Genomic DNA, 57,671 nt, shown 5'->3' with positions numbered 1-57,671 from the left:
TATCTTGGTATCTTTGCCGTAAAGAAGCAGTATCTAAGGTATATGCCCGGCCGCGTTGTCGGAAAAACCCAGGACTCATCCGGGATGCCGGGCTATGTACTGACACTGCAGACCAGAGAGCAGCATATAAGGAGAGAAAAGGCCACCTCCAATATCTGCAGCAACGAGGCTCTCTGCGCGCTTGCCGCGTGTGTTTATCTGACCTCAAAAGGGGATGGCGGCCTGCTTGATGTGGCGCAAGCCTGCCATAATAAGGGAGAAGACTTAAAACGCAGGATAACATCGATAAAAGGTTTCTCTCTTGCTTTTGACAGGCCCTTTTTCAGAGAGTTCGCTGTGAGATTGCCGAAGCCGGCACGGAAGATAAATGAACTTCTTTCGGAAAAAGGGATAATTGGAGGGCTTCCTCTGGAAGACCTGTACCCGGGCCTTAAGGACCACATGCTTTTTTGCGTTACGGAGATGAATACTGAAGAAGAGCTCGAGATGCTTTGCTGCGCGCTAAAAAATGTATGAGCCAAGGACATACCGCTCGCTGGTAAAAACCGGGGACCTGGTCTCTTTTGAGGTCGTTGAGGCCGAAACCGACCTGCTGATCTGCGCGGACAGGGACCTTGCCCCAAAAGTAAAAGAACTGGTCAAAAAGGCCCGGATCGACCTCACAAAATATATACTAAAACACCCCAATTTTGAGAAAAGTTTTGTCCCTCTGCCTTCTGATATAGGAGCGCCTAAAATAGTAGCAGAGATGCTCAGGTGTTCAAAAAAAACCGGTGTAGGGCCCATGGCTGCGGTCGCTGGCGCCGTGGCCGAATATGTGGGGAAAAGGCTTCTTAAATATTCAAAGCAGGTGATAGTTGAGAACGGCGGGGATATCTATATAAAGAGCTCTATCCCGCGCAGAGTATCCGTTCTTGCCGGCGGCTCTCCTTTTTCCGGCAGGATAGCGCTTGAGATAGGTCCCGAAGATACTCCGATAGGGATCTGCACTTCTTCCGGTACAGTAGGGCACTCGCTCAGTTTTGGGAGCGCGGATGCTGTGGCAGTTTGTGCAAGGTCTGCCGCTCTTGCCGATGCCGCCGCAACAGCCATCGGCAATGCCGTAAAGACCGGAAAGGACCTTGAGAAGGGCGTGCTGGCCGCAAAAAAGATCAGAGGCCTGCACGGAGTCCTTATAGTTAAGGACGACAAAATAGGGGTCTGGGGAAAAATTAAAATATGCGGCACCTGACGGTTTGCGGCCCTTGACAAGATAAAGGGTTTAGAGTTAGCATAAATCAAGTTTTGTCGAACCCGAAAGGTGGTGAAAGAATGAAAAAGTTATTGGCAGTAGCGCTCATGGTTTCATTTGCCCTGATGATCGTGTCCACCTCTTTTGCCAGGACTCTTGAGGAAGAAAAACAGGCTGTAAGAAAATACCTCAAAGTCGTAGACGCTAAGATCATAAAGTTCAGGAAACAGGGCAACACCAAGAAAATGAAACAGATGCAGGCGGAAAAGAAGGCCACTTTGAAAAGATGGGAAGCCCTCAAGGCAAAGGCGGAATCTGAAGAAACAGAGGCCGCTGCTCCATGGGTGCCGCCCGCTCCAAAACCGATAAGCCCTGCCCAGGAATCATCCAAAGCCAAGGCTGCTCCCGTAAAAAGCAGCGGGATTTCGCTGGGAGCCAAGATCGGACTTTCGGCAGGCGCCACCGGCATGATAGTGGACCTTGATTATCCTATCTCCGGATTGCTGTCCGGGGTCAAGATCAGAGTGGGAGGCGACTATCTTACCGGAACCAATCCCAACGGCAATGACAGCTATAAGATCTCCGACCTCAGGCTTGGATTTGTATATGCTCTGGATATGTTGAAATCCGAGGATATGCCGATAGACTGGTATGTTACGGGTTCTTTCCTTTACCCGTGGAAAGTGAATGCGGGCAGGACCGGTTCGTGGGGTATCGAGGCGGCCCTTGGAGGCAACTATGTTGTTGAGGATTTCGGATGTATCTACGGTGAAATTGGTTATGGAGGGATAAAATACGCCTCATCTCAGCCGGCGCTGAAAGCCATGTCGGCAGCGGTCGGATACAGCTATCTGTTCTGACCGGGCAACACTTCGGCTTTACTAAGGCCCCCGCAACCCGGGGGCCTTTTCTTTCTTGAAATGACCTGTGCGGTGTGTTATCATCTAAAAAAATCCCTGATGTTTAATCATGCAAAAACAAAAGCGGGAGCGGTCGCTGTCCTTGTTATTTTTTTTGTCTTTGCCTTGTCCGCATGGACAATGCAGGCATATGCGAACAAGGATGCAAAGGATTCTCTAAAAGAAAAACAGGACCAGCTGGATGAAATATATAAAAAGCTGGAGCAGAGCAGGCGCAAGCTGAGAGAGACAAAACAGCAGGAAGAAAGCGTAATAAACAGGCTTTTCATTATCAACAGAGACCTCAAAGTGACAAAAGGCCAGCTCTCAAGGGCGCAGGACCAGATCCAGAGGAACGAGAACAAGATCGGATACCTTAGAGGTTCGCTTGCTGAAACAAAGGCAAAAATGGATTCAAAGAGCGCACTTTTTTCAAAAAGGCTCAACGAAATATACAGAACGGGCGGAGTAAATCTTTTCGGGCTTCTTCTGACCGCCGACACATTGGCCGACTTCATAAGCCGTTCTTACTTTTTCGAGAAGATCATCGGAAGGGACATTGGTATCGTGGATCAGCTTACGCAGGAACACTCAAAGCTCAGTTCTACCAAGGAAGAGCTGGAAGGCGTGACCATAGAGATAAAAAAGCTTGCAAGGAACATACAGAGCAAGAAAACATATATCGAGAATCTGGCAGAAGAAAAACAGAAGGTCTACAAATCTCTCGAACAGAGAAAGCGCGAGTATGAAAAGAACATTGCGGAACTGGAACAGAGCTCAAAAGAGATAGAGAACATGGTCAAGAAAATGCTTGCGGAACGCAAGGCAAAAGGCCTGGCCGGCCCCCAGGGTACCGGGACATTCATCTGGCCTCTCTACGGCAGAATAACTTCGACCTTCGGATATAGGAGGAGCCCTATCTGGGGCGGAAGGAGTTTCCACACCGGTCTTGATATTGCCGCATCGCACGGCAGCCCCATTAAAGCCGCTGACGGGGGAGAAGTGATATACTCCGGATGGTGGAGAGGATATGGAAAACTGGTCATACTTGACCATGGCAAGGGTATTTCCACTCTGTACGCGCACATGTCCAGGATCTATGCGCAAAAGGACCAGAAGGTGGCAAAAGGCCAGGTGCTTGGGCTGGTCGGAAGCACGGGTTGGTCAACCGGCCCGCATTTGCATTTTGAAGTAAGAAAAGAAGGCGTTCCAAAAAATCCTGTAAGCTGGCTGCCAAGGTAAGGGGAAAGCATGGAAAATAGGAAGAGGAAGGGATTTATAAACTGGGCTGCGATGTCCCTGGCGCTTTTATTGATCGCTCTTGCAGTTTCCGGAGCGCAGAGAGTAAGGGCGGCGGATGAGTTGAACAGCAAATTACAGGTCTTTCTTCAGGTAATTGACATCGTTAAAAGCGATCATGTAGAAAAGGACCTTGATGACAAAAAGATGGTTTACGGGGCCATAAGAGGGTTCCTCGAAGGGCTTGATGATCCATACACGAGGTTCATGGAGCCGCCTGCCTTCAAAGAGATGAAAGCCCGGCTCAACGGTTCGTACAGCGGGATAGGGATATACATAGGACTCAAGAAAAAAAAGCTGATAGTCATTTCCCCCATTCCTGACACCCCGGCTGACCGGCTCGGGCTAAAAGCAATGGACCATATAGTTACCATAGAGGGCAAGCCAACCAGGGATATGGGCCTTGAAGAAGCGGTAAGTATGATCCGGGGCCCCAAAGGCACTGCGGTGAAGATCGGGATACTGAGAGGCAAAGAGAAAAAGCAAAAAGAATACAGGATCATCAGGGACAAGATCACCATTAAGAGCGTGGAGTATAAGGTCCTCGATAAAGACAGCGGGTATATAAAATTGAACACTTTTGAGAACCTTAATGCTAACAAAGAAATGGAAAAAGCCATCAAGTTCATGGAAGGCAAAAAGATGAAAGGGCTCATCCTTGACCTGAGAGGCAACGGCGGAGGACTTCTTGCCAACGCGGTGGAGATCTCCAATATGTTCCTTAACAAAGACCTTCCGATCGTTGCCACCGTTGACAGGGACGGGCAGAGGGATGTCATATATTCCTACGGCCCTGGCATCTGGAAAAAACCTCTGGTGGTCCTGATAGACCAGAGCAGCGCAAGCGCTTCCGAGATCCTTGCTGGGGCGATAAAGGACAACCATGTGGGCACCATAGTCGGATATCACTCTTTCGGCAAGGCCTCTGTCCAGAATATAAGACAGCTCCAGGACGGATCAGCTCTACTTGTGACGATAGCCAAATACCAGACGCCGAGCGGCCTTGACATCTCGAAAAAAGGCATAATTCCGGATATAATTGTCAAAACAGGCAGGGAAAGGGACCTTTCAAACGGAACGGAAGAGGCCGTTTCAGAAGAAGATGATGATGAGCCGGTCATGGACAAAGACCCTGCAAAGGATGTGCAACTGATAAAAGCGCGTGAGATCTTAAAAGGAAAGATATCCGAAACGGTCAAGAAAACCGGGAAGGGGGAATAAGATGCTTTCCAGAATAATAGCTGCGGCTTTGATCTTTTTTGCCGGCGTCCTGGCTCCGGCTTTTTCCTACATGGGAGACAACTATGTCATAGGCCCAGGCGATGTCCTGGAGATAAGGGCCTGGAACAGCAGCAATCCGGACCTTCTGGTGGTCAATCCCGTAGGTGTGGGTGTTGTAGCCACCACTCTTATCGACCAGCATGCGGTCACGGTGTCCCGCGATGGAAGGATCTATGTTCCTATGGTGGGGGCCATCAAGGTCGAAGGGAAGACCATAGCAGAGCTGGAGGATGTTCTTGACAGGGGCCTGAGCTTTTATTTGAAGGGCGGGAAAGTCAAGGTCCTGATAAAAACCCCGAAAACCATTAAAGCCTATGTAATGGGGGAAGTGTCCCGCCCCGGAATGTACGGGATCCCTGACGGGAATGCAGAAGAGTTAAGGGTCATGAACTTTATAAACGCTTCGGGGGGGTTTACCGCGCTTTCGGACATGGGCAATATCAAAATACTCCGCAAAAATGGCTCCAGTCAGGAAGCCTCCTTTGTTGACCTAAGAAAACTGGTCTCAAAAACGGATATAGAGCAGAACAGAATGATAAAAGACGGCGATACCATAATAGTTCCGCAGATCTACAACCAGGTATATGTGCTGGGACTTGTCAATAAGCCAGGTCCGGTACCGTATGTTCAAGAGGCCAGCATAGCCGATTACATTGCCCAGGCAGGCGGTTTTGCCAAAGTGGCCGCTTCCGACAGCGTGGCAGTGCTTAGAGGGAACCCTTCTAGTCCAACTGTTATCAAAGTCGGCATGAGAAGGTTCTTTGACTGGGGAAAAGGGGTCGAAGAGGTAAGCATGCTGCCGGGAGACATTGTGTATGTGCCGCAGAGCTGGTATGCCAATTTCGGGGACCTGGCATCGATCCTGATAGGCTTCAGGGACCTCAGGAACGCGACGAGGGACCTGGCTACGCCCAGCCAGTGGAGGATAGACTTTACAAAGTAGCATGAAAACAATACTCGATGATCCGGAAAAAGTGTTCAAGATAGACAAGAGCGATATGATGTGCCTTGTGGACAGCTTCCCATACATGATGGAAGACGCTCTTTTTATAAGCGATTCCAGCGGCATCAGGCTAAAAGGCGGATTTGACGAAGTAATAATAGCGGGTATGGGCGGCTCCGCCATGGCAGGGGACATCATTAAAACCATCTTTTTTGACAGGTTCTCTTGCCCTGTGCAGGTGGTTAGAGGATACAGCCTTCCCAAAAGCGCCGGCAAGAACACCCTGGTTTTTATCCTAAGCTACTCGGGCAATACGGAAGAGACCCTTTCTGTGCTTAATGAAGCCGTTTCAAAAAAATGCCGCATTGTTACTGTCACTTCCGGAGGCCGCATTAGCGGTATCTCAAAGTCGAAAAAGCTCAGCACTTTAGCCATTCCGGCAGGACTGCCTCCTAGATCCGCGCTTCCTTACATGCTGGTCCCGATGCTGCACATTCTGGATGGAGCAGGCTTTAAAGGACTGGTGCGTGAGTCCCAAAGGGCTGCCACCCTTCTAAAAAGGACCCAGCTCAAATACCGTATGGGGAACCCTTCTTACAAGAACCCGGCAAAAAAGCTTGCGCTGCTGCTTAAGGACAGGATACCTCTTGTTTTTGGTTCCTTTATGGGAACAGAATCGGCGGCATACAGATGGAAGACACAGCTAAGTGAAAACAGCAAGATGACGGCTCTCCAGAACGTGTTCCCGGAGCTTAACCATAACGAACTGGTCAACCTGGGGCTAAAGAGCAACAAAAAATGCGGTTTCCATGCGCTTTTCTTGAGGGATGCGTCGGACAACAAAAGGGTCAAATTAAGATTTGAAATAACAAAAGGCCTTCTGGAAAAAGGGGCAAGCCCCGTTGAAGAGGTCTGGGCGCAAGGCTCATCAAAACTAGAAAAGATCCTGTCTCTTATTCATTTAGGGGATTATGTCAGTGTTTATCTTGCCCTGCTGGGCGGGACAGATCCGACCCCTGTTGATGCCATAGAGGACCTAAAAAAGGCGCTGGCAAAAAAATGAAGGCCATAATAATAGCGGGCGGACTGGGCACAAGGCTGCGGCCTCTTACCTACAACAGGCCAAAGCCGATAGTCCCTATGGTTAACAAGCCTTTTGTCATCCATCAGATAGAACTTCTTAAGAAGCATGGCATCAAAGAAATAATCGTCAATCTGCATTATTTGTCCGACAGCATAGAGGAATTTCTCGGGGACGGAAGCAGGCTCGGGGTAAAGATCTACTATTCAATAGAAGGATCTCCTCTGGGCACTGCCGGAGCGGTAAAGAATGCCGAAGAATTCTTTGACAGCGAACCGATGGTTGCTTTTAACGGGGATGTCCTTACCGATGCGGACATTTCGAGGCTCATCAGTTTTCATAAAAAGAATAAGGCAGTGGCCACTATTGCCCTGACCAGGGTGGAGGACCCAACGCCTTTTGGGCTGGTAATAACCGATGAGAAAGGCAGGGTAAAAAAATTCATAGAAAAACCGGGCTGGAACAGCGTAAGCGTGTCCGGCAACATGATAAATGCCGGTATATATGTCCTAGACCCTTCTATCTTTGCCTCTTTTGGAAAGGGGATAAAATACTCATTTGAAAGAGACTTATATCCAAGATTGCTCGAAGAGGGCAAGCCGGTTTACGGGATCTCTTTCGACTCGTACTGGCTTGATATAGGGAGCCCTAAAAAATATCTTGAGGCCCACAGGGATATTTTGAGAGGCGAGGTCAAAGTCTCCTTTGACGGAAAAAAGAACCAGAACGAGGTCTGGATCTGCGAAGGAGCAAATATCAGTCCTTCGGCCAAACTCAGGGGGCCGTCCATAGTCGGCCCGCACACCAGGATAGCGGCAAATGCAAGGATAAATCCTCATTCAACTATAGGGGACGCTGTCAGGATAAGCGAGGGGGCAACAATAGAGGATTCGGTCATTTTAAGGAATTCTTTAATTGGCAAGGATGTCAAACTGCATGACTGCATAATCGGAGAGAACTGCATAATCGAGGATTTTGCGGAAATAGGAGAGGGCGTGGTACTGGCGGATTATTCGATCGTAAAGAAGGGGTCGAAGTTGGCGTAGAAGGGTAAGGGCAATTGGTGAATTTGCCCGTACAATGAATAAAGAAGAAGCAATAGTAAAGAGAATAATCGCTGATGTGCGCAAGACCGGTGATGCCGCGATAATCAAATATGCCGAGAAATTTGAGAATATCAAGATCTCGGCACAGGAGCTGCGCGTAGCCCCGCAGGAAATAGAAGAGGCGTTCTCATTTGTGGGCAGCGAATTTGTCTCGACAATACGCCTTGCCGCCAGAAATATCAGGGCCTATCACGAAAAACAAAAACAGAGCGAATGGTTTGACACTCTGCCGGATGATGTGGTGCTGGGATTCAGAATAATTCCTATAGAGTCAGTGGGGCTGTATGTGCCCTCCGGCAGAGCGGTTTATCCTTCTTCTGTACTAATGAACGCCATTCCCGCTAAGATAGCCGGGGTAAAAAGGATAGTCATCGCCGTTCCCTGCGGGAAGAATAAGAAGGTGAACCCGTACATACTGGCAGCTGCAAAAGAGGCCGGCATTTCGGAAATATACAAAATGGGAGGGGCTCAGGCAGTTGCCGCCCTTGCCATAGGGACCAGGACCATAAAAAAAGTGGATAAGATAGTGGGGCCGGGGAATATTTATGTGACGCTAGCCAAGAAAATGCTTTTTGGAGAAGTAGGCATAGACAAACTGGCCGGGCCCAGCGATGTTGTAATAATAGCGGACGAAAGCGCAGACATAAGGTTCATCTCTTCCGACATGGCCGCCCAGGCGGAGCACGATCCTAACTCAAAAGCCGTCCTTATCAGCACCTCCGATGATATTCTGCGCGATGCAAAAGCCCAGATGAAAAAATTGAAAAAGTCGGGACAGTGCAAATTTTATAAAGCAAATGATCTGGACGAGGCCGCGCGGCTTTCAAATGAGATCGCGCCGGAGCATTTGGAGCTTCTGGTGTCGGTCCCGCACGCACTTTTGGGAAAGATAACCAATGCGGGAGCGGTATTTATGGGCCCGTACTCTCCCGTGGCGGTGGGGGACTATCTGGCAGGTCCCAACCATGTGCTTCCGACGGACGGCACGGCAAGATTCTCTTCCCCTCTAGGTGTGTGGGATTTTGTCAAGTATCAGAGCGTTATAGGTTATACAAAGCCGGCTCTTTCAAGGGTAAGAAAGGACCTGATCAGGTTCTCTTCTATAGAAGGATTAAAAGCTCACGGGGAATCGGTCAATATCCGCTTTAAGGAATTCTAAAGCCGAGCTTTTCAAGCAGTTCTCTGGGGTTGTCATTAACGACCAGCTTTGCCTCTTCTTCCCTGAGCCCGCAACTTTTGGCAAGTTTGTACGCCTGTTCCTGGGTTATGTAGTTTTCCGGCAGGTGAGAATCCGTATTCACCAGCAGTTTTGCCCCAGTCTTTTTTGCGATTGAAACAACATGCCTGTTTGTCGCGTTGTGAAGTTTTCTCGAGGTTATTTCTAGATAGATTCCATTCTCTTTTGCCAGGAGCGCATCCTCTTCGGTTATCTTTCCGGGATGAGCAAGAATGTCCACGAGCCCTTTTGTTGATACTGCAGCATTATTGGTGCCTTTTATCACCGGTTCGGCCACTGTTTCGCCGTGGCAGACAACGATCTTTGCTCCCATTTTTCTGGCCTCGGATGCGAGTTCAGGTATCTGCCTTGGGTCGGCATGGGTTATCTCTACACCCGGGACAAAGACAACATCAAGGTATTTGCCCTGTTTTTCCGAAAACAAGAGGAGTTTTTCGATAACGGATTCAATATTTGAATAGTCCACATGGTCCGTAATTGCCATTGCTGCAAACCCCATAGTTGAGGCATACCTCATTGCCTCGCTTGGAAGAAGCGCCCCATCGCTTAAAAGAGAGTGGGTATGCAGGTCTATTCTCTTGCCGATATCCATTATACGGCTATGCTATCATAGAATAAGTTTTGAATTCAATGTGTAGAGATTTACAATGCAACAGGGACAGATAGTTAAAGCAAAAATAGAGACTCTGGCCGCAGGAGGTCAGGGGATAGCCCGCATAGACGGGATGACGGTATTTGTCGATAACGGTGTTCCCGGAGACGAACTCGAGATAAGGATAGCTGAAGCAAAATCACATTATTGCCGCGCAAAGATACATAAGATCCTTACCGCTTCACCGTCCCGCGTGCAGCCGCCGTGCAAGTATTTTGAAAAGTGCGGGGCTTGCGACATGCAGCACATAGAATACAGCGCACAGTTAAAATTAAAGGAACAGATAGTTAAAGACACAATGAAAAAGATCGGAGGGATCTCTCCGGAAGTGGTGAGGCCCGTCGTAGGCATGGAAGATCCCTGGGGGTACAGGAATAAAGTGCAGTACCCTGTCAGGAAAATCCTAAATCCTAAATCCAAAATCCTAAACAAATCACAAATTACAAATTCCAAACAGCTGATGGTGGCAATGGGGTATTTTAAGAAAGGAACGCATGAGATAGTTGATATTGATAATTGTCTTGTTCTGCATCCTTTTTTGAATAAGATTTCCAATGCTGTTAAAAAGCTGATAAGCGACTTCAATATTCCTGTTTATGACGAAGACAGGGGCAGTGGTTTGATAAGGCATGTCCTGGCAAGGGTGGGGTTTACATCCAAAGAAGCCATCCTGTGCCTTGTGGCTAAAGAAATAAATATCCCAGGGTCAAGAAATCTGGTAAGCGCATTAACAAAAAGTATTGAGCAGGAGGAAAAGGAGTTTGGCCTTAAAGGTGTTGTGGTGAATGAAAACCGCCGGTCCACCAATGTCATCCTTGGCGAAAAGACAAAGCCATTGTGGGGGCAGGAAAAGATAAAGGAAAAACTCGGGCCTTTAGAGTTCAAGATCTCTGCCAAGTCATTTTTTCAGATCAATCCCGTTCAAACGCTCAAATTGTATTCTGTTGTTGAAGACTTTGCCTCTCTTTCGGGTAAAGAAGCAGTTCTTGACCTCTATTGCGGTACCGGTTCAATATCTCTTTGGCTGGCCAAAAAAGCCAAGGAGGTCTGGGGCGTTGAAGAAAATAATTATGCCATTGATGATGCAAAAGAAAATGCCGGGGTAAACGGCATAAAGAACGCATTCTTTAAATGCGGGACTTCAGAGGTTATTATCAGGCAGTTCTTGGACACCGATGCCAAATTTGATGTCGTTGTGCTGGATCCGCCAAGATCGGGGTGCTCACAGGGGGTCATAGGATCTGTAATTAAACTTAAACCCTCAAGGATTATTTATGTTTCGTGCGATCCTGCCACCCTGGCAAGGGACCTTAAGCTGTTTTCCGGAAAATACAAGACAGTAAAGATCCAGCCGGTGGATATGTTCCCGCACACTGCTCATATTGAGTGTGTGGCGCATCTATCCAGGTAACATTCTCGAACCTTTTGAACCAGGTCAGCTGTCTTTTTGCAAAATTGCGTGTTTTTTGTTTGATGAGCCCGGTCATTTCATCAAGTCCGTATTTTCCTTCAAGGTATCCGATGGTCTCTTTATACCCCAGTGCCTGCAGGGAAGGCAGGGGCGAATTATCATTCGCCCTTACTTTGCCGTATTTAGATAATAAAGATTTGACCTCATCGATCAATCCGTCCGTTATCATCTTGTCCACACGGAGGTTGATGCGGTCGTATAATATTGTGCGATCAAGGTCGAGGCATATCAACCGTAAGGGCCTGTCGCGACCGGCCCCTACATTATTGCGCTGTAACCTGGATATCGGCATCCCAGTCTGTTCATACACCTCAAGGGCCCGGATGATGCGTTTTTTATCGTTCTTATCGATCTTTTTTGCCGCGTCGGCGTCTACATCCTGCAGTTTTTTATACAGGTCCGCCGTTCCCATTTTTGATAATCTTTCTCTTATCTTTTCATTCTTTGCCGCGATAGGGAAGGAATAACCGTTTATAAAGGCATTCAGATAAAGTCCTGTACCGCCAACGATCATAGGAGTTTTTCCTTTTTCTCTGATCTCCCGGATAAAACGGTTAGACCTCTGAATAAAATCAGATACTGTCCATTCTTCATCCGGATCAACAATATCTATAAGATGATGAGGGATCTTTTTTCTTTGTTCTTTTGTTGGTTTGGCGGTGCCGATGTCCATATAACGGTAGACCTGCATGGAATCGGCCGAGATTATTTCGCCGTTGATCTGCTGTGCAAGTTCTATCGAAAGGTCTGTTTTGCCGGAGGCGGTGGGGCCAAAGAGCAGGATCGTGTCGTTCATCTCCTTGAATCGCGCAGGATAAGCAGCCTCAAAAGCTGAGCCACGGACATTGCTGTTGCGGCAACATAGGTGAGAGCGGCCGCATTAAGCACCTTTTTTGCCTGGCCTGCTTCTTCCATGGACAGATAGCCGCTTTCCGTCATCATGGCATACGCCCTTTTGCTGGCATTGAACTCGACCGGCAGGGTAATAACGGTAAAAGCGACCGCCAGCGAGAAAAAAATTATGCCTGCATCCATCAGAGGGCCGATGGCAAAGATCAGGCCGACAAAGAACAGCGGTATAGAAAGTTGCGAGCCGAGGCTTGATACAGGGACCAGGGCCGAGCGCAGCTTTAACGGGAAATAGGCTTTTGAATCCTGGACTGCATGGCCTACTTCGTGGGCTACCACTCCCAGGGCGGCAACGGAAGAGCCTCCGTAAACCGAGGTTGACAGGTTAAGGGTCTTGTCCCTGGGGTCATAGTTATCAGAAAGATGTCCCTGCGTTTGTTTTACCAGGACATTTCCCAGGCTGTTTCTGTCAAGCAGGTTCTTTGCAAATTGCTGTCCGGAAAGACCCGAGCCCGACATGATCTTGGAATACTTTGCAAAGGTGGAGCTGACCTTATACTGGGCGTAGAACGCCAGTATCATGGCCGGCAGCAGGAACAGCAATGTCCAATCGTGGAACATGATAAGTAATTATAACATAGGAGAGCAGGAGGGCAGGAGTATGGGAGAGCAGGAGCGGGATGAGAATCCTTTATACATTGGATTTTCCCTCTTGCTCTTCTGCTCTCTTGCTCTCTCGCTCTTTCTTACAGGTTTAAATAGAAACTCCATAACAGTCGGTCCGTTTCTGTGAGCAGATTATCAATGTTTGATGTGTCTTGATGTAAATAACCAATATTTTTGCAAAAATACAGCAAATATTCGGATTCGCAAAGTGAGGCAAGTGCTATATCAATAAAGCGTTTAAATTCCTTTCTGCTCTTTCTGCTATAGCCCTCTACTATATTAGTTGGAACCGACAAAGCAGATCTTCTAAGTTGAGAAGTTATCCCAAATAGTTCATGTTTTGGAAAACATTTTGTAGCCTCATATATAAGGGTAGCGAGCTTGTCCGCTTTTTGCCAAACAATAAGCTTTCTATAATTAGACATTTCTCACCTCCTACTCTTGCTCTCCGCGCTCTCCTGCTCTCTGTGCTCTCCTGCTCTTTCTCGGCCCTTCAATCCCTGGCAAATCCGATCTTTCCTTTAGGTTTTTCCTCTTCTTTCATGAGCTGCCGGATGGCGTTGAATATGTTCATGATGTCGACATCATGGCGCTCGACCTTGTGTTCAAGTTCGTTAAATTTGCGCTCAAGCTCTTTGTTTCTTGAGATCATCCAGTTCAGTTTGACAAAAGCCCTCATAATGGCGATGTTTACAATAATGGCCCGGTCGCTGTTGAGGATCCCGGATAACATAGCAATCCCCTGTTCTGTGAAGACATAGGGAAGATGTTTTATATGTTGACCTCTCTTAAGAGGAGTTCTACCTCCATTCTTTAAGGTCGCAAATTGCGACCTTGAAGGATTTTGTATGCCAAGAACGATCTCAGCTTCGATTTTTGATAGTTTTAACATAAAATCCGGAGGAAACCTTTTGATATTTCTTTTTACCTGCTCATTTAGCCGTTTAGTGGTTACGCCGTATAGGACAGCCAGATCCTTGTCTATCATTACTTTTAGACCTCTGATCACGAAGATCTTGTTTTCAATGACTTCCGTTGGGACTAAGGCCTTGCTGTGGGATTCCTCAACATGTTCCACGCCTATTACCTCCTTTATCCAGCCATTTTTGCCTCACAAAGGGGTATACAGCAATTTCGGCGCCAGTGAAAGAAAAAAGGATTCTAAGTTGAAGAAGCCGTCTTATGATGCGCGGGAAAAGGGATCAGGACTCTTCTTTATCCGTCCTAATAAACCTCTTCTCCATCTTGCGCAGGACCTCGATTACAAGAAGAACTATCAGTGTCGAGATGAGGGCCGCGTAGTAGAAGCCGCAGCCGACCGCAAGGCCGATGGCCGCGGATACCCATATGGAAGCCGCTGTGGTCAGTCCCATGACCGAAGCTTTTTCCCTGTCCACCAGTATCGTACCCGCTCCGAGAAATCCTATGCCCACTATAACCTGTCCTGCGATCCTGCCTACATCGGAACCCGGATATATGGAGGCAAGATGGACCGCTATCAGCATCAGCAGGGTAGAGCCCATGCAGACAAGTATGTGAGTTCGCAATCCCGCGGCTTTTTTGTCCCTTTCCCTGAAAAACCCGATAACACCCCCGAGGACCGCTGACAGTATCAACTGAAGCGTTATGGCAAGTTCCCCTGTCACAGTTCAAACCCCCCGTGTTTCTTAAAATGTTCCACCAGACCCCCATCTGACAGCAGAGTTTGCATTGTTGGAGGGAAAGGCTTTATTCTAATATCCTTGTTCTTGGTTTTATTCTTCAACACTCCGTTATCAAGGTCTATCTCCAGCTCATCACCGTCGGAGATTTGATCTGTATCGCATTCGATGAGAGGAAGTCCCAGATTAAAGCAGTTCCTGTAAAAGATGCGGGCAAAAGACTTTGCCAACACAGCAGATATGCCGGCATACTTTATTGCCATGGGAGCCTGCTCGCGTGAAGAGCCGCAGCCGAAATTGGTGCCGGCCACAAGAAAGTCACCTTTTTTTACTTTTGAATAGAATTCCGGGTCCAGGTCTTCCATCACATGCTTTGCTAGTTCATATGGGTCCTGGATCTTGAATTTGTACCTGCCGGAAATTATGTAATCGGTGTTGATATCATTTTCCTGTTTTAGTTTGCGTGAAAATCCAAGTAGTTTCATATTACAGATATCTCCTCGGGTCCGCTATCTTTCCTTCTATAACGGAAGCCGCTACCGTAGCAGGGGAGGCAAGGAATATCTCCGCCTTGGGGTTTCCCATCCTGCCTTTAAAGTTCCTGTTGGCTGTAGAAATTGCCTTTTCCCCGTCAGAAGGAACTCCGTTATGAGTACCAACGCACGGACCGCAGCCTGGTGTTACAAAAACTCCTCCGGCTTCGATTATCGTTTCTACAATCCCCTTCTTCATTGCATCCAAAAATATCTGTTTTGAAGCCGGGGCAACAATGAGTCTCGAGTTTTTATTAACTTTTTTACCTTTAAGAACGCTTGCCGCGATCTCAAGGTCTTCAAGCCTGCCGTTTGTGCAGGTCCCGATGAACCCCTGCTGTATCTCTGTGCCCTCAACTTCTTCAATGGGAGCAAAATTATCAACGGTGTGCGGTTTGGCGACCATCGGGGTCAGTTTTGAAACATCATATTCTTTTACGGCAGAAAAAACAGCGTCTTTATCAGATTCAACCGGTTGCGGAGTCCTTGCCGAATGTTTTTTGACCCATTCAAGCGCTTTTTTATCGGCTTTCATCAAGCCGGCTTTTGCTCCCATTTCTATTGCCATGTTAGAGATAGTAAATCTTGCCTCAACGGAGAGATCGTCAATAGCGCTTCCTACAAATTCAGAAGCCAAATACGTTGCTCCGTCAGCCCTGACATCTCCGATGATCTTTAGTATCAGATCTTTTGAATAGACTCCTTTCGGCCATTTGCCGTTAACCAGAAACTGAATGGTCTGCGGCACTTTGAACCAGAGTTTTCCGGATATCATTCCGGCGGCAAGGTCCGTTGAACCTATGCCGGTAGAAAAAACATTTATAGCTCCATAAGTGCAGGTGTGTGAATCGGCGCCTATCACCAGGTCTCCTGGAACAACATGTCCCATTTCCGGGGTTATTTGATGGCAGACCCCGCAGCCGATGTCATAAAGCTTGATGCCGTATTTTGAAGTGAATTCCCGGATCTTTTTATGTATGGCAGAAACGCCTTCGTTCGGCGACGGACTGCTGTGGTCTATTATGATGGCGATCTTTTTGGGGTCAGATACCCCTTTGCCCCCCATCTTGTTGAAAACATCGATAGCCACCCCGGACGTGCCGTCCTGGCCGATCATAAAATCAAGATCGGCAATTACGATATCTCCGGCTTTTGCGTCTTTTCCGCTGTGATTTGAAAGTATCTTTTCTGCTATGGTCCTGCCCATTATTTCTTTGCCTTCAGTTCCTTTCTCAGCCGTTTTGCCTTTTCAACGAGGTAGCCGTCAATACTCTTGGCGGAAAGCACTTCTTTTATCAGGATATTTGCCTTTTTTGGCTCGGATATCTCGGCCAGGTCCAGCCTTGCCCTGGCCTGAAGGTCCGCGTCGGCTTCTTTTGTTCCTATCACTCCCATAAATATGCCGGTCGCTCTCGATTTGTCGTAGCGTGCCATCCTGCGGGCTATGAACTCTCCCTGGAGAAGTTTTGCTTTTACCGCAAAATAGTCATACGGTCTTTCTTTTAGCAGTTCTATGGCGCTGTGGCACAGCTGTATCTCTTTATTTATGTCAAATTTGCCGCTGTAGAGTATGCGCTCCTCTTTTTCAACTATTGCCCTTGCCCTGAAATACGGATCGGCCATTTCATCTTTGAGAGCCTTTTCAAAAAGCTTGAGCGCTTCTTTTTCGTCCCCCGCTGCTGCGCGCTTGAGGCGGAGTTCGGCCCCAACGACCAGGGCTTTTATGCTGTAAAAATCGCTTTTGCCCACAAGAGAAACAAGAGCATTGAACGCGCGCTCCGTATACTCGATAGCCTCATCTACCTCTTTTTTGTTGTCGGACCTGATCGCAAGTTCGGCTTTCCCTACCATGGCGGCCGATCTCAGATAGCCGTAAGCGGCCTTTTCCAGGACATAATCGTAATGCGTTTTTGCCTCTTTCCAGTCGCCCGGATCGTCGCGGGTTATCAAAAGGTCGGCCAGGCCGAACCTGATCTCGGAAACATTCATCCCGCCTGTAACATACCTCAGCATCTTGCGGTACTTATTTATCAGGCGGTTCAGTTTTTCCTTTGCGCCGACGGCTGCTATGGTGGTCTGGACCAGATGGCTTAAAATAGGCGAAAGAGTTCCTCTCATAAAGCCTCCGTTCTATATATGGGATCGCGCGGCATTCTTGATAATTTATTCTACATACTGTAAAATTGTATGTCAAATGACCATCCCCGCAAGAAAGCAGGCTTTGGACGAACTGCAGGAAAAGCTCGGCGCCTCATTTTTAGATACGGGAATACTTGACCAGGCTCTGACCCACAGCAGTTTTGGCAACGAACTGCTCCGCCAGGATATCAAGAACAACGAAAGACTGGAATTCCTAGGCGATGCTGTGCTTAAACTTGTGATCTCCGACCATATTTTCAGGAATTTTCCGGATCTGGCAGAAGGGGACCTTACCAAGATCAGGGCGGCCGTTGTGTCCGATCTGGCGCTGTCGGAGATCTCTAAAAAACTGGGCATAGGCAAATACCTTCTGCTGGGCAAGAACGAAAGGGCCTCGGGAGGAGAGCTCAAAAAATCCAACCTGGCCAATGCCCTTGAATCATCGATCGCCGCTCTTTATCTTGACAGGGGGCTCGAAAGCGCGGCGGAGGTCGTCATAAGGCTGCTCAAGGAACAGATAGCAAAGGCCAGCGCCAAGGACTTTATCATAGATTACAAATCAGCCCTGCAGGAGCTATGCCAGAAGAATAAGTGGGGGCTGCCTTTCTACCAGGTTACCAGGGAACTCGGGCCCAAACACAAGAAGATCTTCTGGATAGCGGTCAAGGTCAAAGGGAAAAAGTGCGGTTCGGGACGGGGCAGGACAAAAAAAGAGGCCGAGCAGCACGCGGCAAAAGAAGCGCTCCAGAAGTTAAATGAAAAAGAAGAGGCGGGGGAGGAAAAAGCTTGACGAGGCTTTTGATAAAGAACGGCAGGGTCTGCGATCCCTTTTCGTCGCTGGACGAAGAAAGGGATGTTCTTGTCGAGGACGGAAAGATAAAGGATGTTGCAAAAAACATACAGTCCTCACAGAATACCGAGGTAATTGACGCAAAAGGCAAGGTTGTGATGCCGGGACTTGTGGATATGCATGTTCACCTCCGCGACCCCGGCAGACCGGACAAAGAGACCATTTATTCGGGGTCCAGGGCTGCCGCTGCGGGAGGTTTCACTTCTATTGCCTGCATGCCCAACACCGAGCCGGTGATAGACAACAGCTCTGTTGTCGAATATGTTCTGTCAAGGGCCAGGTCTGAGGGCTGTGTCAATGTTTTCGTGGTCGGCTCTATCACCAAAGGGCAGGCAGGGCAGGAACTTTCCGAAATGGGTTTTATGTCAAAGGCGGGAGCGGTCGCGTTTTCGGATGACGGCAGATGCGTGATGCGCTCCGATGTGATGCGAAGGGCCCTCGAATATGCCGTGCAATTCAACAAAGTCATAATTTCCCACTGTGAAGACCACTCTCTAACGCAGGCGGCGCAGATGAACGAGGGCTCTCTTTCCACGATAATGGGCCTTAAGGGATATCCCTGCGTTGCCGAAGAGATAATGGTAGAGCGGGAGATAGGTCTTGCAAGGGAGTTTGGCAGGGTGCATATAGCCCATGTTTCTACCGCGGGTTCTGTGGCAAGGATAAGAAGGGCAAAGGAGGAAGGCATCCGCATAACCTGCGAAACAGCCCCTCATTATTTTTGCCTTACAGAGACCGAGGTCGAGGGCTATAATACCAACGCAAAGGTCAACCCTCCGCTGCGCGGCGAAAAGGATGTGGAGGCTGTCATACAGGGATTAAAGGATGGCACAATAGACGCGATAGCGTGCGACCATGCCCCCCATACGATCGATGAAAAGAACACCGAGTTTGCCCTTGCGGCTTCGGGAATAGACGGGCTCGAAACATCCTTTGGGCTTGCGGTCTCGGAACTGCTGCACAGCAAGATCCTGACGCTTGGCCAGTTGGTCGAAAAAATGTCCCTTAATCCGGCAAGGATACTCGGGATAAAAAAAGGCACGCTTTCTTCCGGGGTTGATGCGGATATCACGATCGCTGACCTTGGCAGGGAATTTACGGTCGATACCTCAAAATTCGCTTCAAAAAGCTCCAATTCTCCGTTTAACGGCTGGAAACTTAAAGGCCGGGTGCTGCATACCATCGTTAAAGGACAGTTGGTCCTAAAGGACGGGGCCCTGGTAAAGTAACCGTGGCGCGTAAATTGCTTGTAGCCTCCGTAAGGAGATGCAGGCATGAAACAAGCCCTTGGCCTTCTGTTCCTTTTGCTGCTGACCGTATCCGCGTGTTCAAACGATCCGGGTATAGAGATCGTTAAGTCTTCCGAAGAGGAGAGTCCACCCGCCGAAGTGTTGAAAATCCCCACACCCGAAGGAGTTGGGCAGGAAAAGGCCCCGACCGAAGACGGCCTTGTCTTTAAAGAGCCGGCGGCTTCGCCCGAAGAACTAATTCCGGTCTTTGAGGTAATGGAATTGAAATACCTGTCCGGCAAAAAGGCATCGGAAATAGTTTCGAGGCTTATTCCCGAGGCCCTGGCCATGGAGGGGGAAAAAGGAAGTTCCGTCATCTTAAAGGGTAAGCCCGCCGATATGTGGAAGATGAAAAAAATACTTACCTCCGCGGACAGGCCGGTCCCGCAGATCACGATAGAGAGCAGGATAATGGAGATAAGCGAAAGCGGGCTTAGGTCCATAGGCTTTGCCTGGGGCAGCGGGGTCAAGGTCACCATCGTCCCAGAGGAAGGCAAGGTCAGGGTGGGTGACATCCCGGCGGTTTTAAGCGCACTTGTGTCAAAAGGAGAAGCAAAACTTATCGCATCCCCGAGGATCTCGACGCTTGATAACCTGGAGGCGTCAATAAATATAGGGGACAGGATCCCGTACGCGGTCCCTGTTTCCGGGTCTGCAGGGGTGACCCAGTGGGCGGTACAGTATATTGATGCGGGGGTCAGCCTAAAAATACTGCCGCGCATCGGCGGGGACGGCATGATAACGGCAGAGATCAAGCCCGAAGTAAGTTCTATCTCTGAATGGAGAACGACCGCGGCGGGGGATTTTCCCGTTATTTCTACCAGAAATGCCAGCACTTCGGTAAGGGTTGAAAGCGGCCAGACCATAGTTGTGGCAGGGCTTATCAACGAAACGGACAGGGAAAACATCTCAAAAGTGCCTTTGGCGGGGGACCTGCCCGTCATAAAGGAGCTTTTTCTTAAGAGGACCAAGGAAAAGACAAAAACAGATGTGGTATTTCTTATCACCCCTGTTGTCATTGCGCCCTGATAGAATTATAATTCCCTTATCCATGCGATACGGCGTCATTTCGGATATCCACGGCAACCTCGAAGCCTTGCAAACGGTCCTGTCAAAAATGGGAGATGTTGACAGACTGATTTGTCTCGGTGATATAGTGGGTTACGGGCCCGACCCGGACAGGTGCGTTGAGATAATCAGAGAAAAAAAAGCCCTTTGTGTTGCCGGGAATCACGATAAAGCGGTGCTGGGGCAGATAGATATGAGCTATTTTCCTCAGGACGGCCAGGAAGCGGTGATGTGGGCACTTTCCAACATGAAGAAAGAGAACCTGGATTACCTAGAAGGTCTCCCCCTTGAGATCTCGGAAGATGATTTTGTCGGGGTCCACGGCAGCCTAAAGAACCAGCTGCATGAATATATAACCAGCGTAAGGGAAAGCCTCCCCACTTTCAGCGTGCTAGAAAAGACCCTCTGTTTTGTGGGACACTCCCACAAGCCTTTCATTATACAAAAAGACATCGGCGGTTCATACGATGCGGCTGTTTTGAAGGATGGGCAGATGATAGATGTGTCAAGGATCTATAAGGCTATAATCAATGCGGGGAGCGTCGGTCAGCCCAGGGACGGGGACCCCAGAGCGTCGTTCGGGCTATATGATGCTGCTAAAAAGACTATTGAGATCAAAAGAGCCGAATATGATATTGCCGCTGTTCAGCAAAAGATGAAAAAGGCCGGGCTGTCCGAAGACTTGGCGCGGCTGCTGGCCACAGGCGGCTAAAAGGAGGAACCAGTTAATGAAGTGTCCCAAATGCAAAGCGTCAATTCCGGAATGGAAAAAGGGCTGTGCCTGCGGGTTTAAGTTCGATTTTAAAAAGTATCCGCTGCCCCCAAAGCAGATCGGACTTGTTAACGATTATGAAGCCGTTATAGGCGGGGAATACATGGGCAAACTGATAAAGCTCTCTACCGATCTTGAAAGAAGGAGCGGCATAGAGATAGTAGTGACCGTGATCGGCACCACCAAACCGATGCCACCCGAAAACTATGCATTTTATCTCTTTAACAGATGGGGACTTGGCAAGAAAAAACATGAGGCCATACTTATACTCGTTTCTATGTTCGAGCGCAGGATAGAGACTGAGATCGGGTTCGGCCTTGAGAGCAGGATAAGCGAGGAATTCACGGAGAAGCTTCTGGATGAGACCATAGTCCCGTTCTTTAAACAGAGCAAGTACGGCGAAGGCCTTTATGAGGGCGTAAAAAAACTCACCGAGGAGATAAGCAAAAGGCTTGCTTAAAGCCCTCTATTTTATTGGGAGCCTTTTCCCGAGCCAGGTCCTGTTGTACAAGTTCTTCACCTCTGCCCAAAAGTCATTATTGGCTAAGCCCCTTGAACCCAGTGTGTAGGTGCAGGCATTTTCCATGCTTTTGACAAGGGGCTCTGCGTTAGCCGGGACCTTTGCCCCTTCCGGCCTTCTGGTCTTTAATCCGCCAAGCCCTTTGTAGATGGGGGATACTCCGCCACTCATGCTTAATACTCCTTTCCATAATATCGGATCAGATCAAGCTGCGATCACGGCTTAGTATGACACTCCGCTGCCATAGATCACGGTAGCCTTGAATCCGAACGACTGGCTTCCGTTGCCGCGGACCCTTAGAGCGTAGTTCTGTGCTGAAGGGGAAAGATAATAGGTCTCGGACAGACCTGAAGAAGGAGAAACTATCTCTCCTCCTCCCGATATATGGCTTCCGGACTGGTCGTAAAGCTCCCCGTATATCGTGATGGGCAACTCCCCGCTCTGTTTTGTTATTGTAACGGTGATCCCGTAGCCTCCTGAAACAGAAGGGATCAAGAACCATTGTTCATCGGTCGGAGCGCTGATAGAACAGTAGATGTCGCAGTAGTTGACGGAATAAGAATATTTGTCGAAAGCTCCGGTCCCATAATTGGGAGCGATGGCGGTGGCAAAGGAACTTCCTCCCGGGCCGGAATAATAACCCGGGGTGTTGATAGTGTTGCCGCTGCACCCTGCCAGCGCCGTTACGGCAATAATTGCAAGGATGAGGATATTCATTCTGTTTCTGAGCATAAAATCTCTATTATGCTATAATATATATTACGAGTAGTCAAGGTTTTTGGAGCTTCTTTGAAAAAGAGCAAGAGTAAAAAAGGCCTGCTTGTTATCATTTCCGGGCCTTCCGGCGTGGGCAAAAGCACCGTGGTCAACCGCCTGCTAAAGTCCAACCCGGGTCTTATGCTTTCGATCTCCGCAACAACGCGCGCTCCCAGGGTCATGGAAAAACACGGAAGGGATTATTTTTTTATGACCGAACAGCAGTTCTTTGAAGGCGCGGAAAAGGGAGAATTTTTGGAGTGGGCAAAGGTCCACGGGGCATATTACGGCACTCCTAAGAGCTATGTCCAGGAAGTCCTTGAAAAAGGCGGGACCGCTGTGCTTGAGGTTGATGTACAGGGAGCCGCCAAAGTCAAAGAAACTGCCGGCAAAAATATCCTAAAAAGTGCTGGTTCGGTCTTCATCTTCCTTATTCCCCCTTCGGTGGATATCCTTGCTTTCCGCCTCCGGCGCAGGAAAACCGAAAAAGTAGAGGAGCTTAATTACCGCTTGAGGGCCGCGGTTGCCGAACTCCAGGTCATGGAAAAATACGACTACATAGTGGTCAACGACAGGGTAGAGACCGCGGCCGACAAAATTAATGCTATAATAAAGGTGGAAAAAGAAAGGACCTTATTAAATTGAAAAGCCCTAATATAGATATGCTCCTCAAAAAGGTCAGCAACAAGTTCCTTCTGTCCAACGCCCTGGCTCAGAGGGCAAAGGAAATAAGCGAAGGCTCCCTCCCTTATATAGAGGAATTCAATCCGCTGGACCCCATCGACACCTCAATGCGCGAATTTGTAGAGAACAAGTTCAGTGTAAAGGTTCTTAAGGGGCCGGTTGAAAAACCCGTCAAAGAGATAGAACAGAAGGCTAAGGATTTCTGGTCCATTGATACGCTTGAGAAAAAAGAGCTGAAAAAGGCAAAAAAAACAAGCAAGAAGAAAAAATAGCCCGCCAGCGCCATTGCCCCGGGAACAAAATGCAAACTGCTAAGCCTCTCAGAGATAAAAAGATCATCCTTGGGGTCACCGGCTGCATTGCAGCCTACAAATCGGCAGAACTTCTAAGGGCCCTTAAAAAACTTGGTGCGGATGTTTGGGTCATAATGACCAGGTCTGCCCGGGAATTTGTTGCTCCTTTAACCTTTCGCACCCTTTCCGGAAATCCTTGCATAACGGAACTGTATGACAGTTCCGCAGTAATGACGCCCGTGCCGCATGTTTCCATTTCTGATTCAGCGGACCTGCTGCTGGTGGCTCCTGCGACCGCAAATATCATAGGCAAAACTGCGGGCGGGATAGCTGATGATATGCTCTCTACCACAATAATGGCCTGCCGCTCCCCAAAGGTTTTTGCTCCGGCGATGAACACAAGGATGTGGGATAACCCTTTAGTGCAGGAGAATGTCAAAAAACTCAAAAGCCTTGGATACTGCTTTGTAGGTCCGGATTCCGGAGAACTTGCCTGCGGGATTGAAGGTGACGGACGGCTTGCCCGTCTTGAGGACATTATTGCCGCTGTACAAAGCAAAATTGGCATTAAGCAGGACCTTGACGGTAAAAAAGTCCTTATCACGGCGGGGGGCACCAGGGAAGCGATAGATCCGGTCAGGTTTATCGGCAACCGTTCATCGGGTAAGATGGGTTTTGCTCTGGCCCGCCAGGCCTTGGACAGGGGAGCAGAGGTCAGGGTTGTTCTGGCAGATGCCAGGATCGACTTTCCAAAAGAAGCCGCGGTAGAAAAGGTCTCTACGGCTTTGGAAATGAAGAAAGCCGCGCTCAAATATTTTGATTGGGCGGATATTGTCATCATGGCTGCCGCGGTCTCCGATTTTAAGCCGGCTGTTGTGTCGCAGGACAAGATAAAAAAGGGGACCGGGGACCGCATACCGGATACCGAAGCAGCAATTAAACTTGAGAGAACAGATGACATTCTGCAGGAACTCGGGAAAAAGAAGGGGAATAAGGTCCTGGTAGGATTTTCGGTCGAATCAAAGGATCTGATCAAGAATTCAGAACTGAAACTGAAGGAAAAGAACCTGGACCTTATCGTGGCCAATCCTGTTTCGGCTTTTGAAAGCGATGAATCCGAGGCTGTGCTTATGATTTCCGGCGGAAAGTCCGTTAAACTAAAGAAGATGGACAAAGCAAAACTGGCCGCAGCCATTCTGGACTCGGTCCTTTAGATATCTGTCATGTATGTCCAGGTAGTCCTTTCCAAGGTTTCTCCCCAGACCGACAAAGAATATACATATAAGATCCCTGCGGAATCAACCTCAAGAGCTGCTGTCGGGATTCAGGTGCTTATCCCTTTTGGCAGGGCAAAAGCGGTCGGCTATATCACGGCTATTTCAAAAGAAGCCCCAGCCGGGGTAGAGCGCCTTAAAGAAATACTTGAGATAAGGACCAGAGTTCCTCTGTTTTCCCGACGCTCAGTTGAGACAGCAAAGTGGATCTCTTTTTACTACTGCTGCCTGTTCGGCAGCGCCCTAAGGCTGTTCCTTCCTCCGGGGATAGAGGCTTATGAGAAGACGGCGGGGAAGAGAAGGATAGAATTTCCAATTTCCCCCTCGACAGGGCTCGGGGCAAGCAATTTCCCCCTCGACAGGGATCGGGGCAAACAATTTCCAATTCCCAAAGAACAAACTAAGAAAGATGCTGGGAAGCCTGTCCTGCTTTTTAATGCGGGTTTGTCAGAAAGGACGGGTACATACATTAAAGAGGCCCAGAAAACCCTTTCAGAAAACAGGGGGGTCATACTGCTTCTGCCCGAGATAGGCCATGACAACCGGTTCGTGGAAGAATTCAAAAAGAACTTCGGAGATATTGTTGCCGTTATCCATAGCAATATGACCGAAAAAGAAAGGTTTTGTGAATGGGAAAGGCTGTACCTGGGGAAAGCAAAAATAGCCATAGGGACAAGAAGCGCGATATTTGCGCCCGTGCACTATCCCGGACTTATTATTGTTGAGGATGAAAACGAGTTCACCTATAAATCCGAGCAGACCCCCAAATACCATGTTAGGGATACCGCTTTGTTCATGGCAGAAAAACTGTCCGCCCGGTTGATCCTGAGCTCTTCAAGCCCAAGCGTAGAGTCTTTTTTTAGGGCTCAGAACGGAAAGTATTTTTTTAGCGAGAAAGATCAAATCGTCAATGACAGCAAGCCGGAGATCCTTGTTGTTGACACAAAGGAAGAAAGGTCAAGGCAGTTAAGCTCAGTTCTAAAGGAAGAGATAGCGCGATCGCTTGATGAACAAAAGCCGGTAATGTTGATCCAGAACAGGAGGGGATACGCACCATTTTTGGTCTGCGGCGCCTGCGGTAATGCGATAGAATGTCCCAACTGTTCGCTTTCCCTTACATATCATTCTCCGGATGGCACTATCAGGTGCCACAGATGCGGTTTTCTTTCGGAAAAAAAGATCGTGTGTCCTAAATGCTTCAGCCATTCGATCAATTATTTCGGTGCGGGGACCCAGAAGATAGAATCCGAGATAGGAAAACTGTTCCCGAAGGTCAGGACCATAAGGATAGACAGGGACAACCTCAGTTCCAAAAAGAACGCTTCGATAGCTCTTGAGGCCTTTGTAAAGGACGAAGCGCAGGTGCTTATAGGGACGCAGATGGTGCTAAAGGCCCTGCCAAAAAAGAAGTTCGGGCTTGTCGCGGTGATCTCGGCGGACGCAGCACTGAACTCTCCCGACTTTCGGGCGGCCGAGTCCGCGTTCGACTTCCTTTTTCGTATAACCGCAGGAGATAACAACGCTATACCTCCGGACAGGGTTGTGATCCAAACCCTTAATCCTCAGCATTATGCCGTCACAAGCGCGGTGGAAGGGGACTACAAAAAGTTCTATGCCACGGAGATAATGTCCAGAAAGGATTTCGGATATCCTCCGTTCTCTTTCCTGATCAATGTGATACTCTCCGGAAAAGACCGGGAGGCGGTAAGGCAAGAGGCGCTGCAGATTTGTTCGCAGCTCAAAGCCTTTGATCGGACAATAGAGATACTGGGGCCGGTAAAAGCCCCTCTGGAAAAACTTCGCGGTATGGTCAGATATCAGATGTTGATTAAGGGACAGGATTTGGCTATCATTAAATCAAAGCTCAAAGAGATGGTTGCTGTCCTGTCAAAGAACAGGCAGATAAGACTGAGCGTTGATGTTGATCCCGTTAACCTGGGATAGAAAGGCACTATATGGCGGCTTTAAAGATACTTACCGACGGCAACCCGATCCTAAGGAAAAAGTCAAGGTCTGTCGCGAAAGTCCTGCCCGAAACCAAAAAACTGATCGAGGACATGGAAGAGACTATGCGCCTTGCCCCGGGTGTGGGGCTTGCCGCTCCTCAGGTGGGCGTCTCACAGAGAATTATAATTGCCGATGTGGGGCAGGGGCTTGTGGCGCTTATCAATCCAAAGATACAGAAGAAAAGCGGCAAGTGCATGTTCTACGAAGGCTGTCTTTCGGTCCCCGGTATAGAGGGCCAGGTCGAAAGGAGCGAAAAGGTCCTTGTAAAAGGTTTGGATAAAAACGGAGAACCTCTTTGCATCGATGCTGAAGGCTATCTTGCTATAGTTCTTCAGCATGAGATCGATCATCTGGACGGCGTGCTTTTTGTTGACAGGATAAAAGACCCTTCCAGAATAAGGCATACAAAACCGGGAAAAGACGAAACGATATGAGGCTCGTTTTCATGGGGACCCCCCAAGGCGCTGCGGATATCCTTTCCTGCCTGCTTTCCGCCAAAAAGGATGTGGCCGCGGTGATATCCCGGCCCGACAAGCCCACCGGCAGAGGGTTAAGGGTCCTAAGCTCAAAGGTCTCAGCCCTGGCAAAAGAACATAACCTGCCGGTTTATAAACCGGAAAACGTCGGGGATGCCGCATTCGTTAAAGAGATCTCCCGGATAAAACCTGATCTTATTGTTGTTGTTGCTTACGGAAAGATACTGACAAAAGAATTCCTGGATATTCCAAAATATGGCTGTATCAATGTTCATGCGTCATTTCTTCCGAAATACCGCGGAGCCTCGCCAGTTCAGGCGGCACTATTGAACGGCGACAAAGAGACCGGTGTTACTATCATGAAGATAATTGAACGCCTTGACGCAGGGGACATAATAGCCCAGGAAAAGATCGTTATAAATGACGAAGACAATTCAGGGACATTGACGGATAAATTGTTCAAGGCGGGAGCGGGATTATTGTTGAGAGTTTTAAGCGATAATGATAGGGTCAAGGGCATAGGGTCAAGGCGGCAAGAGGAATCCCTTGCCTCATATTGCGCGACGATCAAGAAAACGGATGGCATCATAGATTTTTCCAGACCTGCGGAAGAGATCAGGAACAAGATAAGGGCCTTTACTCCTTGGCCGGGGGCGGTATGCAGATATAAGGGGACGGTAATAAAACTGTTGGATGGAAAACTCTTTGTAAAGACGCCCCGCCGGGGCGTCTTTACCGGATCTTCTGATGCACCCCCCGGCCGGGTCATGGATGTCATAAAAGATCAGGGAATTGTGATCTCCACGGGTGAAGGCGGCCTATTGATAACGCGGGTCCAGCCGGAAAATTCCAAAGCGATGTCCTCTCTGGAGTTCGCACGGGGCTACAGGATAGAGGCAGGGGACAGCTTTATTTGGGAATGACCACGATGGCGTTGCTGACCGCTCTGGGCGAGCCGCTGTTCATCGATTTTCCGCTTATCGAAAGAGCAGAAGAGCCTCCCCCGTCAAAGTTCATAGCTTCATAGGCCCCGAGTTTTACCATAAGAGATGCCAGTTCTTCAAGCGTGGCGCCTATGCTGGCCTGGTTCTTTTCCACCATCGCAAGTATGATATCTCCGCTTTTTGTTATGCCGACCGCAGTACGGGCCGCTCTGCCGGAGGCAACATCCCTCCTAAAATTCTCCTCAATTGAAGTGACATTAACATATCCTTTTTGCACGAGCCTGGGGCCTCCTCCGATAACATGTTTTATATTGTCAAACGGCGGAGACGTGATAAAGAACCACTTCACGGTATCGCCTTTTTTGAACAGGGGCCTTATCGCCTCGCCGGCAGCGCCGTTGGCACAGACCACGAACCCTCTTCCGGGAACTTTTGTTTCGCCGTATGTGATATCGACCACTCTGTCATCTTCAACAACAATGTTGGTAGTGGCTCCGGACGGGTCGGTCATCTGGTAATAAGGGGTCTGGACAACGATCTGATTCTGTCCCACCGGCTGATTAAGGGCGGAAAACCCCAGTGTCTGGCCGTTCTCAAGTTTTAGATACCCTTCCATTTTTACCGGTGCTATCCTTGCACTGCCGTCCTTACTCACTATAAGCGCTGTCCTGTTGAACAAGGGAGAAGATACCAGCTGTCCGTCGATTATCAATACCCCCAGCGGAGTTCCCCCCGCCCCAAAAAAGGTCCCGTTCACCCCGGCAAGGCCTCCGAGCGATTTGACAAAGGTATTGACCGTTCTTCTGGTAAAGTGAACATAGCGTTCCTCTTTTTCTTCTCCAAAAAGCCTGCCAAAAAAATCGAACAACGGGCTGAATACCGGAACGGTATCCTTTCCCTTGATCTGCGGCACGACTATTGCCGGGGTCAGATCTAATTTTGTTAGTGATGCCAGGACCGCGTGCGACCTGACGGCTTTACCTTTTATGTCCTGATCGATCGGAAGATAATAGAGGCCTTCTGATATTTCCTGAGCTTTACCGAACCATGAGGGAAGCTCAAACGGAGTTTTTCTGGCTTTGGGGGATTGTTCTGAGGCGGGGGCTTGGGATATTTCCGTGCGGTTTATGTCAACAACTATCCTGTCCGGCTGCGACAGAGCAAAGACCCGGCCTTCGACCCTGTAATGGGTCGGGATCGTTATTTTGAGGGTCCTATTTGAGCCTGTCATAGAAATTGGGCCGAGCAATGCATCAAGGATCCTGTACTCCGAAAGACCTTCTGCCGCCACAGAATCATCTATTTCAAGCGTTATCCCGGTGTCTGATAAGCTGTGGCGGAAAACTGCCGTGGAATCAAGGTCAAGAACAAGCCTGATCTTTTCGCTGTCGCTGCTGTGGCGGAGGCCGTTAAGCACAGCTGCTCCAAGCGATGCGGAAAGAAAAAACAAGATCAATGCTGCGGATAGTATCTTCTTCATGCAACAATGATAGCAAAAAAACAACGCGAGGGACTACAGCTCCTCTTCTTTTTCGACCAATACCCTGTAAAAACAAAATGCGCACAGCCCCAGTATCAGAGCCCAGGAGAAGATGAGGAAGAGCCAGCCGAACAAGTTCATTTTTCTTCTCCTTGGGCTGAGCCAGCGGAGGGGGTCGAAGCCCTTTTCCAGGATATCCTTACCAGCAGCGCCAGAGCAAAAAAGACCGACAGCAAGCCGATCCTAGTCCAAAGGATGTAAGGCGCATTTGCGGGGTCAACGCCTTTCATTAGGATGGTCGACCAGCCCTGCTGAACGAACCAGGAGATCAGGATAGCCAGTAGAAGCGAAGGCGTGACATATTTAATGATCCATTTGTAGAACCCAGGGATCCTGAGCTGAGCTCCGTGATGGATCTCTTCCCAGGCCCTGTCGATGCCGAAAGCCCAGACTAACAGCAGAGCCTCTACCGTGCCGAACAGGACCAGGCAGAAGGTCCCTCCCCAGAAGTCCATCTCATCCAAAACACCTCTGCCAAAAAAGAATATGACCGGCTGGCACAGGATGAAAGTTGCTGCGGCAACGAACGAGGCAGCTTTTTTTCTGGAAAGCTTAAAATCGTCCCGGACAAAAGCTACTGTCGGCTCAATAAGCGAAACAGAAGAGGTCAGTCCCGCCAAGAAAAGAAGAAAGAACCACAAGAAGGCGAAAACAGCCCCGAATGATATCTTGGAAAAGATGAGAGGCATTGTAATAAAGCCGAGATTGAATGTGCCGCTTGAGGCGATCTCCTTTATGCCGTCCGGCCCGAAAAAAGCAAAGGCAAGAGGAATTATTATGCTCCCTCCCAGGATCACCTCTGCCAGTTCATTTGTCGAAGCCGCCGACAACCCCGAAAGAGCTATGTCATCGCCCCTTTTAAGATAGCTTGCATAAGTCAGGATAACGCCTATCCCCACGCTAAGCGTAAAGAACATCTGTCCTGCGGCCGCAAGCCAGGTCCTGGCGCTAAGAAGTGCGGAAAAGTCAGGGTTCCATAAGAACCCGAAACCGTTAAATATGTTCCAGTCCGGCCTGGCAAGGTCGGGGGCGCCCAGCGTTACCACTCTAAGCAGGATGATAACAGCGGCTATAAAAAGCGCCGGCATGGCCACCTTGCATAGCAGCTCTATCCCTTTTGAAACGCCCCTGAAGATTATCCACATGTTTAGCGCAAAGGTTATGGCAAAAAAGATATATGCCGAAGAAATGCCGTTAAAATATTGGTTTGAAGCAAGACCCTGATAGCCTGCTAGGAACTGTGCCATAGAGGTCTTGTCCGGAAGGCTGGTCAAAAGTCCTGTCAGAGAGTAGTAGCAGTAACCCAAGAGCCAGGATTCGATGTAGACATAATAGATAAAAATAACCAGAGGACCGAAGATGCCGATAACCCCAAAATATTTAGACAGTCTGTGCTTCCAAAGTCGGTGCAGCATTCCCGGAGCGGTAGAATGCCCGTGCACTCCGCCGTACCTTCCAATAGACCACTCGATCCACATAAGAGGAATACCGATCAGAAGAAGGGAGATAAAGTATGGGATCATGAAAGCGCCGCCGCCGTTGTTTGCCGCCTGCGAAGGGAACCGCAGAAAGTTCCCCAGCCCGACGGCAGAGCCCGCAACTGCAAGGATAACTCCTAATTTTGAACTCCAGCGGTCTTTTTTTGCTTCGGCCATTTTGGATAGACATATGTTAGCAGTGTAGAAAAAAGGTGTCAAACTAAGACCTGTATTCTTCTGCTGATGCCGGGCTGGACATCTGTATGCAAAAAACACCGCCTGCAGATGATATAATTCCATTAACATATCCTGGAGGTGTCCTCATGAAAAGCGACAGCGTAAAAAAAGGCATAGAAAGAGCGCCCCACAGGTCACTGCTGCATGCTACAGGCGTGACAAAAGGAAGCCTTGAAAAACCTTTCATAGGGGTCGCAAACAGTTTCACGGACCTGGTACCCGGGCACATTAGCATGAGAGACCTTTCACAGATCATCGCAAAGGGCGTGCACAGCGGGGGAGGGGTTGCTTTTGAGTTCGGCCTGCCGGCTATCTGCGACGGTATTGCAATGGGGCATGACGGGATGCATTTTTCTCTTCCTTCGAGGGAATTGATAGCTGATGAGGTCGAGACCGTTGCAAAAGCCCATGCGCTTGACGGCCTGGTCCTTTTGACCGCCTGCGATAAGATCACTCCGGGCATGCTTATGGCTGCAGGAAGGCTGGATATTCCCTGCATAATTGTCAATGTCGGCCCCATGCTTGCAGGAAGGCACAAAGGCAGGAGAACGGACCTGGTGAGAGATACTTTTGAAGCGCTGGCTGCCTGCCAGCAGGGCAAGATATCTCATAAGGAGCTTGAAGAACTTGAGATGTGCGCCTGTCCCGGGGTTGGTTCCTGTGCCGGACTTTATACGGCTAACACAATGGCCTGCGTTACCGAGGCAATGGGGATGTCCCTTCCGGGCTGCGGGACCGCGCTGGCTGTTTCATCAAAAAAGAGGATGATAGCTTATAAGAGCGGGGAAAAGATAGTGGAACTGGTCAAAAACAATATCACCTCTCGCAAAATAATGACAAAAGAAGCAGTGATGAACGGGATAAGAATTGATATGGCGCTTGGAGGCTCGACAAACTCCTGTCTTCACATCCCGGCAATAGCGCATGAGGTCGGAGTTGAAGTCGGCCTTGATACCATAGAAGAAATCAGCAAAGTTACGCCTCATATAACCAATCTCCGGCCAGGAGGCGAGCATTTTATGGAGGATTTTGAATATGCCGGAGGGGTTCAGGCCGCGATGAAGGTCCTTGTAAACATGATAGCGGACAACCCTACCGTAAGCGGCAAATCCGTCAAGCAGCTCGCAAAAGAAGCCGAAGTCTACGACAGTTCCGTCATAAGGGACCTTGCCAGCGCTTATCATAAAGAAGGAGGGATCGCGGTCCTAAAAGGAAATCTTGCCCCGGACGGCTCCGTTGTCAAGCAGAGCGCGGTTAATGAGAGCGCGAGGGTCATAATAGGAAAAGCAAAGTGCTTTGACGGGGAAGAGGCGGGAATGGAGGCCATAATGGAAGGAAAGATAAAGGCCGGGGATGTTGTGGTTATCCGCTATGAAGGGCCCAAAGGCGGCCCAGGAATGAGGGAAATGCTTTCTCCTACGGCTGCAATTGTGGGGATGGGCCTTGGCGATAAAGTCGGCCTCATAACGGACGGAAGGTTTTCCGGAGGCACCAGAGGTCCGGCTGTCGGGCATGTTTCTCCCGAAGCGGCGGAAGGCGGCCCTATTGGAGTCATAAAGGACGGAGATGAGATAGAAATAAACATACCTGACAGAAAGCTTGAGCTTAAGGTCAGCCAAGAAGAGATCTCAAAGAGGCTCAAAAATTTCAAACCGTTAAAGAAAAAACTGACAGGTTATCTTGCCAGATATGCGCATTTTGTAACAAGCGCAAGCACAGGAGCAGTATTAAAAACTTAGCCCGACGCTAAAGCACCCGCCTGCCAAGCCTTCCCGGCTCGGCGGGATGGCGGGCAGGTCGGCTCCTGGAGCCGAACCTTTAGGTTCGGGTGCTTGGTTGCGCCCCTCTCCATAATTTGGTAAAATATATCAAATACAGAAAGGCCCCTTTATGGAACTTTCCGGCTCGGACGCATTGTTGGAATCTCTAAAAAAGGAAGGCGTTGAAGTTATATTTGGTCTTCCAGGAGGCTCCGTTCTGCCAATTTATGATTCCCTTTACAATTTCAAGGAAATAAAGCATATCCTGGTCCGGCATGAGCAGGCGGCGGGGCACGCGGCAGACGGTTATGCAAGGGCAACCGGAAAGACTGGCGTTTGTCTGGCAACATCCGGTCCGGGCGCAACAAACCTTGTCACCGCGATCGCCAATGCCCATATGGATTCCATCCCTATGGTTGCCATCACCGGTCAGGTTGGGACCGCTTTCCTGGGAAAGGACTCATTCCAGGAAGCGGATATTACCGGGATCACTCTTCCAATAACCAAGCACAATTATCTTGTCAAGAGCACGGCAGAGATCCCCGCTGTCATAAAAGAGGCGTTCCATGTTGCTTCCACAGGCAGAAAAGGCCCGGTCCTTGTGGATATACCAAAGGATATCCAGATCAAGAAAGCCGAGTTCGTTTATCCCGAAAAGATAAGCATGCCGGCCTATAAACCGACCTATCACGGACATCCCAAGCAGATAGCGGCCGCTGCAAAACTTATCGGCTCTTCGGAAAAACCGATGATATATGCCGGCGGAGGGGTGATCATGTCGGGAGCCGACAAAGAACTTCTTGAACTTGCCGAAATGATATCGGCGCCTGCCACTACCACCCTTCTTGGCAAGGGCGCGTTCCCGGAAACGCACCATCTGTCCCTGGGCATGTTAGGTATGCACGGTACGGTTTATGCCAACTATTCCGTCACGGAATGCGACCTCCTGATAGCGGTGGGCGCGCGTTTTGACGACAGGGTCACAGGACATATAGACCACTTTGCGCCCAAGGCCAAGGTGATACACATTGACATAGATCCCGCGGAGATCGGCAAGAATGTGGGGGTCGATGTTCCGATAGTCGGGGATGTTAAGAATGTGCTGAAAGCTCTGATAAAGCAGCTGTCAAAAAAGGAGCAGCAGACCCCGTGGCTGGAACAGGTCCTTGGCTGGAAGGATAAGCATCCTCTCTGTTTTAAGAATGACGGCAGCCTAAAGCCGCAGCAGGTCATAGAAAAGATCTACGAAGCAACATCCGGAGAGGCGATAATAACCACGGAAGTCGGCCAGAACCAGATGTGGGCGGCGCAATTCTATCGCTATACAAAGCCCAGAACATTTATCACTTCTGGAGGGCTTGGGACCATGGGGTTTGGATTTCCTGCGGCCATAGGCGCCCAGGTCGGCTGTCCCGACAAGGTTGTTATTGATATAGCCGGCGACGGCAGCATCCAGATGAACATCCAGGAACTTAATACCGCGGTCAACAATAAACTCCCGGTCATAATAGCGATACTCAACAACGGCTATCTGGGAATGGTGCGCCAGTGGCAGGAACTTTTGCACGGCAGAAGGTATTCCCATACGGACCTAAACAATAACCCGGATTTTTTAAAGATCGCGGAGGCGTACGGAGCGCTTGGCATAAGGGTCCACAAGCTGGAAGAGGTTGTCCCGGCCATGAAAAGGGCGATCGCCAACAGGGAAAGGCCGACAGTCATAGATTTTGTCATTGCAAGAGAAGAGAATGTCTTTCCGTTCGTTCCGGCTGGGCAGCCCATAAACGAAATGATAGTGGATTAATATGAAAAAACACACTTTGGCGGTCATCGTAGAGAACAGGGCAGGTGTCCTTTCCAGGGTCTCCGGGCTTTTTAGCCGCAGAGGCTATAACATACACAGTCTTGCGGTCGGGACAACCGAAGAGCCCAATGTCTCGAGAATGACGATAGTTGTCGAAGGCGACGATGTGGTCCTTGAGCAGATAATAAAACAGCTGTATAAGCTGATCGATGTTGTAAAGGTCATAGAACTCTCAGGGGTCCCGGCAGTTGACAGGGAGCTTGTCCTGATAAAGGTGGCGGCAAACGAAAAAACAAGGCCGGAGATAACCAAAATAGTGGATATTTTTAGGGCCAGGATAGTGGACCTTGGAGCGGATGCGCTTATTATCGAGGCCACGGGTGATTCCGAAAAGATCGATGCCCTGGAGAATATGCTGACCAAATACGGGGTAAAGGAGATGGTAAGGACAGGGAAGATCTCGCTTTCAAGGTCGGAAGAAATAAAATAAAAAAGGAGAAGTCAGATGGCAAAGATGTACTACGATAAAGACGCGGACCTTAAGCTGCTGAAAGGAAAAACGATAGCGATAATCGGCTACGGCAGCCAGGGAAGCGCTCAGGGAATGAACCACAAGGACAGCGGGGTTAGTGTGATAGTGGCAGAGCTGGAAGGCACCGCCCAGTATAAAAAAGCAAAGGCCGACGGCATGGAGGTAATGTCCGCCGATGAAGCCGCAAAAAAAGCGGACATAATCCAGATACTTGTTCCGGACGAACTTCAAGCCAGGGTATATAAGGAATCGATAGAAAAAAACCTTTCAAAAGGCAAAACGCTCGTGTTTTCCCACGGCTTCAACATCCATTATCATCAAATAATACCGCCTGCTGATGTTGATGTCATAATGATCGCTCCAAAGGGGCCCGGGCCTCTGGTAAGAAAGGTCTATACCGAAGGCGGAGGAGTCCCGGCGCTGATCGCCGTGTATCAGGACGCTTCGGGCAAAGCCAGAAAGACCGCTCTTGCAATGGCCAAGGGCATTGGCGCCACAAAAGCCGGAGTGCTTGAGACCACCTTCAAAGAAGAAACAGAGACAGACCTGTTTGGAGAGCAGGCGGTCCTTTGCGGAGGTTGCACGGCCCTTGTAATGGCGGGGTTCGAAACTCTGGTGAACGCCGGATATCAGCCGGAGATAGCTTACTTTGAATGCATGCACGAACTCAAACTGATCGTTGACCTTATGTACGAAAAAGGCATCTCAGGAATGAGGGCCGCCATCAGCAATACAGCAGAGTACGGCGACCTTACCGTGGGGCCGCACATAATTGACGAAGGCACCCGCGAAAGAATGAAATTCATCCTCGGAAGGATCCAGAACGGGACCTTTGCCAAAGAATGGATACTTGAGAACCAGGCCGGAAGGCCGGTGTTTTTGGCCCAGAGAAAAAGGGGCGCCGAGCACCTTATAGAAAAAGTAGGCAAAGAACTGCGCCAGATGATGAGCTGGCTGAAGAAAAAGGCTTAAGCGCTTAAGAGCTGAAGGAGAAAAGAAGACCGATAGATGAAAAAGGGGATCGCGGTACTTGGTTCAACGGGATCTATAGGGAGGCAGGCGCTTGATGTGGTGTCTGCCTTTCCTTCTTTATTCCGCGTGTCAGGGCTTGCCTATCTAGGCCACAATGACGGAGAAGGCCTTGTAAAAATAGCCTCCGACCCCAAAACCGATATTGTTGTAATGGCCATTGTCGGGACCGCCGGGCTTGCTGCCGTTATTGCTGCCATAAAAAAGAGAAAGACCATTGCCCTTGCCAGCAAAGAGATACTGGTTGCTGCGGGAGATGTTGTTATGGCGGAGGCAAAAAGATATGGGGCGCAGATATTGCCGCTGGATAGCGAGCATAGCGCGGTGTTTCAGTGTATTCAGGGAGAAGCCCAGAATAATGTCCAATTCCCAATGTCCAATTCCCAATGTCCAAATAAAAAAATAAAGAGGATCATACTTACCGCATCCGGAGGTCCCTTCCGCAAATATTCTAAAAAGCAGCTTTCCAAAGTAACGGCAAAACAGGCGCTGAAGCACCCGACCTGGAAAATGGGGCCAAAGATAACTATAGACTGTGCCACGCTCATGAATAAGGGATTAGAAGTAATAGAAGCTCACCATCTTTTTGGCATACCTTATGAAAAGATCGAGGTTGTTGTTCATCCCCAAAGCGTGATACATTCAATGGTCGAATTTGTGGACGGCTCCGTTCTTGCCCAGATAGGGGTTCCGGATATGAGAACGGCGATACAATATGCTCTGACATACCCGAACAGGCAGCCCAGATCGTACGGCAGCGTTGATCTTGCAAAAACGGGCGAGCTCACATTTCAAAAGCCGGACACTGACAGATTCCCGTGCCTTAAACTTGCATACAAGGCGGGGAAAACTGGAGGGACCCTTCCTGCTGTCCTGTCTGCAGCCAACGATACCGCGGTGGAGCTGTTCTTAAATGCAAAGATAGGGTTTTATGACATTCCCGGGATAGTTTCTTCCGTTATGAAAAAACACAGGTTTATCAAGAGTCCCAAACTCGGTCAGATACTTGAAGCGGAAAAGTGGGCAAGGCTGGAAGCAGAAAAAATAGTATAATGGGAACATCCCGACGCTAAAGCGTCGGCTCCATGTTGAAGAAAAACGGAGCCGAACATTTATGTTCGGGCGTAGAAAAATGGATATAACAGTATTAAGACACTCGGCATCGCATGTAATGGCGGCGGCCGTTAAAGAGCTCTTCCCGCAGGCAAAGCTGGCCATAGGCCCTGCCATCGAGGACGGCTTTTATTATGATCTTGAACTCCCCCGCGCCCTAAAGGAAGAAGACCTGCCTGTGATAGAAGAAAAGATGCGCGAGATCATAAAGAAGAACGAAAAATTTGAGCGCGTGGAATATCCCAGGGCAGAAGCTTTGCAAATGATGCAGAAGCAGGGCCAGACCTACAAGATCGAGTTGATCAGCGGCATCCCCGATGAAAAGATCTCCTTTTATAAGAGCGGGGAGTTCATTGATATGTGCCGCGGGCCGCATATCGCTTCTACCGGCAAGATCAAGGCGTTTAAGCTGCTAAAGACAGCGGGAGCCTACTGGAGAGGGGACGAAAAGAACGCAATGCTCCAGAGGATCTACGGCACAGCTTTTGAAACGCAAAAAGAGCTTGATGAATACCTGAAGAGGCTTGAGGAGGCGGCAAAAAGGGATCATAGAAAACTCGGGAAAGATCTCGACCTGTTTAACATCTATCATGAAGAAGCCGGTGCAGGGCTTGTGTTCTATCATCCCAAAGGAGCAATTTTGCGGCAGTTGATCGAGGACTATCTCAAAAAAGAGCACGCAAAAAGGGGCTACAGCCATGTCATTACTCCCCACATCGCAAGGGAAAATCTCTGGAAAACTTCGGGACACACCGGATATTATAAAGAGAACATGTATTTTTTAAGTGTGGACGAGCAGGATTATGTGCTTAAGCCGATGAACTGCCCTTACCATCTGCTCATTTATAAAAGAAAGATCAACAGTTATAAGGACCTTCCGATCAGGTATTTTGAACTTGGGACGGTTTACAGGCACGAGCGCTCGGGGGTACTGCACGGGCTTTTGCGGGTTAGAGGTTTTACCCAGGATGACGCGCATATTTTTTGCAGGCCTGACCAATTGAACGAAGAGATAAAAAAGACCATCGATTTTGCCTTTGACATGCTAAAAAAATTCGGCTTTGAAAATTATGAAGTATATCTTTCTACCCGTCCGGACAAAGCGGTAGGGAGCCAGGAAAACTGGAAGAACGCAACCGAAGCCCTGGAGGCCGCGCTCAAAGCAAAGGGGATAGAGTACAAGATAGATCCCGGGGCAGGAGTGTTCTACGGGCCAAAAATAGATGTAAAAATAAAGGATGCGATCGGGCGGCTGTGGCAGGGGCCTACCATCCAGGCCGACTTTAACCTGCCGGAGAGGTTTGACCTTACTTATGCCGGCGAGGACGGCCAAAAGCACAGGCCGGTAATGATACACAGGGTGGTCCTCGGCAGCATGGAAAGGTTCATCGGTGTTCTGACGGAGCATTATGCCGGGGCTTTCCCCCTGTGGCTTGCTCCGGTGCAGGTCATAGTGCTGCCTATTGCCGACAGGCACGCAGCTTATGCAAAAGAGATCGCAGGAAAACTGGAGGAGACAGGGCTCAGGGTGGAAGTGGACAGCCGCAACGAAAAAGTCGGCTTTAAGATACGCGAAGCCCAGCTGCAAAAGGTGCCCTATATGCTGGTTATCGGGGACAAAGAAGTTGAAGCAAAGCAAGTAGCGGTGCGGTCAAGGGAAAAAGGCGATCTGGGCCCTCAGTCTATCGAGCAATTAATCTCAAGTATTACTCATGCTTAAAACCTCCGGCACACATATCGTTGATGAGCATGGCAAAAGAATAACGCTCAAAGGCATCAATATCGGCGGCTGGCTGATGATGGAAGGGTATATGCTTGGCGGCCGCAATATACCCGAACATTTGTTCAAAAAGGAACTGGCAAGGCTCCATGGAAAGAATGCCCCCCTTGAGTTTACAAAGCTTTTCAGGGATTCCTATTTTTCTAAGGAGGATGTCAAAAGGATAAAGAATCTGGGGTTCAACTGCGTTCGGCTGCCTTTCAATCACAGGCTACTTGAGGAAAAGAACGGACTCTCATATCTAAAAAAAACGGTCAGGCTTTTTGCGCAGCAGGGGCTCTATGTGATCCTGGACATGCATGCGGTCCCGGGTTCCCAGAACATAGACTGGCACTCCGACAGCGACGGCAGGGCTCTTTTCTGGCAGAGGCCGGGGTATAGAAACCAGTACATAAAGCTCTGGAAAAAGCTTTCATCCGCCTTTAAGAGCGAAAAGATGATAGCCGGCTATGATGTTATGAACGAGCCGGTGACGGACAACATCCCTTTGCTTACAAAGACCTTCCAGAAGGTGATCTCGGCGGTAAGAGGACAGGGGGACAGGCATATCATCTTTGTTGAGGGCAACAATTGGGGTATGGACACTGACTATATTGAAAGCCTTAAAGATGATAATTTGGCGGTCAGCATACATTATTACCGTCCCGTAGAATACACTTTTAACTGGCTCCCAGGACTAAAATATCCCGGCAGGGTGCTGGGAAAGCTATGGAACAAAAAAGAGATGGAAAAGCTGATAAAAGACAGCGTCAGATTTGCAAATAAATTGAAGAAGCCGCTTTTTTGCGGGGAGTTCGGAGTGGCTTCCAGGTGCGACCTCTGCGGAGCAGAGTACAGATGGGTGGACGATGTGCTGTCCCTGTTCAAAAAATACGGGATACACTGGACCTACTGGACCTATAAATCGGTAAAAGGGGTCCCTTTGCCGGACGGGGTTTTTCAGTTGTCCGATGCCAGCGGCATCATAGGCAATGCGGCAACAAAGACAGGAATGGACAACTTTTACGGCATCTATGGAAGCAGAAAGAAAGACCTTTTCACGCTCCTTTCTACAGACAATTTTGTTTTGAACAAAAAACTCTTTGCCGTGGCCAAGAAATATCTGTGATCAGAAAAGGTTTGTCCTCTTAATTGAAGCGATGCCGGTTTCTTTGAAAAGGCCTTTAAGTTCGCTGCCTTTGATAGAGCCGCTGTTGTCGCATCTGACCTCAATGTTGACTGTATTTCCGGAAAACCCTATCTTTTTTATCATGGGCCGTATATCCATCTGATTTTCTTTCCTGACAACAATAATTGAATTGGTTGACAGTATTTCCTGCGCTTTCTTTGACGGGTCCTTTACGGTCTTTATTTCGTAAACAGCGGTCTTTATTGAGGAAGAGATAGAAGGCATGCCGGAAAACACGGAAGTAACTCCCAGTATCTCTATGCCTGGCATAAGCGTAAGCTCCAGGTCCGCTTTCACTTTTTCAGCCGAGGCCCATTTTTCCAGAAAGATGTCCAGGTATTCGCAGTCTGAGGCCATGCCAAGGGGCAGGGGAGGGCCGAACGCCAATTTTTGCCTCGGATTATAACCCTGAGAATATGCGACCGGCAGCTCGCCTCTCCTTACCGCGCGCTCCCACAGCCGGATCATGTCAAGGTGGCCGATAAACACGAGCCCGCCGCCTTTTTTATATTTGATCCTTATGCGCTGCAATTGCCACCTCCCATTTGCAATAGTCAAAATGTTCGGTCCAGTTGTCAAATCTGCAGCCGGCTTCAAAAGCATCAAGCAATATTTTGGCCATAGGAAGCCCTCGTCCGGCTTCGAGGGATGAAAACAAGCCTTCTATGACGGACATCTCCGCTTTATGCCAGCGCAGTTCTATGCTTTTATGCCTAAGGTTCTGTTTAAGATAGTTCTGTTTTTTCTGTATCTTATCCAGTGAGATCATCTTTTCATTCTCAAAAGGAGTGTTTTTCTTTGGTATGAATGTCGAAACATTAACGGTTATCTTTGCCCGGGGATTAACGGTCTTGCCTTCTTTGATTATTCTGTTGGATAAAGCAACAATTCCTGCCAGGTCTTCTTCTGTTTCTGTCGGGAGCCCTATCATAAAATAGAGTTTTACGCTGTTGGCGCCGGATGCAAAAGCGTTACCTATGGAGGACAGGATGTTTTCTTCCGTCAGGTCCTTGTGTATATGATCGCGCAGCCTCTGTGTTCCTGCCTCGGGAGCCAGAGTAATTCCTGACTTTCTGACATTCTGCAGTTCTTTTGCTATATCAGCCCTAAAGCTGTCGGGCCTCATCGAGGGCAGAGAGACAGAGATCCTTTTTGGCCCAAAGGCCTTTCCCAGCTCGTTTGCGACCTCCCAGATCCTGGGATAATCGCAGCTGGAGAGCGAAACAAGAGAGACCTCTTCAAACCCGGTGTTCTTTATTGTTTCTTTAGCAAGAGCAACTACCTTTTCCGGGTCAACCAGCCGGACGGGCTTATTTACTGTTCCGGCCTGGCAAAAACTGCATCTTCTGGGACAGCCCCGCATTATCTCTATGGTGGCCCTGTCGTGGACTACCTCTATGAAAGGGACTATCGGTTTGGCGGGATAATCGATAGAGTTCAGGTCCTTAACCGTCCGGCGTTTGACATTTTTCAATTCATTATGATCGGGTACATATACCCCGTCGATTTTGGACAAATTATCCAATAAAGGCGTGTGCGTAGGGGTCGGTTGTGGCCGATCCCTACAGGATTTATATGCATCTATTATCTCCCGTATCACCTCTTCGCCGTCGCCTAGAACAAAGGCATCGATAAAATCGGATAACGGCTCCGGATTATTGGTGCAGGCCCCTCCGGCAATTATCAGGGGATGGCCTCCGGTCCTTTCTTTCCGCTTAAGCGGGATGTCCGACAATTTAAGGATGTTGAGCATGTTCGTGTAAGTAAGCTCATGCTGCAGAGAAAACCCGAGGATATCAAAATCCTTTATCGGTTTCCAGGATTCAAGCGAAAAAAGCGGTACTCCGTGCTCTTTCATGGCCGCTTCCATGTCGGGCCATGGGGAAAAAACTCTTTCGCAAATGGCATCCTCTCTTTTGATGATCAGGTGATAAAGAATGGACAGCCCCAGGTTGGACATGCCTATCTCATAGGTGTCCGGATAGCACAGCGCCACCTTTACCATGCCTTTGTGGCCTTTGTGAATGGAATTCAGCTCGTTTCCGATATAGCGCGCGGGCTTTGATACGGCCGGCAGGATTTTATCGCGAATAAGGTCATGCATCTGTCATCATTATAACAAATGAACGATGTCCTGCCCTTACAGGTATCGGTCAGGAACCAAGTTTGTCCAAGAGCCATTCGAGCGCCACGATCTTGCCGAAAGCCTCTTCGGTGTTTTGGGACTTCAGCACTATGAGAACTTCCTTTAATCTGTTCAAGATGTCCCCGTGCGTGGCAGCCCTGCCTTCGAGGATGTACCCGAGGCCGGTGGCTGCGTTCCTGAACATGACAGTGCTCTGTGCGAGCGTTTGAAGATCTGCTGTTAAGCCCCTTTCAATTATTTCCAAGAAATCGTTTTGGCAGCCCTTTGAACAGAGCTTTCCTAAAACATCGGCGGCAACCCTTCTTTCCTCTTCCGGAGCGTCCCAGTCGGTCAAAAGACGCCTCATGTTCTCCAGTTCTTCGCTTGAGAAGTCATTTGCCATTACTTCCATTTTTGCTCTCATGGTGGCGCTGTCCATCCTCATTAAATTTCCAGGCAGGCTATCGCTTCTGTCCCATCCCATGAGTATCTGCCTTCTTCTTTCTTGAATATGGGCTATGCGGTTTCCCAAAATATCGCTTATCGGGGATCCGTAGCCGACTTTTGCCCATTCGTGCAAAGCCCACCCCATATTTGTCCAGGCTGTGTCGCTAACATCGCCTTCGTTAACATGTTCCTTTAGCCAGGCTCTTGTTAGGGGATCCGTCATATTATGTATGCCTCCGGCCATAAGCCTGTGGAGTATCTCTTCTTTTGAAAGTGCTATCCCTCCAAAATTGAGCATCCATGCAGGCAGGTTAATGATCCTTTTGTCTTGCATCGCCGTTTCTATCTGCCTGATCTCTTCTCCGGACGAAGTCTTTGTCCCGAGAGGAGCGTTAGCAACAGGAGCCCAGATCCTGGTTTGAAGTCTTGAAACATCATTGGTATCTCTTATAACATAAGGCGGTCCGGCTGCTATAGAAATGACTGCCGGCATAAAGATCAGAGCGTCCCTTTCTATTTGATGCGGGGCAATAGTCCTATAGTGGGAACTGGCGGCCAAGGTGAAAGGAGTGCTTGCATTAATGCCCCAGCCGCGCTCTCTTTCTTGGGCAAGCTCGTAAAGAAGATCCAAAGAAAACCCCGAGGGATTATAAAAAGCCCCCGATTCATCAGATATTCCGGAAACCGCAAATCCGTACCTTGAATATCTTTCCACTTCCCTTAGAAGCCTGACGATATTGGAACCGACTTCTCCGTAGCCCTGAATGTTCATAGTGATCGGGTTTGAGCGGTCTATGCCAAAATGTGAAAGTACGGAGGCATTGGACAACAATGCGCAAAGACATTCAAGATGTCCGTAAGAAGTCCCTCTCCATTCGTCGTGGTTAAAGAACCCCAGTTCTCCGGGTCCGCTTGTCGTAAAAGGGACCAACTGCACGCCAAGATCGTCTTCTGCCTGCCTTCCTATGCGGTCCATCAGCCCCATTAATGCTCCTTCGTCCAGGCAGGCCGGTTTCATATCGGGGCCTTCGGAGCGGCTGAAGCCCAAGGTGCCAAGATCTACAAAAGCTCGCAGGTATTGTGAGACAGTAGGCTCGATCATGTTTAGGATGGCTGTTTCGGCAAGACCGGCTTCCGCCATTATCCTGACCCCGCCTTTAGCGATAACATCCCCTCTCTTAAATAGATCGGGATCCCCGTACACGCAGGTGACCGCAAAATAACCCCCTTTGGAAAGATATAAGACTGACTTTCCCCCGTCAAGACAGACCTCGGCCAGAGGGTTCTTAAAACCCATGTCTTTGGCAAGATCGGTTGCCAGCCTGATACAGCTGACATTGCCTGTATGGACCTGTCCGGAAGCGGTCATTGTGTAATAAAGCGGCGGCTGACTCACACCAAGAAAAGGTGCCAGCTGGGGACCGTTTATCATTACGGACAAGGGGGCCTGTCCTCTGGAGTGATAGAACCCTGAATTGTTATCCCTGATCACCATACTTCTAAGAACTTCTGTTCCCAGCCTGCCCGAAAATTCCGGCATTCCTGCTATAGTCCTTATAAGCGGCGTTGTCGGCATCTATTTCTCCTTTGTGATTATGCTGTTCACAAGAAGTTGTCGAAGGATATTTTTTGGAATTTCAGGAATTGGGTATCGAAAGCAAAAAAAGGGGCGGGAAAACCCGCCCCTTGGAGCCAGGACCTTTAGAAAGAGCTATACCAGACCCTGCTCTATCATGGAATCGGCAACCTTGACGAATCCGGCTATGTTGGCGCCTTTTACATAGTTCGTGAAAGAGCCTTCTTTTCCGTATTCAACGCAGGCTTTGTGGATGTTGATCATGATGCCGTGGAGCTTGCTGTCCACTTCTTCTCTGCTCCAGTTGAGCCTCATGCTGTTCTGGCTCATTTCAAGTCCTGAGGTCGCCACTCCGCCGGCATTGGCCGCTTTTCCAGGGCCATATAGTATCTTTGCGTCCAGGAATACCTTGACGCCTTCGGGCGTGGTGGGCATATTGGCCCCTTCGCTTACGCAGATGCAGCCGTTCTTAACCAGGGCCTTTGCGTCTGCCCCGTTTATCTCATTCTGCGTGGCTGATGGGAATGCGATGTCCCCTTTTTCGCTCCAGGGAGTTTTACCTTCCACATATTTTACGCCGAACTTGTCCGCATACTCCTTTATCCTTCCCCTCTTGATGTTCTTCAATTCCATTATGAAGGAAAGCTTCTTTTCGTCGATACCTGCCGGATCAAATATGTAGCCGTTGGAATCGGAGGCTGATACGCACTTTCCTCCGAGCTGGTTAACTTTTTCTATCGTGTACTGTGCCACATTTCCGGAGCCGGATACCAGGCAGATTTTGCCTTTCATGGATTCGCCCCTGGTAGATAGCATTTCCTGGGCAAAATAGACCGCTCCGTAACCTGTGGCTTCGGGCCTTATGAGGCTTCCTCCCCAGTTTAGGGATTTGCCCGTCAGCACTCCCGAAAATTCATTCTTTAATCTCTTGTACTGTCCGAAAAGAAAGCCTATTTCTCTTCCGCCGACCCCGATATCACCAGCGGGAACATCGGTGTCCGGACCGATGTGACGCTGAAGTTCGGTCATAAAGCTCTGGCAGAACTTCATCACTTCGTTATCGGACTTGCCTTTAGGATCAAAATCAGAGCCGCCTTTTCCTCCGCCCATAGGCAAAGTTGTCAGGCTGTTCTTGAAGACCTGTTCAAACGCCAGGAACTTGAGTATGCCAAGATTAACGCTCGGATGGAACCTGAGCCCGCCCTTATACGGCCCGATGGCAGAGTTCATTTCTATCCTGAAGCCCCTGTTGACCTCGATCTCGCCCTTATCGTTGAGCCAGGGTACGCGGAACAAGATCACTCTTTCCGGCTCGACCATTCTTTCCAGGACCTTGGCTTTTTGATACTTCGGGTTCTTTTCGATAAAGGGCATTACGGACTCGACCACTTCCCTTACCGCCTGGTGGAATTCCACCTCGCCCGGGTTTTTTTCGACGACTTTCTTCATGAATTCTTCTGTGAGTGTCATAGCTTCTCCTTGCTGATGCGATATATGCGATGGACTTCTTCGTTCATCTTAAGCACGCCTTTGTGCGGTTCACCTGAGCCTTCTAAGATTATAACTCAGGATAAGGGAGTCTGCAATCTCTCTCATGGTCTTGCGCGAGTCCATAGAGAATCTTTGTATCCTCAGATAAGCGTCCTCTTCGGAAAGCCCCTCGTCCCTCATAAGGATCCCTTTGGCCCTTTCGATAGATTTGCGCGATTGCAGCTCTTCCTCAACGCTTTTTGCCTTCATCAGCAGGCCTGTGTTCTCTATGGCCATTGCCGCAAGCGATGCTATCGCGCTAAGGACCTCGATCTCTGTCCCTGTAAAAGCATGAGGTTTGGAAGTATAGGAGTTGATAACGCCGATAGCCTTTCCTTTTACCGCCAGGGGCACGCACAATAGAGAGCATAGCCCCTCTTTTTTGGCGATGTCCCTGTATTTGTACTCCGGCTCTTTTTTGACATCCTTAACGGCGGCGGGCTTGTTGAGCAAAAGCACCTTTCCCGCGATACCCTCGCCAGCCTTTAGCGGGGGCTTATTGTTATAGAGTGCGCTTACGCTTTGGGACGCTTTGTTCACCAGCAGGTTTTTTTCGCTGTCCAGAAGAAAAATGGAGCAGATATTGGAGCCCATCAATTTCGCGGTTACTTCCACTATCGAAGCAAGAATGTCCTCTATCAAAAGATCCGAAGTGATAGTGCGGCTTATTTCGGAAAGCGCTTTTACGGTATCTGTGCGGCGAGACCTCCTTTTTGAGGAGCGTTTTTTTGCAACATTCATGTTTGAATTATACTATAAAAAGCTGAAATCATATGAGGGAAATGCCGACAAATAAACAGGGAGATGAAACCTCTGTTATGAGAACATCCAATTCAGTTTTGGCGTCTTTGTATAGATCCGGACGTTTAATACTTCCGGCTGCTTTTTTAGCCGGGAGCCTTACCTCCTGTGAAAGGCCCCGTCCCCAAGTTCCTGTTCCTGCCAGTGAGATCCAGAGAGGAATGCCCCAGATGGAGGCGACTCCAGCCAGGAACCTGATAACTCCTAACGGTATCTATTTTGGGGCCTTTTTGGATGATGCTCTTTCCCCGGCCGGCGTTTCCCGGTTCAACAGCCTGATAGGCGGGAATCTTGACATGGTACTGCAGTTTCACGCCTTCGGCAAGGGATTTGATTTCCCTTCAGAAACGGTCAGTGTCTTGCGCCAAAAAGGTATCGCTTCGCTTATAAAACTGGAGCCGTGGAGCTGGAAGGGCAAGTCGGATAATTCCTTCAGTCTTGAGAACCTTATCGCGGGCAAATTTGATACCGGGCTGGCAAAATTTGCTGCCGGGCTTGCCGCACAAAATACCCCAATGCTTTTGACCTTTGGCCACGAAATGAACGGCGATTGGTATCCTTGGGCGGGGCATCCTGAATTATACAAAGAAGCCTACATCCATGTGTGGGAAACATTTGAAAGAGCGGGGGCCAATAAATATGCGACCTGGCTTTGGAACCCAAATGTTGGGACAGATCCTTCGGCGTATTATCCCGGGGACAGATATGTTGACGGAATAGGCCTGGACGGTTACAGTACCGACTGGACAGGAAACCCCGCGGATGCAAGGGCGCTGTTTGGCCCGGCCATTGGACTGATGAGGCAATTGTATCCGGGAAAGCCGCTCTGGATACTTGAGACCGGATATGACAAAGGCAACGGGGGCTCAGCCGCGGGCGAGGCACAGTTCCTTAAAAGCCTTTTCGAACTGGCAGTTCAGGATGATCTGGCAGGGGTGTTCTACTTTAATACCACAAAAACAGAAACGGGATGCAGAAGGATATGGTCCATTACAGATGGAGGTACCGGATGCCTGAGAGAACAGTTCGAAAAATACAGCGGAAGCTTTTCTTCCAGTCCCATGGAGCCGAATTCCGGTGCATCGGAGCCGGCGGCTGCCATTGTCCCGGATATGCAGTCCGGGGCCGATATTAAGGACCTTTTCTTGTCCCAGGGGGCTTTTGGAGGTGCAAGGCTCAGGCTGGAAGACGGTGCGATCGAGATAAGCGCTCCAAAAGGCAATTACGATGCCGGCGGTTATTTTATCCTTGACAGGGCTGTTATGGGCACACTGGCCTTTGATGCATCTAAGATCAAAGGCGAAATAATGATATTATTCATAAATGATGCTTCTGGGACTGATACGGTGCTGGCGGACGAAAGGGTGCGGCGGGACGGGCCTGTTTCCCTCAAGATACCCGAAGGTACAACCAAAATGTGCATTCACCCAGCGCTTAGCGGGAATTTAAGGCTGGAGAATTTTACGGTTAACGATTAGACAGGACTCACCTGACAACTATATTTACCAGTTTTCTGTTGGCAAATATAACTTTTACTATTTCTTTACCCTGCAGCAACTGTTTTATCTTCTCTGACTGAAGAGCTTTTTCCCTGACCTGCTCCTCCGGCAGGTCCGCTGCTATCATGATCCTGTCCTTTAGTTTTCCATTGACCTGTATTGGTATCTCGATCTCGGTTTCTTTAACAAGAGCAGGATCAAAGCCCGGCCAGTCCTGCTCCAGCGTACTTCCGGTATTGCCTATTTTTTCCCAAAGCTCATCTGCTGCATGCGGAGCAAATGGGGAAAGCAGCAGAAGCAGCGTCTCGGCGGTCTTTTTATCGAGAGGCGAACCCTGAAGCGCGTTAAGCAGTTCCATTATCTTTGCGATCGCCGTGTTAAAGGAGAATCTCTCGATATCTTCTGAAACACCTTTTATGGTTTTGTGAAGAATACGGGTGGTCCCATCAGTCCTGCGCCCCTCTACCTCTTGCCCCGAGCGTAGTCGAGGGGTTGGGAGAGGGGAAGGGGGTGAGGGCTTATTGTCGCTGATCAATCTCCAGATCCTGCTCAAAAATCTATAACTCCCCTCAACTCCCGCATCACTCCACTCAAGCTCCCTTTCCGGAGGAGAGGCAAAAAGGATAAAGACCCTGGCTGTGTCCGCCCCGTATTTTTCAATAATATAGTCTGGATCAACAACATTGCCTTTGGACTTGCTCATTTTTGCACCGTCTTTTACCACCATTCCCTGCGTCAAAAGGTTCTTAAAGGGCTCGTCCACAGGGATAAATCCCATGTCGCTCAGAACTTTGCAGAAGAACCTTGAGTAAAGAAGATGCAATATCGCATGTTCTATGCCGCCTATATACTGGTCTACGGGAAGCCAGTATTTGAGGTCCTTTGGCTCAAAAGGCGTGTCAGAATCCTTTTCTGTGTTCGTGTACCTTAAGAAATACCAGGAGGAGCAGTTAAAGGTGTCAAGCGTGTCGGTTTCCCTGCTTGCCTTTCCGCCGCATTTGGGGCAGGCAGTGCTGATAAAATCTTTAGCCTTCAGCAGGGGAGAACCGCCTTCCCCCGTGAATTTGACATCATAGGGCAATTTTACCGGAAGGTCTTTATCCGGTACCGGAACTGCCCCGCATTTATTGCAATATACGATGGGAATAGGCGCACCCCAATACCTCTGGCGGGATATTAGCCAATCCCTCAGCTTAAAATTAACCTCTTTTTTGCCGATGCCTTTTTCTTCAAGCCAGAGGGTTATTGCATCGATGGCCTTATTGCTGTCCATGCCGTTGAATTGTGCGGAATTGACCATGGTGCCGGGGGGAGTGTAGGCCGCCCTGATCTCCGGCCCCTCTCCCTCTTGCCCCGAGCGTAGTCGAGGGGTTGGGAGAGGGGTGGCCAAAGGCCGGGGTGAGGGACCATTAGGAACGATTACCTCTTTTATCGGAAGATCAAATTTTTTTGCGAATTCAAAATCTCTCTGGTCGTGGGCCGGAACTGCCATGACAGCGCCGGTGCCGTACTCCATTAGGACATAATCGGAAGTCCAGATCGGTATTGTCTCGTTGTTGGCCGGGTTTATCGCATAAGCCCCCGTGAACACTCCGGTCTTTTCTTCCGACACCTGGCGCAGCGAAGGGTCCTTTCTTTTTACGCTCTCTATATAGGAAAGGACCTCTTTCTCCTGTCTTGTTCCTTGCGACAACTCTACGGTTAGCGGGTTTTCTGGGGCAAGGGTCATATAGGTTACCCCGAAAAGAGTGTCCGGCCTGGTGGTAAATATCTTAAGCTTCTTATCCAAACCCTTTATAGCGAACTCTATGCTTGTTCCTTCGGAGCGTCCTATCCAGTTTCTCTGCATTATCCTAACGCTCTCGGGCCAGCCTTCCAGTTTTTCTATGTCATCAAGGAGCCTTTGCGCGTACTGCGTTATTTTAAAGAACCATTGTTCTATGTCCTTTGATCGAACAGCGCTGTCGCATCTCCAGCATTTTCCGTCCTTTGCCTGCTCGTTGGCCAGGACAGTTTCGCATTTAGGGCACCAGTTCACTTTTGCCTTTTTCCTGTATGCCAGGCCTTTTTCAAAGAATTTCAGAAAGATCCACTGTGTCCACTTGTAGTAATCCTCTCTGCAGGTGGTCACTTCCCTTGACCAGTCGTACGAAAGTCCCAGTCTTTTCAACTGGACGGTCATGTCCGCTATGCATTTTGTGGTCCAGTCCCTGGGATGAGAGCTGTTCTTGATGGCAGCATTTTCTGCCGGCATGCCAAAGGCGTCCCAGCCGATCGGATGGAGGACATTAAAACCCTTCATCCTCTTGTACCTAGCGAGCACATCTCCTATGGCATAATTTCGCACATGTCCCATGTGTATCTTGCCGGAAGGGTAGGGGAACATGACGAGGTCGTAGTATTTTGGCTTGTTCGATGAATTGTCGGCTTCAAAAAGCTTTTTTTCCTGCCAGGCTCTTTGCCTGAGAGGCTCTATCTCTTTAGGGGTGTAATTTGACATTTATCTCTAAGATTATAGCACATGCTATAATTGGGAAAATGAGATATGATCTGCCGGACAAAAGGGGTTATTTTAGCAATTACGGCGGTTCCTTTGTGCCGGAAACCCTGATGCCCTGCCTGGAAGAGCTTAAAGCCGCTTACTCAAGATATAGGAAAGACAGGAACTTTCTAAAAGAACTCAACGATTATTTGTCTCATTACGCCGGCAGGCCCACACCGCTTTATTATTGCAGCAATCTAAGCCGCAAATACGGATTTAAGGTCTATCTAAAAAGAGAAGACCTGTGCCATACAGGCGCTCACAAGATAAATAATTGCATCGGCCAGGGTCTGCTTGCCAAAAAGATGGGCAAGAAAAGAATGATCGCTGAAACAGGCGCCGGGCAGCACGGGGTGGCAACGGCTACGGTGGCTGCGCTTTTTGGGATAAAATGCGTGGTCTATATGGGGGAGCAGGATATCAAAAGGCAGGCCCCTAATGTGCTGAGGATGGAACTGCTGGGGGCAGAGGTGATCCCGGTGCGGTCCGGCACGGCAACTCTCAAGGAGGCCGTTAACGAGGCCCTGAGAGACTGGATGAGCGATCCGGAAAAAACTTTTTACTGCATCGGCTCCTGCATCGGACCTCATCCTTATCCGATGATGGTCAGGGATTTTCAAAGCGTGATCGGCATGGAAACAAAGGTTCAGTTAAATAAAATATGTAGTACACGAGGCCTCTTGCATCTTATTGCCTGCGTAGGCGGCGGCAGCAACTCAATGGGGATGTTCCATCCTTTTATTGATGATAAAAAAGTCAAATTGATAGGCGTTGAAGCAGGCGGCAGGGGCAAAGGCACTTGCCAGAATTCAGCCCCGCTTGCCTACGGCAAACCCGGTATCTTGCACGGGGCCAAAAGTTATCTATTGCAGACAAAGGACGGACAGGTAAGCGACACTCATTCTGTTTCTGCGGGGCTTGACTATCCCGGGGTGGGGCCGGAGCATTCCTATTTAAAGGATACCGGCAGGGTAAGATATGTGTCCGTAAGCGATAAAGAAGCTCTCGAGGCTTTTCGCTTGCTTTCCCGCGAAGAAGGCATCATCCCGGCTCTTGAATCCTCCCACGCTCTTGCCTACCTTCCAAAGCTTAAAGGAAAGATCGGCAAAAAGTCCGTAGTTGTTGTCTGCCTCTCCGGCCGCGGCGACAAAGATCTCGATATTATCTTCAGAAAATGAAGGTCTTTTTTGTCAGCCTCGGCTGCCCCAAGAACCTCACAGACAGCGAAGTCCTGATGGGGAAGTTTACTTCAAGCGGTCACCAGATCACCTTAAATCCCAAAGAAGCCGATACTATAGTCGTGAACACCTGCGCATTTTTGAAAGCTGCCAGAGATGAGGCGGCGGCAGTTATTAGAGAGATGGCCAAGTGGAAGGAAAAGGGCAGGTGCAGGCAGTTATTGGTCGCTGGATGTTTGCCGGAGTATTTAAGAAAAATTGGAGGGGCGATTCATGAATCGCCCGTACGGAGAATCGATGGAATTATAGATAGCATAAATCTTTATGAGTGCGGAGTGCCTAGGATCAAGGCAACGCAGCCGTGGTTTGCGTATGTAAAGATATCCGAGGGCTGCAATAACAATTGCACATATTGTCTTATCCCAAAGATAAGAGGAAGATTAAGGCACCGCAAGGTCCGGGACATCCTGGCTGAGGTCAAAGGGCTGGCAAAGAGGGGAGTCAAGGAAATAATCTATATCGCGCAGGATACGACCGCTTATCCTTATCTTGCGCGACTTTTAAAGTTGACCGCAAAGATCAAAGGGATACGCTGGATCAGGCTGATGTACGCGCATCCCGGGCATCTGTCGCAAAGCACTATCAAAGTAATGGCAGAAGAAAAGAAGATAGTTAAGTATATAGATCTGCCGATACAACACTCGGAGGATAGGATATTAAGATCGATGCGCAGGAAATACGGTAGAAATACAATTGAAATACAATTGAAATTACTGAGGGAAATGATGCCCGGAATTGCGATAAGGACTTCGGTCATAGTCGGTTTTCCGGGAGAGACGGAGAGGGATTTTGAAAACCTCAAAGAGTTCATAAAACAGGCAAAGTTTGACCGGCTCGGGGTTTTTCCCTACAGCAGGGAAAAGGGGACCAAGGCTTTTATGATGAAAGGACAGGTCCCGGAAAAAGTAAAGCGCAGAAGGGCGTGCGAACTGATGAAGCTGCAGGCCGGTATCTCAAGAAAGATCAACGCAAAACTTGCGGGCCGAACTCTGGAGGTCCTCATCGAAGGGAGGAAAGGCAAGGACCTCGTCGGGAGGTCTTTTAGGGATGCTCCCGAGATAGACGGAAGAGTGCATGTGAAAAATGCAAAGAAAGTTAGCCTCGGAGAATTTATCAGAGCGGTCATATCCTCATCAGGCAGGCATGATCTGTTCGGCAAACCTGCGATATAGTCCTGCAAAATTGAAATCCGCCTCCAAGACAGCCGATATACCTACAGATGGTCTTTTAGTCAAAGAAAGGACAAATGCGCATGCCAGCCAGGATCAGCTTAATGCCTTACACCAGAGCAGAGGCCGTATTCAGGCCCGAGGGGAGAAAGCATGACCGCTTGAGGCCTCAATTCATCGAAGCCTATGAAAGGCTTGGGGCCCATTATCAGGTGCTTGACATGTTCCCGAGAGGGGATGAATTCTTTGGGTTGGTCAGGGATATTAAGCGGAACGGCGCCTCTATTGAACTTGCTGTGAAGCCGTGTGTAGGAGAGCAGGTTTTATCAGACAGAGGGCATATTAATGTCCTGGACAGGCAGGACGCGGCATTTACGGAGCCATTGAGCATTGATAAAATATCCCGGCGCGGTAAGGAAGTACGGTTGACTTTGTCGGGACAAGCGGACTGGCCGGAAGATCTTGGCAGAGCGTATTCCGTAAATACCCTTGGCTGGCATTTTCCTTTCAGAAGAATGATAAGGGCAAACTACGGGGACGAGACGATAAGGGTCTATCAGAACATGAACGACGAAGGGGCTGACTTTTTCCTGGCCAATCATGTTCTTTCGGGAACCTTTTTAAAAAGAAGCCGGGTCTGGATAAAACCGTCGTTCCTGTGGACCATGAAAAGAAGCGAGTGGGCAACTGCGCCCGGCAGAGATAGAGTGATCCCGGTTGACCTTATGAGAAGCACTTTTGAGAAACTCCTTGAAAGGTCCCATCTGCTTGACCCAATCATGGGGGTTCACTATTATTCCGAGGACGGGTTCTACAATGATGCGGAATTAAACCCCAATTATGTTCAATGGGACCCTGATAAGGACCTTGACGGCTCAAGGATGTTCAGACGCTCTCTGATGCTGGGGATAGCCCCCCAATTTCTGGGAGACTACGAAAGAGGGATCGTGGCGCTAACCGATATTTCGGACCAGGTGCGCGACATGGCTTCAGTTGTCCCTCCGTTCGAATTTGCTTATCCTACTCCTTTGGGACTGCTCAAAAAACTGGAGATGCATCAATATTGTGTTTCGGAAACGCCTGCTGCAAAGAATTGGCTGGAAGGGCTGATACGCTAGGGGTGATGGCATTAGAGATCGGACAGGTTATAATACGAGAAAGAGGCACGATTCCAACAAACTCCCGGCAATTTGAAGGTCGGATAACACCCGCGGTCAAACTTTGCGACAAAATCTCCCGTTTCTGACGGAATTTCTGAGAGCCCCTCTATCCATCCGTTCCTTATCCTTTCCATGAATGTCCATATGAGCGTTGACATAGATGGTGTATCCAACTCGAATTCTACCAGCTGGCGCACTTCCGGATGGGTGATTTCCCAGGCTTCCCTTAAGCCTGCAACAATGCCGTCTGGTAGGATTTGTTCTGGAGGTAGTATCTGGTCCGGACCGCTTATCTTCCAGGACAAGCCGCCGTCTGCAAGATGGACGATGGCAGAAAGATCAATTCCATCCTTCAGGAAATGTCTTATTTGTTTAACGGCTCCTTCTGGAGAGCTCTTTTTATTGTTGAAAGTGGCAGAATATTGTCTGCAAAATGAGAACCAGAAGTAACCGTTTGACGGTTCTTGGCTGAGAAGAGAATCTAAATAATAGAGAGGGGTTGACCTGAATATCATGTTCGTATTGGGAGCTTCTTCGTATTGTTCTATAAGGTGTTTAAAAAGCATCCTGGTCAGGATGTCGTTCCATCCGATTCGCGGCAGCTTATTGCCTGTGTCAATCTTCCATTTTTCTTTGAGGTATATGTCGCCAGAAAGACTCCATGACATATGTTCTGGATCGACCCCTCTCATCTCGCCGGTGTCAAGCAAAGCCTGATAAACGGGGCGGCCAAACCCGTCCCGAAAACTGCGCACCATCTCTACCCCGTGCCAGTTGGGGACACGGTAATAATCCATAGGTTCGCCCAAAAAACCAAGATACGAATTGGCAATATAGGCTTGTCTAACCGGTGAATAGTCCTGAATATTGTTCCAGCGCTCGTATAGCAAGTTAAAACAGTGGTCATCTAAACCCCGCACTCTTAGAGGATCGACGAAAAAATTTGACATGACTGCAGGTACGGCATGGAACGGCGAAAACTTAACATCCCTAAACACATCTGCTATCGATGCTCCAAGAAGATCTCTTGTTCTCCAAGAGCGGGATGTTATAGTGCCCGACGATACTGGACTAATTTTCTCTGTCGACATAAGATGATAACCCCCTCCTATACATATATCGATAATATCGGCTCGTGATTTCTTGAAAACATTCCGGGAATAATGGCGCTATGGGTGAAATCCTGTTGTTGAATTGACGATATACAAATAGAAGGGGATGAACATCATGGGAGTAGCAGGTCTGGCAAACATAATAAACCGATCGCTAAATTCTGTGTTATCAATGTCTGCTAAAAATATAAAAGAAGCGACTGGTTCAGAAATAAGGACGGGAGACCTTGTTAAACTCAATTATAACGCCTCCGGCAAGATCTCTACCGCGGAACTGGCAGCAAGGATGATAGATAAAGTCAGTATTTACACTTGGGCCTAACCCCGCTTCAAAAACCAAAAAAGTGCAATTCCTCAGATAACACGCCGATATAAAAGAGTACCCCTCTTTACGGGAACAAAAGGAGGGCTTTTATGCGGCTCAATTTTCTGGCGCCTTACCGCACTCAAATGCCGTTCAAAGGCGCTGCGGCTACCCAACAGGTCAATATCGGGGGAAGGCGATTTTCCCTTGCCTACACATCGTACAGCAACGCCCAGGCGCTTTCATATCTGACGGATCACCGTGTTTTTGGTGCGGTCATGCGCCCGGCGGTCGAAAGCAGAAGACAGGCCTTTGCGACGCAGATGTCTTTAAGGTCCCCGTCCTTTTTGGGCATCCTAGGCCCTGTGCCGGGTACCGAGCCTGTATATTTTGATTTTCCCGAATCCGTAAAAGCGATAATGACCCAGGGAGACTGGACCAAAATGAGAAGGAACAGTTTGGTGATAGACCTTGCGGATCCAGGTGATCCTCAGGTATATGTCCAGAGGTTCGGAGGATTTATGGCAAGGGACACAAGGGCTCAGGAGATGATCAGGCAGGTCCTTCACGGAGCTCTGATCTACAGATATGAAGCCGGGCTTGCGGTTGAAGCGGAAAGGTGTGAAAACCTCGGCATTCTTTCCGGAATTGAGTTTTTTTCAAAGAACCTTGACCTTAATGACAGCGGGCCTCTTGTGGCCGAAAAAAGCGGGGATGGATCTTTTGTTGCGGTCAGAGGGCTGGTGCATTGTGCGGAGGCCGAAGACCTGGCCAGAGAACTTAAAGGCAGAAAACCGGACATTGTCAAAAGAGCCGGCAACATCCTGATCTCTTATGAGGATGCCGGTGTCAAAGTTAGGACACAGAAGGATGATCCGGAGGCCCTGGGACAGATAGAGCGCTTTGTTGAAGGCTTTTTACTGAGGGTGGCTGTTTCGGATATCCATCTTGCTTCCGGGGGAGGGGAGGATAGTTTTGGAAAAGCAAAAGAAGAGGAACTTATCAAAATACTTGACCGGTTGATAGAGTGCAGAGGGACTCTCATAATCAACGGAGACCTGCTGGACCTCTGGCAGGCTGATTTCAGCGATATAAGGCACAACTATTCCCGTCTTTTTTATAAGTTAAAACAGGTTAGAAGGATAATATATGTTGCCGGCAACCATGATGAACAGGTCATAGAAAGAGCTTACTTGGAAAAGGCTGAGGATCTTGTTAAAAGGGCAAATCACTACAGAATTGAAGGCCTGATCACCTATAGGCCGGGAAGAGTTCCGGAGGAGGATGAGCTTGTCGTTGACGAGAACAGCCGCGGCGAGTACAGAATGCTGGACTATTTTTTGAGGCAGCCGGGCTCATATGTGTGCAGAAAAAGGCTTCTTCAACTGGCCAGGAACGCTTACTATTCGCCTGAAGGGGATTCTCCCAGAAAGATAATGTCCTTTTCTATAACAACTGGACTGGGAGAAGAAGAAATTGTCAAAAAACCGGGCTCTTTGGCTTTTTATCTTGACAGAAGGCTTCTATTGGTCCCAATGAACCACAAAACGGTATCTGCATTGTCCAGGAAGCTCTCGGAAGCGCTTTGTCCGGTACCGGACACGCTGAGATCGATCTTTCCGAATCTTGTTATCGTTGAACGGCACTATGACCAGTACAGGGGCCTTTATTTTGAACACGGGCACCAGGCGGATGAATTCAATTCCGGTTCAAGAATAGGGCCGTTCGTGGCGGGGGCTGGGGCCT

The 57,671-nt window shown here is 49.0% G+C and carries 54 protein-coding genes (1 of these 54 running past the window's edge); 34 read left to right on the top strand and 20 right to left on the bottom strand.

Annotation, left to right across the window (positions count from 1 at the left end; translation table 11 throughout):
* From gcvPA to hisD, 9 genes are all read left to right on the top strand, one after another.
* Positions 1–516, top strand: partial view of an aminomethyl-transferring glycine dehydrogenase subunit GcvPA gene (gene gcvPA / locus WC490_03515; protein MFA5097679.1) — the end only. 819 nt of this gene lie to the left of the window's left edge; 516 of the gene's 1,335 nt are visible here — the last part of the coding sequence; its start codon lies off the left edge, out of view; its stop codon occupies positions 514–516.
* Complete coding sequence (locus WC490_03510; protein MFA5097678.1) at positions 509–1,231, top strand: UPF0280 family protein; 723 nt, start codon at positions 509–511, stop codon at positions 1,229–1,231. The genes gcvPA and WC490_03510 overlap by 8 nt, the downstream gene beginning before the upstream one ends.
* An 80-nt stretch (positions 1,232–1,311) precedes the next feature.
* Positions 1,312–2,091, top strand: a complete 780-nt coding sequence (locus tag WC490_03505; GenBank protein ID MFA5097677.1) for a hypothetical protein — start codon at positions 1,312–1,314, stop codon at positions 2,089–2,091.
* A 60-nt stretch (positions 2,092–2,151) separates the two neighbouring features.
* Positions 2,152–3,372, top strand: a complete 1,221-nt coding sequence (locus WC490_03500; protein MFA5097676.1) for a peptidoglycan DD-metalloendopeptidase family protein — start codon at positions 2,152–2,154, stop codon at positions 3,370–3,372.
* 9 nt (positions 3,373–3,381) lie between these two features.
* Positions 3,382–4,650 (top strand): S41 family peptidase, encoded by a 1,269-nt coding sequence (locus tag WC490_03495; protein MFA5097675.1) that lies wholly within the window; start codon positions 3,382–3,384, stop codon positions 4,648–4,650.
* Between the two features lies 1 nt (position 4,651).
* Positions 4,652–5,653, top strand: coding sequence for a polysaccharide biosynthesis/export family protein (locus WC490_03490; protein MFA5097674.1), 1,002 nt, complete (start codon positions 4,652–4,654; stop codon positions 5,651–5,653).
* Position 5,654: 1 nt separating this feature from the next.
* Entirely contained in the window at positions 5,655–6,716 is a 1,062-nt protein-coding gene (locus WC490_03485; GenBank protein ID MFA5097673.1) for a bifunctional phosphoglucose/phosphomannose isomerase, read from the top strand.
* Positions 6,713–7,780, top strand: coding sequence for an NDP-sugar synthase (locus tag WC490_03480; protein MFA5097672.1), 1,068 nt, complete (start codon positions 6,713–6,715; stop codon positions 7,778–7,780). Before WC490_03485 ends, WC490_03480 begins: the two co-directional genes overlap by 4 nt.
* 34 nt (positions 7,781–7,814) lie before the next feature.
* Positions 7,815–8,999: a histidinol dehydrogenase gene (hisD, locus tag WC490_03475; protein ID MFA5097671.1), complete on the top strand. Its 1,185-nt coding sequence runs from the start codon at positions 7,815–7,817 to the stop codon at positions 8,997–8,999.
* Here hisD and WC490_03470 read toward each other — a convergent pair.
* Positions 8,986–9,663, bottom strand: a complete 678-nt coding sequence (locus WC490_03470) for a histidinol phosphate phosphatase domain-containing protein (GenBank protein MFA5097670.1) — start codon at positions 9,661–9,663, stop codon at positions 8,986–8,988. The two genes, hisD and WC490_03470, sit on opposite strands and share 14 nt — an antisense overlap.
* Before the next feature lie 61 nt (positions 9,664–9,724).
* On the opposite strand from WC490_03470, the gene rlmD reads away from it, so the two are divergent.
* Positions 9,725–11,140: a 23S rRNA (uracil(1939)-C(5))-methyltransferase RlmD gene (gene rlmD / locus WC490_03465; GenBank protein ID MFA5097669.1), complete on the top strand. Its 1,416-nt coding sequence runs from the start codon at positions 9,725–9,727 to the stop codon at positions 11,138–11,140.
* On the opposite strand, the gene miaA is transcribed toward rlmD, so the two are convergent.
* From miaA to WC490_03425, 8 genes are all read right to left on the bottom strand, one after another.
* The gene (miaA, locus tag WC490_03460) at positions 11,040–11,996 is read right to left on the bottom strand and encodes a tRNA (adenosine(37)-N6)-dimethylallyltransferase MiaA (protein MFA5097668.1); all 957 of its coding nucleotides are present in this window, start codon (positions 11,994–11,996) and stop codon (positions 11,040–11,042) included. The two genes, rlmD and miaA, sit on opposite strands and share 101 nt — an antisense overlap.
* Positions 11,993–12,670 carry a zinc metallopeptidase gene (locus WC490_03455; protein ID MFA5097667.1) on the bottom strand — a complete coding sequence of 226 codons (678 nt, stop codon included), beginning with the start codon at positions 12,668–12,670 and terminating at the stop codon, positions 11,993–11,995. Before WC490_03455 ends, miaA begins: the two co-directional genes overlap by 4 nt.
* A gap of 125 nt (positions 12,671–12,795) precedes the next feature.
* A complete protein-coding gene (locus tag WC490_03450; GenBank protein ID MFA5097666.1) occupies positions 12,796–13,140 on the bottom strand; it encodes a four helix bundle protein in 345 nt (114 codons plus the stop codon).
* A gap of 68 nt (positions 13,141–13,208) precedes the next feature.
* Positions 13,209–13,793 (bottom strand): ORF6N domain-containing protein, encoded by a 585-nt coding sequence (locus WC490_03445; protein ID MFA5097665.1) that lies wholly within the window; start codon positions 13,791–13,793, stop codon positions 13,209–13,211.
* A gap of 124 nt (positions 13,794–13,917) precedes the next feature.
* Positions 13,918–14,361, bottom strand: coding sequence for an MgtC/SapB family protein (locus tag WC490_03440; protein MFA5097664.1), 444 nt, complete (start codon positions 14,359–14,361; stop codon positions 13,918–13,920).
* Positions 14,358–14,861 carry a 3-isopropylmalate dehydratase small subunit gene (locus WC490_03435; GenBank protein MFA5097663.1) on the bottom strand — a complete coding sequence of 168 codons (504 nt, stop codon included), beginning with the start codon at positions 14,859–14,861 and terminating at the stop codon, positions 14,358–14,360. The genes WC490_03440 and WC490_03435 overlap by 4 nt, the downstream gene beginning before the upstream one ends.
* A 1-nt stretch (position 14,862) precedes the next feature.
* Entirely contained in the window at positions 14,863–16,116 is a 1,254-nt protein-coding gene (locus tag WC490_03430; protein MFA5097662.1) for a 3-isopropylmalate dehydratase large subunit, read from the bottom strand.
* Entirely contained in the window at positions 16,116–17,027 is a 912-nt protein-coding gene (locus tag WC490_03425; protein ID MFA5097661.1) for a hypothetical protein, read from the bottom strand. The genes WC490_03430 and WC490_03425 overlap by 1 nt, the downstream gene beginning before the upstream one ends.
* 76 nt (positions 17,028–17,103) lie before the next feature.
* On the opposite strand from WC490_03425, the gene rnc reads away from it, so the two are divergent.
* Genes rnc through WC490_03400 form a run of 5 tightly spaced genes read left to right on the top strand, consistent with a single transcriptional unit; the run spans position 17,104 to position 21,487 of the window.
* On the top strand, positions 17,104–17,838 hold the full coding sequence (rnc, locus tag WC490_03420; GenBank protein ID MFA5097660.1) for a ribonuclease III: 735 nt from the start codon (positions 17,104–17,106) through the stop codon (positions 17,836–17,838).
* A complete protein-coding gene (locus WC490_03415) occupies positions 17,835–19,127 on the top strand; it encodes a dihydroorotase (protein MFA5097659.1) in 1,293 nt (430 codons plus the stop codon). The genes rnc and WC490_03415 overlap by 4 nt, the downstream gene beginning before the upstream one ends.
* Positions 19,128–19,172: 45 nt before the next feature.
* Positions 19,173–20,216, top strand: a complete 1,044-nt coding sequence (locus WC490_03410; protein MFA5097658.1) for a type II and III secretion system protein — start codon at positions 19,173–19,175, stop codon at positions 20,214–20,216.
* A gap of 22 nt (positions 20,217–20,238) precedes the next feature.
* The gene (locus WC490_03405) at positions 20,239–20,967 is read left to right on the top strand and encodes a metallophosphoesterase family protein (GenBank protein ID MFA5097657.1); all 729 of its coding nucleotides are present in this window, start codon (positions 20,239–20,241) and stop codon (positions 20,965–20,967) included.
* A gap of 16 nt (positions 20,968–20,983) precedes the next feature.
* On the top strand, positions 20,984–21,487 hold the full coding sequence (locus tag WC490_03400) for a TPM domain-containing protein (protein MFA5097656.1): 504 nt from the start codon (positions 20,984–20,986) through the stop codon (positions 21,485–21,487).
* A 6-nt stretch (positions 21,488–21,493) separates the two neighbouring features.
* On the opposite strand, the gene WC490_03395 is transcribed toward WC490_03400, so the two are convergent.
* Positions 21,494–21,718, bottom strand: a complete 225-nt coding sequence (locus WC490_03395) for a hypothetical protein (GenBank protein MFA5097655.1) — start codon at positions 21,716–21,718, stop codon at positions 21,494–21,496.
* A 51-nt stretch (positions 21,719–21,769) separates the two neighbouring features.
* A complete protein-coding gene (locus tag WC490_03390; protein MFA5097654.1) occupies positions 21,770–22,279 on the bottom strand; it encodes a hypothetical protein in 510 nt (169 codons plus the stop codon).
* 57 nt (positions 22,280–22,336) lie between these two features.
* Here WC490_03390 and gmk point away from each other — a divergent pair, with 57 nt between their 5' ends.
* The 6 genes from gmk to fmt are packed head-to-tail and all read left to right on the top strand — an operon-like array spanning position 22,337 to position 27,960.
* Complete coding sequence (gene gmk, locus WC490_03385) at positions 22,337–22,948, top strand: guanylate kinase (protein ID MFA5097653.1); 612 nt, start codon at positions 22,337–22,339, stop codon at positions 22,946–22,948.
* Positions 22,949–22,965: 17 nt separating this feature from the next.
* Positions 22,966–23,259, top strand: coding sequence for a DNA-directed RNA polymerase subunit omega (locus WC490_03380; protein ID MFA5097652.1), 294 nt, complete (start codon positions 22,966–22,968; stop codon positions 23,257–23,259).
* Positions 23,260–23,288: 29 nt separating this feature from the next.
* Positions 23,289–24,494: a bifunctional phosphopantothenoylcysteine decarboxylase/phosphopantothenate--cysteine ligase CoaBC gene (gene coaBC / locus WC490_03375; protein MFA5097651.1), complete on the top strand. Its 1,206-nt coding sequence runs from the start codon at positions 23,289–23,291 to the stop codon at positions 24,492–24,494.
* Between the two features lie 9 nt (positions 24,495–24,503).
* Positions 24,504–26,498 (top strand): primosomal protein N', encoded by a 1,995-nt coding sequence (gene priA / locus WC490_03370; protein MFA5097650.1) that lies wholly within the window; start codon positions 24,504–24,506, stop codon positions 26,496–26,498.
* A gap of 11 nt (positions 26,499–26,509) precedes the next feature.
* The gene (gene def, locus WC490_03365) at positions 26,510–26,995 is read left to right on the top strand and encodes a peptide deformylase (GenBank protein MFA5097649.1); all 486 of its coding nucleotides are present in this window, start codon (positions 26,510–26,512) and stop codon (positions 26,993–26,995) included.
* Positions 26,992–27,960, top strand: a complete 969-nt coding sequence (gene fmt, locus WC490_03360) for a methionyl-tRNA formyltransferase (protein MFA5097648.1) — start codon at positions 26,992–26,994, stop codon at positions 27,958–27,960. Before def ends, fmt begins: the two co-directional genes overlap by 4 nt.
* Here the strand turns inward: fmt and WC490_03355 are convergent.
* Positions 27,947–29,461 (bottom strand): phosphodiester glycosidase family protein, encoded by a 1,515-nt coding sequence (locus tag WC490_03355; GenBank protein MFA5097647.1) that lies wholly within the window; start codon positions 29,459–29,461, stop codon positions 27,947–27,949. The genes fmt and WC490_03355 overlap by 14 nt on opposite strands.
* A gap of 137 nt (positions 29,462–29,598) precedes the next feature.
* A complete protein-coding gene (locus tag WC490_03350) occupies positions 29,599–31,176 on the bottom strand; it encodes a sodium-dependent transporter (GenBank protein ID MFA5097646.1) in 1,578 nt (525 codons plus the stop codon).
* Positions 31,177–31,322: 146 nt separating this feature from the next.
* On the opposite strand from WC490_03350, the gene ilvD reads away from it, so the two are divergent.
* From ilvD to WC490_03315, 7 genes are all read left to right on the top strand, one after another.
* Positions 31,323–32,975 carry a dihydroxy-acid dehydratase gene (gene ilvD / locus WC490_03345; protein MFA5097645.1) on the top strand — a complete coding sequence of 551 codons (1,653 nt, stop codon included), beginning with the start codon at positions 31,323–31,325 and terminating at the stop codon, positions 32,973–32,975.
* Between the two features lie 151 nt (positions 32,976–33,126).
* Positions 33,127–34,800 carry a biosynthetic-type acetolactate synthase large subunit gene (gene ilvB / locus WC490_03340; GenBank protein MFA5097644.1) on the top strand — a complete coding sequence of 558 codons (1,674 nt, stop codon included), beginning with the start codon at positions 33,127–33,129 and terminating at the stop codon, positions 34,798–34,800.
* A 1-nt stretch (position 34,801) separates the two neighbouring features.
* On the top strand, positions 34,802–35,290 hold the full coding sequence (ilvN, locus tag WC490_03335) for an acetolactate synthase small subunit (GenBank protein ID MFA5097643.1): 489 nt from the start codon (positions 34,802–34,804) through the stop codon (positions 35,288–35,290).
* Between the two features lie 15 nt (positions 35,291–35,305).
* The gene (gene ilvC / locus WC490_03330; GenBank protein MFA5097642.1) at positions 35,306–36,304 is read left to right on the top strand and encodes a ketol-acid reductoisomerase; all 999 of its coding nucleotides are present in this window, start codon (positions 35,306–35,308) and stop codon (positions 36,302–36,304) included.
* A gap of 36 nt (positions 36,305–36,340) precedes the next feature.
* Positions 36,341–37,414, top strand: coding sequence for a 1-deoxy-D-xylulose-5-phosphate reductoisomerase (gene dxr, locus WC490_03325; protein MFA5097641.1), 1,074 nt, complete (start codon positions 36,341–36,343; stop codon positions 37,412–37,414).
* A gap of 79 nt (positions 37,415–37,493) precedes the next feature.
* Entirely contained in the window at positions 37,494–39,194 is a 1,701-nt protein-coding gene (thrS, locus tag WC490_03320) for a threonine--tRNA ligase (protein MFA5097640.1), read from the top strand.
* Positions 39,187–40,362 (top strand): glycoside hydrolase family 5 protein, encoded by a 1,176-nt coding sequence (locus tag WC490_03315; GenBank protein ID MFA5097639.1) that lies wholly within the window; start codon positions 39,187–39,189, stop codon positions 40,360–40,362. Before thrS ends, WC490_03315 begins: the two co-directional genes overlap by 8 nt.
* On the opposite strand, the gene WC490_03310 is transcribed toward WC490_03315, so the two are convergent.
* The 5 genes from WC490_03310 to WC490_03290 form a co-directional block, all read right to left on the bottom strand.
* The gene (locus tag WC490_03310; GenBank protein MFA5097638.1) at positions 40,363–40,953 is read right to left on the bottom strand and encodes a TIGR03936 family radical SAM-associated protein; all 591 of its coding nucleotides are present in this window, start codon (positions 40,951–40,953) and stop codon (positions 40,363–40,365) included. It lies immediately after the preceding gene.
* The gene (locus WC490_03305) at positions 40,928–42,526 is read right to left on the bottom strand and encodes a TIGR03960 family B12-binding radical SAM protein (protein MFA5097637.1); all 1,599 of its coding nucleotides are present in this window, start codon (positions 42,524–42,526) and stop codon (positions 40,928–40,930) included. Before WC490_03305 ends, WC490_03310 begins: the two co-directional genes overlap by 26 nt.
* Before the next feature lie 49 nt (positions 42,527–42,575).
* Positions 42,576–44,570: a hypothetical protein gene (locus WC490_03300; GenBank protein MFA5097636.1), complete on the bottom strand. Its 1,995-nt coding sequence runs from the start codon at positions 44,568–44,570 to the stop codon at positions 42,576–42,578.
* Positions 44,571–44,705: 135 nt separating this feature from the next.
* A complete protein-coding gene (gdhA, locus tag WC490_03295) occupies positions 44,706–46,040 on the bottom strand; it encodes an NADP-specific glutamate dehydrogenase (protein MFA5097635.1) in 1,335 nt (444 codons plus the stop codon).
* 69 nt (positions 46,041–46,109) lie between these two features.
* Positions 46,110–46,841, bottom strand: a complete 732-nt coding sequence (locus tag WC490_03290) for a GAF and ANTAR domain-containing protein (protein MFA5097634.1) — start codon at positions 46,839–46,841, stop codon at positions 46,110–46,112.
* A 221-nt stretch (positions 46,842–47,062) separates the two neighbouring features.
* On the opposite strand from WC490_03290, the gene WC490_03285 reads away from it, so the two are divergent.
* Positions 47,063–48,379, top strand: a complete 1,317-nt coding sequence (locus tag WC490_03285; protein ID MFA5097633.1) for a glycosyl hydrolase — start codon at positions 47,063–47,065, stop codon at positions 48,377–48,379.
* A gap of 7 nt (positions 48,380–48,386) precedes the next feature.
* Here the strand turns inward: WC490_03285 and leuS are convergent, their stop codons facing one another.
* A complete protein-coding gene (gene leuS / locus WC490_03280) occupies positions 48,387–50,900 on the bottom strand; it encodes a leucine--tRNA ligase (GenBank protein MFA5097632.1) in 2,514 nt (837 codons plus the stop codon).
* A 38-nt stretch (positions 50,901–50,938) separates the two neighbouring features.
* On the opposite strand from leuS, the gene trpB reads away from it, so the two are divergent.
* The 3 genes from trpB to WC490_03265 all read left to right on the top strand — a co-directional run bounded on the left by trpB (position 50,939) and on the right by WC490_03265 (position 54,467).
* Complete coding sequence (gene trpB / locus WC490_03275) at positions 50,939–52,120, top strand: tryptophan synthase subunit beta (protein ID MFA5097631.1); 1,182 nt, start codon at positions 50,939–50,941, stop codon at positions 52,118–52,120.
* Positions 52,117–53,352 (top strand): 30S ribosomal protein S12 methylthiotransferase RimO, encoded by a 1,236-nt coding sequence (rimO, locus tag WC490_03270; protein ID MFA5097630.1) that lies wholly within the window; start codon positions 52,117–52,119, stop codon positions 53,350–53,352. The genes trpB and rimO overlap by 4 nt, the downstream gene beginning before the upstream one ends.
* Positions 53,353–53,453: 101 nt before the next feature.
* Complete coding sequence (locus WC490_03265) at positions 53,454–54,467, top strand: DUF4291 family protein (GenBank protein ID MFA5097629.1); 1,014 nt, start codon at positions 53,454–53,456, stop codon at positions 54,465–54,467.
* 11 nt (positions 54,468–54,478) lie between these two features.
* On the opposite strand, the gene WC490_03260 is transcribed toward WC490_03265, so the two are convergent.
* Positions 54,479–55,600, bottom strand: a complete 1,122-nt coding sequence (locus WC490_03260; GenBank protein ID MFA5097628.1) for a hypothetical protein — start codon at positions 55,598–55,600, stop codon at positions 54,479–54,481.
* A gap of 136 nt (positions 55,601–55,736) precedes the next feature.
* Between WC490_03260 and WC490_03255 the strand changes: the two genes are divergently transcribed.
* Entirely contained in the window at positions 55,737–55,943 is a 207-nt protein-coding gene (locus WC490_03255; GenBank protein MFA5097627.1) for a hypothetical protein, read from the top strand.
* A 92-nt stretch (positions 55,944–56,035) separates the two neighbouring features.
* Positions 56,036–57,671, top strand: a 1,636-nt coding sequence (locus WC490_03250; GenBank protein MFA5097626.1) for a metallophosphoesterase, incomplete at its 3' end; no start/stop codon positions are given.

This window comes from Candidatus Margulisiibacteriota bacterium (assembly GCA_041650635.1).
Lineage (GTDB): Bacteria > Margulisbacteria > WOR-1 > JAKLHX01 > JBAZKV01 > JBAZKV01.
This window is presented reverse-complemented; position numbering and strand designations above follow the sequence as displayed.

Excerpts from the sequence above, each read along its gene's own strand:
- WC490_03510 (MFA5097678.1), top strand. The coding sequence starts at position 509 with ATGTATGAGCCAAGGACATACCGCTCGCTGGTAAAAACCGGGGACCTG.
- WC490_03505 (MFA5097677.1), top strand. The coding sequence starts at position 1,312 with ATGAAAAAGTTATTGGCAGTAGCGCTCATGGTTTCATTTGCCCTGATG.
- WC490_03500 (MFA5097676.1), top strand. The coding sequence starts at position 2,152 with ATGACCTGTGCGGTGTGTTATCATCTAAAAAAATCCCTGATGTTTAAT.
- WC490_03495 (MFA5097675.1), top strand. The coding sequence starts at position 3,382 with ATGGAAAATAGGAAGAGGAAGGGATTTATAAACTGGGCTGCGATGTCC.
- WC490_03490 (MFA5097674.1), top strand. The coding sequence starts at position 4,652 with ATGCTTTCCAGAATAATAGCTGCGGCTTTGATCTTTTTTGCCGGCGTC.
- WC490_03485 (MFA5097673.1), top strand. The coding sequence starts at position 5,655 with ATGAAAACAATACTCGATGATCCGGAAAAAGTGTTCAAGATAGACAAG.
- WC490_03480 (MFA5097672.1), top strand. The coding sequence starts at position 6,713 with ATGAAGGCCATAATAATAGCGGGCGGACTGGGCACAAGGCTGCGGCCT.
- hisD (MFA5097671.1), top strand. The coding sequence starts at position 7,815 with ATGAATAAAGAAGAAGCAATAGTAAAGAGAATAATCGCTGATGTGCGC.
- rlmD (MFA5097669.1), top strand. The coding sequence starts at position 9,725 with ATGCAACAGGGACAGATAGTTAAAGCAAAAATAGAGACTCTGGCCGCA.
- miaA (MFA5097668.1), bottom strand. The coding sequence starts at position 11,996 with ATGAACGACACGATCCTGCTCTTTGGCCCCACCGCCTCCGGCAAAACA.
- WC490_03455 (MFA5097667.1), bottom strand. The coding sequence starts at position 12,670 with ATGTTCCACGATTGGACATTGCTGTTCCTGCTGCCGGCCATGATACTG.
- WC490_03450 (MFA5097666.1), bottom strand. The coding sequence starts at position 13,140 with ATGTCTAATTATAGAAAGCTTATTGTTTGGCAAAAAGCGGACAAGCTC.
- WC490_03435 (MFA5097663.1), bottom strand. The coding sequence starts at position 14,861 with ATGAAACTACTTGGATTTTCACGCAAACTAAAACAGGAAAATGATATC.
- WC490_03430 (MFA5097662.1), bottom strand. The coding sequence starts at position 16,116 with ATGGGCAGGACCATAGCAGAAAAGATACTTTCAAATCACAGCGGAAAA.
- WC490_03425 (MFA5097661.1), bottom strand. The coding sequence starts at position 17,027 with ATGAGAGGAACTCTTTCGCCTATTTTAAGCCATCTGGTCCAGACCACC.
- rnc (MFA5097660.1), top strand. The coding sequence starts at position 17,104 with ATGACCATCCCCGCAAGAAAGCAGGCTTTGGACGAACTGCAGGAAAAG.
- WC490_03410 (MFA5097658.1), top strand. The coding sequence starts at position 19,173 with ATGAAACAAGCCCTTGGCCTTCTGTTCCTTTTGCTGCTGACCGTATCC.
- WC490_03405 (MFA5097657.1), top strand. The coding sequence starts at position 20,239 with ATGCGATACGGCGTCATTTCGGATATCCACGGCAACCTCGAAGCCTTG.
- WC490_03400 (MFA5097656.1), top strand. The coding sequence starts at position 20,984 with ATGAAGTGTCCCAAATGCAAAGCGTCAATTCCGGAATGGAAAAAGGGC.
- WC490_03395 (MFA5097655.1), bottom strand. The coding sequence starts at position 21,718 with ATGAGTGGCGGAGTATCCCCCATCTACAAAGGGCTTGGCGGATTAAAG.
- WC490_03390 (MFA5097654.1), bottom strand. The coding sequence starts at position 22,279 with ATGCTCAGAAACAGAATGAATATCCTCATCCTTGCAATTATTGCCGTA.
- WC490_03380 (MFA5097652.1), top strand. The coding sequence starts at position 22,966 with ATGCTCCTCAAAAAGGTCAGCAACAAGTTCCTTCTGTCCAACGCCCTG.
- coaBC (MFA5097651.1), top strand. The coding sequence starts at position 23,289 with ATGCAAACTGCTAAGCCTCTCAGAGATAAAAAGATCATCCTTGGGGTC.
- priA (MFA5097650.1), top strand. The coding sequence starts at position 24,504 with ATGTATGTCCAGGTAGTCCTTTCCAAGGTTTCTCCCCAGACCGACAAA.
- def (MFA5097649.1), top strand. The coding sequence starts at position 26,510 with ATGGCGGCTTTAAAGATACTTACCGACGGCAACCCGATCCTAAGGAAA.
- fmt (MFA5097648.1), top strand. The coding sequence starts at position 26,992 with ATGAGGCTCGTTTTCATGGGGACCCCCCAAGGCGCTGCGGATATCCTT.
- WC490_03355 (MFA5097647.1), bottom strand. The coding sequence starts at position 29,461 with ATGAAGAAGATACTATCCGCAGCATTGATCTTGTTTTTTCTTTCCGCA.
- WC490_03350 (MFA5097646.1), bottom strand. The coding sequence starts at position 31,176 with ATGGCCGAAGCAAAAAAAGACCGCTGGAGTTCAAAATTAGGAGTTATC.
- ilvD (MFA5097645.1), top strand. The coding sequence starts at position 31,323 with ATGAAAAGCGACAGCGTAAAAAAAGGCATAGAAAGAGCGCCCCACAGG.
- ilvB (MFA5097644.1), top strand. The coding sequence starts at position 33,127 with ATGGAACTTTCCGGCTCGGACGCATTGTTGGAATCTCTAAAAAAGGAA.
- ilvN (MFA5097643.1), top strand. The coding sequence starts at position 34,802 with ATGAAAAAACACACTTTGGCGGTCATCGTAGAGAACAGGGCAGGTGTC.
- ilvC (MFA5097642.1), top strand. The coding sequence starts at position 35,306 with ATGGCAAAGATGTACTACGATAAAGACGCGGACCTTAAGCTGCTGAAA.
- dxr (MFA5097641.1), top strand. The coding sequence starts at position 36,341 with ATGAAAAAGGGGATCGCGGTACTTGGTTCAACGGGATCTATAGGGAGG.
- thrS (MFA5097640.1), top strand. The coding sequence starts at position 37,494 with ATGGATATAACAGTATTAAGACACTCGGCATCGCATGTAATGGCGGCG.
- WC490_03315 (MFA5097639.1), top strand. The coding sequence starts at position 39,187 with ATGCTTAAAACCTCCGGCACACATATCGTTGATGAGCATGGCAAAAGA.
- WC490_03305 (MFA5097637.1), bottom strand. The coding sequence starts at position 42,526 with ATGCATGACCTTATTCGCGATAAAATCCTGCCGGCCGTATCAAAGCCC.
- WC490_03300 (MFA5097636.1), bottom strand. The coding sequence starts at position 44,570 with ATGCCGACAACGCCGCTTATAAGGACTATAGCAGGAATGCCGGAATTT.
- gdhA (MFA5097635.1), bottom strand. The coding sequence starts at position 46,040 with ATGACACTCACAGAAGAATTCATGAAGAAAGTCGTCGAAAAAAACCCG.
- WC490_03290 (MFA5097634.1), bottom strand. The coding sequence starts at position 46,841 with ATGAATGTTGCAAAAAAACGCTCCTCAAAAAGGAGGTCTCGCCGCACA.
- WC490_03285 (MFA5097633.1), top strand. The coding sequence starts at position 47,063 with ATGCCCCAGATGGAGGCGACTCCAGCCAGGAACCTGATAACTCCTAAC.
- leuS (MFA5097632.1), bottom strand. The coding sequence starts at position 50,900 with ATGTCAAATTACACCCCTAAAGAGATAGAGCCTCTCAGGCAAAGAGCC.
- trpB (MFA5097631.1), top strand. The coding sequence starts at position 50,939 with ATGAGATATGATCTGCCGGACAAAAGGGGTTATTTTAGCAATTACGGC.
- rimO (MFA5097630.1), top strand. The coding sequence starts at position 52,117 with ATGAAGGTCTTTTTTGTCAGCCTCGGCTGCCCCAAGAACCTCACAGAC.
- WC490_03265 (MFA5097629.1), top strand. The coding sequence starts at position 53,454 with ATGCCTTACACCAGAGCAGAGGCCGTATTCAGGCCCGAGGGGAGAAAG.
- WC490_03260 (MFA5097628.1), bottom strand. The coding sequence starts at position 55,600 with ATGTCGACAGAGAAAATTAGTCCAGTATCGTCGGGCACTATAACATCC.
- WC490_03255 (MFA5097627.1), top strand. The coding sequence starts at position 55,737 with ATGGGAGTAGCAGGTCTGGCAAACATAATAAACCGATCGCTAAATTCT.